Raw genomic sequence first — 56,245 nt, forward strand, 5'->3', positions numbered from 1 at the left:
ATGAGGTGCCTTTGGACAGCCGGTACGTAGAATCGTATTTTCCTGTCCGAACATTGGTTGTCTTCGGACAGCTGGTGTGTAGAAACGTAGTATACTGTCCGAACATGGGGCGTCTTCGGACAGCCTGGGCGTAGAATCGTAGTTTTCTGTCCGAACATGGGGCGTCTTCGGACAGCAGGTGCGTAGAATCGTAGTTTTCTGTCCGAACAAGGCTCGTCTTCGGACAGCTGGTGCGCATAATTGTAGTTTCCTGTCCGAACCTTGGTCGTCTTCGGACAGCGGATGCGTAGAATCGCAGTATGCTGTCCCAAGCAAATGCAACTTGGGACGGTTGGAGCAAAGAATCCCGGTTGACTGTCCCAAGCTAATGCATCTTGGGACAGTAGATGCAAAGAATCCCAGTTACTGTCGCAAGCTAATGCATCTTTGGACAGCAGATGCAAAGAATCCCGGTTAACTGTCCCAAGCTAATGTTTCTTCGGACAGCCAGAGCGTAGAACCCCAGTTATTTGTCCGAACAGAAGGCAGTAACGATCCATCACAAACCCAAACACCAAAAACCCCCAGCCAAACCCGGCCGGGGTCAGTCACTCAAAGGGGCCATATCAAACTATTAGAGCAAACGCCCGAAAGCGCCACCCGAAACCGATTAACAATACAACTCCGCAAAATATTGCGGATTCAACTTCTCACCGGTCACGCGAAGGGTTTTTTCATTCCAAGGAGAAAGGGCACCCGGCTTAAAAAAGGACTCAATAAGCAATTTGCCAGTTTCTTCAGTAAAAAACTCAGGTGACACATTACGCTCAATGTACCGCTGCAATTGAGCAGCCACGAGTTCACCAAGGGCGTAATTTTGATAGTAAACAGGCGCAAGCGTGAAATGAATTTTCGCGGCCCAGTCCGGATTGTCCACCTCATCAGGCGGGGTGACAAGCTGGATTTCCTGGACGGTTTTCCACCATAATGAGTTCAAATCCTGCTCTGGATTCTCGTACAGCTCTTTTTCAAAAAAGACGAACGTAATCGTCCAGCGCGCGGCAATGAGCATTTGCAGCTGCTGGTATTTTTCCAGCTCTGGAGTCAATTCGGCAACGGTTGCTTCATCCAGCTGCAAAAACTGTTTCAGCCAGCGCGGATCCTTGCCCATTTTGCCAAAAAGCATCGCAATTGCTTCGGTTGTCAGGATATGGCTGTACGTGTGCAGGCTGAATGGCAGGGAGTCATCGACATATTTGAAATAAGCGGCATGGCCGAATTCATGCAAATTTGTTTCCATCCAATAAGCGCTCTCGGTCAGGTTGCATAATACCCGGACATCCCCAGCGCGGTCCATATCGGTGCAAAAGGCAGTCGGGTTTTTCTTGTCGCGCGGGTAAAGATCGCTCTTCCCGTAAAGGTCGGTCACTTCGATGCCCATCTCGTTAAACGTATCGGTTGTCAGCTGGACAAGGTCCTTTCCTTTATAAAAACGGTCAAGATTGGTCACCTCTGAAGGAGGAGCTTCCTGGAAAAACGGGTCGACATAGTGCCAAGGCCTAATTTCGGACACATCAATTCCGAACTTCGCCGCAAGCCGCTCATCCAATTCTGCCTTCATCGTCCGGTAAGTTTCGTCCGATTGCTCGACAAGCTTCCGGAAGATCGAAAACACTTCATCGCGGTCAAGCTCTTGCAGATCGAATGCCATCTGATGGTAATTGTCGTAACCAAGCAGCCTGGCAGCTTCATTGCGCTTCCCGACCAGCTTTAGCAAATCTTTTTCAACAACCGCGCCTACCTCTTTACTCGCATACCAGACTTTTTTCCGGAGCTCCAAGTCCTCGCTATTCATTAAAACATCTCTAATATCATTGGCGGAATAAGCTTTTCCATCTACCTCAGGTGAGTATGTATTAAAACGCAAGTTCAGTTCGGCTGACCTTTTTGAAAGGTCAGCAAGAATTTCCTCGGGAAGCTGTTTGCTCTTCATATTATTCACGAATACCTCGAGCTCTCGCTTTTGCACCAAATCCAATCCATCCTGTTGTAAGAATTGCTGCGCATTTTCGTATGTATCCTTATTGGCAAAAAACAAGCTGTGTGCTGTACTGGCCTTCGTAAGTTTTTCGGCCCATTCCGGGTCTCCGGTTGTCTGCGCTTTCCAGCTCGCTTCGGTAACCTCTCTCGTGAGTAGCTTCATCTTTTCGTTCAATTCCCGCAAAAATTGTTCCAAGCTTTCCATTGTAATCGCTGCCTTTCTACCCTAAAATAGTCGTAATACTTTAAATTGTATTACAATTCCCAGGCGACCGCCATGCAAATTTTGCCAAAAGGAGCATATGAGATGGAAATCAGAAGAATAGTGCCGGAAGATGCAGAGCAGTACCGGCGATTAAGGCTCGATGCGCTTAAGGAACATCCCGAAGCCTTTGCGGTAAGTTATGAGGAAGAACGAGCCTATCCATTGGATTTTTTCAAAGAAAGATTTAGCGAGGACAATGCCACGACTTTCGGTGCATTCGATGGCGAAAAATTGGCCGGCGTCGTTACCTTGGTGAGGGAGGCAAAATCAAAACTCAGCCACCGCGCGAATATTTTTGCAATGTATGTAGCGCCTGAATACCGGCGAGCAGGAGTAGGAAAAAAGCTGTTGGCAGAGGCCATCCGTAAAGCGAAACAACTCGAAGGGGTCACCCATCTTTATTTATCCGTCACCTCCACCAACCTCCCGGCAAAAAAACTTTATGAATCTATCGGATTCACAACTTACGGCATCGACCGCCACGCGCTCAAAATTGGCGGCCAAGTATTTAGCGAAGATTTAATGAGTATGACATTCCCAGTAGAGTGAACAAAAGAGGATTTAGAGTCGTTTGAGTCTCTAAATCCTTTTGTTCGGCAAGGAATTCAACACTTCGTCAGTCGTGACGATCGTCGCGAATTCTTTATGTAAAGTGGCAAGCTCGATTTCATGGATGGTGGCTGCCGGATGCTTCTTCTTGTTGTGGTCGGTAATCTCGAATGCCGCCGTCGCATCAGAAACAAGGAAGTTGGTGAAGCCGAGGTTGCCGGCCATCCTCGTCGTCGTCGAAACACAATGCTGGGTCGATAGCCCTGTCAGGACAAGCGTTTTAATCTTTTTTTCATTTAAATACACTTCGAGTGGCGTTCCGATAAAGGCGCTGTTTACATTTTTCGTAAAAACAGTTTCCCCTTCAAGCGGCAGAACAAGATTTTTGATTTCAATCCCGTATCCGTTTTTATGGTTCAGCGGCGATTGGGGCTCAAGTGATAGATGCTGGGAGTAGATGACCTCCCACTTTCGTCTGCGCCATTCGGTTAACAACCGGTGAATATTCTGTTCAGCATCCGGATTATTCCGTTCGCCCCAGTATGGGTCGTCGAATCCGTTCTGCACATCAAGGATCACGAGGGCGGGAATTCCTGAAATTTTGCTCATAAGGCATTTCACTCCTAAAACATCTGTATGTATTCTAGGGTTGCCAACTTTCCCGTACTCATTCCAAAAGAAAAGACATGCCTGCTGACATGCCGAATGTTACTCTTCAATTTCGTTTTTGGTTTGTACATAGCGATGGAAAGGGCATTTCCAGATCGATGTATCATCATCCCGAAGGAAATACTGCTTCCACTCATAATTATCATCCTGGCCATATGTGTTAAGGTCAGGGTGCGCCGGGGCGGAATCATAGTTTGCGAGGCGCTTGCGGATTTGCGATTTAATTTTTGCCGCCCTTGCCTTTGATTGATTAAATTCAACCAGTACAGACCTTGGCGTAATCGCGAGCATCAGATAGGGAAAATAACGGCTCTGCCGATTTTTGTGTGCAGGAGTTCCGCAATAGACGAAGTATTGTTCGCCATGGAAACAGAATTCCCAAAGTGAATCTTCAGGATTGTTAGGGATATGTGAAGGCCAAGGCCTCTGATCTATTTGGCTGACCGAACCGAGCTGGTCCCAAAAAATCTGTTCATATTCTTCCACATTTGCTAGATGATCTGCAGGCGTCTCATAAAACAACACAAGAGATGCATAGGGTCCTGTGGTGTGATAGATTTCGGAAAACTCATTTAAGGCCTCGGCCAATTCGCGGATTGAGGATGGGTCTTTAAAGCTAGGAAGAAATCCAAACCTCAGTTGATGGAGCTTGTGTCCAAGTGTTGCCGGAATACAAGGAAATGGATGTTGCACGTCTGTCATTTTTAGTTCGAATTTTTCGAAGGCGTCCCGTTTCCATCGTTCAAGCCCTGGTTGAAAAAGGTCGTCTTTTCTATATAAAACCACGCAAATACCTCCTCTTACCCTAGATTATTCAAGTCTCGGAGGAGTGTTCAGCGGAAAGAATTTTGTGAAAGGCGTGATTCAATGCTACTTCCAAAGGAATTTTTGGCAAAAGTGGCCGGTGCATTCGGTGAGGCGGGGGGTACATGGCTGGAAAGGCTGCCAGAAAAGATTGAAGAGTACGCAGACAAATGGAAGCTCGAAATCGAAGGGCCTGCCGGCAACCTTTCCTATAACTACGTCGCAAAAGCGCGCGACGAAAATGGAAGACCCGTCATTCTAAAACTCGGGGTGCCACACCACGAGTTTATAAACGAAATCAGGGCAATCAAGATGTACAATGGAGAAGGCTGCGCCCGGCTTTTGAAAGAGGATGGGGAAAATGGAGCTATGCTGCTTGAACAGCTCATACCTGGAAGGAACCTCGCTGAAATTGAAGATGAGAAAGAGGTGGTCCGGCAGTACTTAAACGTCTGGAAGGCAATTCGAAGGCCGCTTCCTGCCGGGCATCGTTTCCCGGCAATGAGAGATTGGTCATTGGCACTCGTGCGCTACCTGGACACGTACCCAAATGGGGATGGCCCCATTGGGCATGCTGACATTCGGAAAGCGATGGGCTATTTTCAGGAGTTGAATGACCCGGAACAAGATGAGCTCTTGCACGGGGACCTCCATCATGAAAACATTCTAAATTCAGAAACCCGGGGCTGGTTGGCGATTGACCCTAAGGGAGTTGCCGGAAATCCAACCTTTGATTTGATTTCGTTTTTGTTTAACCACTTACACGGAAAGCCAGATCCGCGCGGGTTGCTTTTGCAGCGAATTGAGTGGCTTTGCAAAGGGCTATCATTAAATAAGGAAAAGCTGCTAAAGGCTGGGTTCGCCATGTCCACATTGTCCGCCTGCTGGTCAATCGAAGACAATTCGGATTGGGAGGAGACGTATCGTTGTGGGAAGTGGTTTGAGGAAATTTTGCAAAAAGGCAATTAAGAATAAAAGGAGGTCGCAGCTGGAAAAGCGAAAAGAATATATATGGAACTCGTCTCTAAAAAAGTCTGGGTATACAGCATTCGAGGGGGAACATAACTTATGGCAAAAAAACAACCCGAACAGCTCGACTGGCTTTTTATTGTTGCTCTTGTAGCCGCGCAATACCTATTCGATATTTCCTGGTTTGTTTATTTTCTATTTGTCCTTATCTTTTTTCTGATTCGCGGCTTGTTTCAAAGAAAATCATTCTCCCAATTGGCAATCGTTGCGGTTATTCTGATTGCATTGTACGTTCTATCCATATTTGTGAATTCCTTATTTGTTTAAACTTGCTTTTGACTTAACTTGAACCATTTTGCAAAAAGTGGAAGTTTCAAGTTCTCTCCTCCCGGGAATCTCCCAAGTAGGTGATGAAAAGGAGGAGTTGCGATGAAAATTAAAGAAGTTATGACAACCGAGGTGGAGACGTGCTCGCCCGATACGCCTATTCATGAAATTGCAAAAAAAATGAAGGAGCTAAATGTTGGCGTCATCCCGATTTGCGAGGGGGATGAACTGAAAGGCTTGGCCACGGACAGGGACCTGGTTTTAAACGCTGTGGCGGAAAATCTGCCATGGGATACACCCGTTTCAAAAGTGATGACCGGGGATCCTGTCATGGGTACCATTGATATGTCTGCAAAAGAAGCGGCCAATTTAATGGCTGATGTGCAAATCAGAAGACTGCCAATCGTGGAGCAGGGCCGGTTAATAGGAATCGTTTCTTTAGGGGACCTCGCAGTTGAAAAGAACCTCACAAATCATGCAGGCGAGGCGCTTGAGAAAATATCAGAGCCTTCCAAACCGGAAAAATAAGGTTAAGCGGCCCGCTTTTATAGTGCGGGTTGCTTTTTTCTTTACAAGCGAAAGTGGTAAACAGCATTTGCAGCTGTTCGGGGAGGAATGCTGCCTAGTCGCGATGGCAATCGTCCGGAATTTGAGTGCATTCATCCGGATCAGGTTCTCATTCGTCCGGAATTGATACTTATCCATCCGGGCTCGGTACTGATTCGTCCGGCTTCGGTTTATTCGTCCGAATCTGGTACTGATTCGTCCGGAATCGGTGTTCATTCGTCCGGAATCGGTGCCTATTCATCCGAATTCTCGGTGCCCATTCGTTCAAATTTTCCACTTATTCGGCGAAAAAAAACTTGGCCAATGATTAACCAAGGTTTTGCTGAGATTTATTCATGTACCTTTTTTTAGCAATGTAACTCGCAATCACTCCGATAGCCAAGGGAAAAAGCGAGCCTATTGTGAGAAAAGTACCGCCGGACTCCGAGGTGAATTCATAATGGAACTTCAATATTTGAATGTTAAACAGGTAGCCAATTGCATAAGACAGGCCCGCAGATACAATAAAGGCTAGAGCGGCGACGAAAAAAGTTTTTGTTTTCATTTTCAACATCCCCCCGCATTTTATGTTTATATTACCCATCATTGGAGGAGGAAGGCAATGAAGAAAATTAAAACAGGGCATATCGCTCGCCCTGTTTTTAGTTGCTACTCCTCATAAGACTCGCTTCAAAAAAGTCGATAATCTCAAGGAAGCGTTCGGCCTCCCTGAACGTATGGTCAGCAAGAAGGGGATGGATGTTACTTTTTATGCGGCAGGCTTCAATTAACTCACGCGCTGTTTTCTTAAAATCCCTTAACGAAGCGACAGATACTTTATTTTGATTCAAGAATTGGCTTAAGATGGGCCGCGTTTCCGATTGAGGACGCATCGAATCCAAGTCGACCGCCTGGAAAACGAGCTGATCGAAGTCATGGCTGAATTCCCTTGCCTGGTCAACCAGCTTCCGCTCTGACGGATCAAGCAGGTGTCCGATGAACTTCGAGTGGTCAGCCATTATTCTAAGGAAGAAAACATTTTCTTCAATAATAGCTTCCGGCTTCGGAACGAGTTTTCCATTATTCAATTCCGTCAGCCGATTGGCAAAATAGGCCGCTTCACGGCTAATATGATCGACTAAAAGAGGAAAGTTATTTGAACGAATCTCACAGCGCAGCGTTAATCCAAGCACTTTCCTTTTATAATGCCAAATCGCAACGGCAGCCTGGTAAACCTCTTTATTGAAGCTTCTGACTTGCTCGAGCTCCGAGTTGACAGTAAATCGGGCCAACTTTTCTTCAATTCGTTCAAAAAGACTAATAAAATTCCTCGCTTCATCAATCAGCTGTTTTTGCTCGTACGTAAAGCCTAAGCTTAAAAACAAAGAATGCTCTTTCATGATCCTCGACCAAAACCGGATTTCATCGAGCGACCTCGCCACAATCGGATCCGCCACCAACCACACCTCCAAAGAATTCTATTTGTTCACTATATGCCTAGAAATTCTAAAAATTCGCTCGTGGTAAAAGAATCCACAGCTCACTCTAAAACAAAAAACCAGCAAGCGTCAGCTTACTGGTTCTCAATATCTAATTTACTGTAACAGTTTTCTCCTCATGCTCATGCAAATTACCTATTTCGACATGAACATTTACCGTGAACTCGCCCGCGGAAGGGAAGGCGTGCTTCCATTCATATTTTCCGCCGCCAACTTCTTTGGCAGGGGTGAAATCATGCTTTTCGTCGCCATGCTTCCAGATTTCAAATGTGATTTTCGCACCTTCAAGCGGCTTATCCTCATGCTTGATCACGGCGGTTAACAAAGTATCCTCTCCAGAATCAGCTGAATTCACCGGAAAGTCAATCGCCACGCTGCTTTCACCGTGCCCATGTTCATGTCCTCCGGAAGAGCCATGCTCCGATTCTGCCTCAGAAGGATTGCCGACAACGAATTCCTTTTTCGGCATGTTATGCATTTCGCGCGCCGTCACATGGCTGATCACGACATAATTGCCTTCCTCGGTAAACGTCTTCTTCACACCGTAAACCCCGTCGCCAATATGCTTTGCTTCAAGCATTTCATGGTCCTTATCGCCAGCCTTGAAAACTTCGAACTTCACTTCATTGGCGTCTTCAACATTCTCGCCGTCCTGCGTGACGTGTGTTTTGATTTCTGTTTCCACATTAGGATCTATTTTATCTGGCAGAAGAATTTCAACTTCAATCAATTTCGGAGGCTCATTCGTGCCAGCCGAATTGTCCTGATCCTCGCCGTCAGCGCAGCCTACAAGAGCAACGGCCAATAGACCGATAAATAAAACCATCAACTTTTTCATAATAATCCCCTTTTGCCAAAGTAGTTTACTCTAGATAGACAGGAACAGGCTCTAATAGCCCATATCCCACATGACTAGTTTACACTATTTTCATAAAACCTTTAATCGTTTAACCTCATTGCGGAAAACTACCTCGCTGGTTATACGTTACCGGGCTAGGCTGGAATAGTTTTGGAAAACCTAAAGGATAATAGCGTAATGGGGCGAATTATATACACTATACCTTTATGAAAAGGGGGGCACGAACGAATGGCATTAAAGGCGGAAAAGCTTTTCGTGAACTTGCCAGTGAAAGATTTGCAAAAGTCAATCGAGTTTTTTAAAGAAATAGGCTTTGAGTTTGAACCCCGATTCACCGACGACAATGCAACATGCATGATCATCGGTGAGAACATTTATACGATGCTTCTTGTGGAGGAATTCTTCCAGACGTTTACGAAGAAGGAGGTGGTTGATTCCACCAGAAGCACGGAGGTCATCCTGTCGCTGACTGCCGGAAGCCGCGGGGAGGTGGACGCCATCGTCAGCAGGGCGATTGACGCCGGTGGTAAGCTGTCCAACGACCCCCAGGACCATGGATTCATGTATAGTTGGAGCTTCCAGGACCTCGACGGCCATCTATGGGAAGTGTTTTATATGGAACCCGGGATAGCCGGGTGAGGAAAGACGATGAATAATTTAGCCACATCCAGCCTGTTCTTTTAGAGCAGGTTTTTTTAAAAATTTATGTATACCTAAACATAGATTGTTAACATAATATTATTATCTTAAAAATAACTCCATCCAAATCGGGGGCTTTAGGTTTTCCCTGGATAGCTCGATGAATTGGCCCATGATGCCGAGATGGGAAACGCCATACTCATCGGCAACGATAGGGGTATAAATAGAAAACAATAACAGATCCGCTTTTTCAATATCGTCCGGATGGGCGACGGAAGGCCGATCCGGGAATTTTTCTTCCGCATAAACAACAAAGTCCTTTTCGGACGGGTTGAAAAATGCCAGTATCCCGGCAACCAGTAGGGCAGCCGCTATGATACCAAGTTTTTTTGCCAAAATAAACATCTCCTCTTAATGAAATTTCATATAAAGAATCACAGCTGCCGCAAGATTAGACATGCCGAATAATCCGAATCGTTTCATTGTTAAATGCCGGCTGGCTCTGTCTTCTTTTGTTTCAGCTTGATAATTAGCCCGTATTCTGTCGCCGCTAACCAACGAACCTGAAAAAATAGCGGAAATACCGATCGCCGCAAGCCCAATTCCACCCGGCAAAATATAAGCGTGGTCTGCCCCCCATATTAAAGACGAACTAATAGAGGCAATAACAGCAAGAACAGCGCCGCTCATAATAACTTTCACCGCAAAACCTCCTATTAGAATATGTATTAAAGGAGAATTGTATTTTCCATAATAAACCACTATACTTAAATAGTATATTTTACCAAACTATTTTGCAATAGAATACGCGCAGTTTTCATATATTTGTAAAATTTAGAAAATAAAATAGGTAAGTTAATATTTTGCAAAAAAGGAGAAGGTCTCATGAACGAGATTGAACGTTGGTATGATGAGGAATATGATGAGTGGACGAGGCTGGATCGGCATAAAATTGAGTTTGAGATAACGAAACGCTATTTGGATGAAACCATTCAGGGTGAAAATCTCGAAATCTTTGATATAGGCGGCGGTCCGGGACGTTACTCGATTTATTTGGCGGAAAAGGGGCATAAGGTTTCTTTGCTTGATTTATCAAAAAGAAATATAGAAAAGGCAAAAATCAAAGCCGCAGAGAACGGCGTTGCATTAAAAGACTATATTCACGGAAATGCACTCGAATTGGCGCCATTTCAGCAAAAATTCGATGTGATCCTGCTGATGGGGCCTTTATATCATTTAGTAAAAAGGGAAGAGAGGGCAGCTGCCGTAGAGGGGGCGTTGAGGCTTTTAAAGAGGGGCGGGCTCCTCGTAGCATCTTTTATCTCATCCTATGCTCCCATTCAAGATAGTTTAAAGCATCTGGATCCGATTGAAGAAACGGAAAACATCCTTTCTTATCTCGAAGATGGGCTAAACCAAGGCGAGCTGGGTTTTACAACGGCATATTTTATTAACCCGCTTGAGGCAAAAAGGTTTATGAATAGCTTTGAACTTGAAGAAATTATTTTTGCGGGGATTGAGAATGTACTCGGGAGCAGGGAAACAGCCATTAATCAGCTTGACGAGGGGCAATATAAGAAATGGCTGGACATTTGCTATCGATTGAGCAGAGATCAAAATCTAATAGGGACCAGCGAGCATTTGTTGTATATAGGAAGGAAAAATGACAGGAGGCAGATAGATTGAATGCAAAGAAAATAGTAGGCGAAAAAGCTGTTGATTTCATTCAAGATGGGATGATTGTAGGGCTTGGGACCGGCTCAACCGTTTATTATTCGTTGTTGAAACTTGGCCGGCAATTGGAGGCGGGACTATCGATTCAGGGAATTCCTACTTCAGTTCAAACAAAGGAATTAGCTGAAAAGCTCCGTATTCCGTTAATTGGATTTGAAGATGTTAATGAAATTGATCTTACAATCGATGGAGCGGATGAAGTCGATCGGAATCTGAACTTGATAAAAGGAGGAGGCGGAGCGCTAGTCCGGGAAAAAATTATTGCAAAGGCCTCGAAAAGATTTATCGTCGTCGCTGATCCTTCAAAAATGGTCAATACATTGGGAGCCTTTCCTCTTCCAGTCGAAGTCGTTCCTTTTGGTGCACAGCTGACTGAAAAACACATTAAGAAATTAAATGGAGAACCAAGATTACGCCAAAGTAATGGAACTCCTTATCTTACCGATAACGGAAACTACATTTTTGACTGTACATTCCTGGATATTACAAAGCCTTTCGAGTTGGAAATCGCCCTCAATTCTATTCCCGGGGTCGTCGATAACGGTCTATTCAATGGAATGGCGGATGTTGTAATCACTGTAGATAATGGAGAGCCTATCTTCTTGGATAGGAAAAGATAAAGACCAAAATACAACGACACAAAAATCTTATCGAGAGTGATTTTTGTGTCGTTCGATTGGTGCCAATTTGACAGCCTTCAGGATGCTGGCACTCTAACTCTTATATTTCGCCTTCATTTCTTCTTCTTTTTCTTTGATGGATTTTTTCAGATTATCTCCTTCGGTTTTCAATGTATCGCGCTTTTCTTTATACTTTTCTTCTACATAGTCTCTCATAATGTTAAAGCGCTGCTGGATGAGACTGTCTACTTCCTGCCGGACCTCATAACTAATTTGGTCCTTGTCCTTCAGGTAGTATGAAGCCTCGGTAAGCCGGGACTTTTCATCATACGTTAGATTGCTGAATTTTGACTTTTGATTGAATAATTCATTTGATTTTTTCGTTTGTTCGTTCCACACTTCATTCCAGTTTTTGCTTCCCCAGTTCCACCATTCATTCCAAAGCCTGCGCCGTTCTTCTTCCCACAATTTTTCAAAGTCTTTAGCAGTTTTGACCGTTTCGTACTCTCCGCCACCCGCTTCGGCAACAGCTATCAATTGTTTTTGGCCTTGGCTGTCGACATCGAATCCGATGATGTTAACGACGGCTTTAATATTGGAGTCATGAAGCTCTTTCGCAGCTTTGACTGGATCGCCGTCACACGTTTCTACTCCGTCACTGACAACATAAATGATATTTTCCCCTTCATTTCCTGCTCTTTCAAAATCAGCTTTTGTTTCTGAGATTGCGTTCGCAATTGGCGTCCATCCGGTCGGCTGAAACTTTCCTAATGAGGATTTGAAATCCGCTTCATTATAAGGCTTCAATTCATAGACGACTTCTGTACTGCCGCAGGATAGCTGTTTATCACTATCACTATTGCTGCCCTTATGACCATAAACTCTTAACGACACATTCGCTTCTTCAGGCATGGAAGCAACGAACTGATTGATGGCATCTTTCGCAAGCTCCATCTTTGTTTTGCCACCAATTTTTTGAGCCATGCTTCCGCTCGCATCCAAAAGAATGGCGATGTTCACGTTCATGTCCAAATCCCCATCGTCACTCAGTTTCATGCCGCCTGGCATTTTCGTTAACGAGGTTTCAATACTCGGATTAAAGCTTTCATAAAAATCATAAAAAGGGCGGTAATTTTCTCCCTCGCGAATTAAATTCAAGAGTTCCTCATAAACTTGGAAACTATCTTTGTCCTGAAAGGATTTTTCATCCAATGCCCTATGTACAACTGCTTTATTATAGGCATTGCCAGAATATTTACCGGCTTTCTCTTCTATAATATCTTCTACACTCGATGCGATTTTGAATTCATCTTCTTTTTCTTCTGCTTCTGCGCTATGTTTCTGATCCTTTTCCTTCGCACCTGCTGTTTCCTCGTTTTTGTTTTTGTCGCCTGAGGCTTTCTCTTTCGCACCACAGGCAGATAGCACGAGGACAATGCTAAAAAGTAAAACAGCAAATAGGAATAGTTTTTTCTTCTTCATTCTCATTAAACCAACCCCTACCTTATATGAAGTGTATAAAAAGAAAGAGCATTTTATCCCTTAAAGTCATCACTGTTTTACCTATAAATACAGTGAAAAAGGGAAATTCAATGGCTCATTAACATTTTAGCCCAGTTATGGTATTTATTAAAGTTTCAATTGGTAAATGAACCCATAATAAGACAAAATACCTGCATGTTAAGGGACTAAAAGACTATAATAGGGGAAGGTGCCATGAAACGTTTGTCGAAAGTTTCTCTTTTGAGGTGGAAGCTAGAACAATGGGTATGTTATCAATAACTGCTGTTATGATAAGAGGAAATTCTGCTGGTGGATGATATTGGCAGTCTTTCCGCTTGGAAAATAGGTCTACCGGTCCTTGTCGAATGAATCAAGGGTTTTTATTTTTCAATAAATGTCACTATGAGGTATACTTCTAGTTACGAGATAACGGTAAAAACTGATGAACAAAGGAGATTAATATGGAATCTACATATAAACTTGGCGATCAAATTTCAGAATTTATTTCGGTGAATCGTGAAGAGTTTAAACAAAAGCTCCTTTCCGAAGCTGTTGATGTTGCGGCCAAAATTAATGATATTCTTCAAACTGGGAATATTGACTTATTGAAAAACGCTGAAAAGCTTGTCAATTATGTTTTGCTGGACGAAAAAGAAGAGATGGTGAAATTTGCAAACCAGGAAGGAGTCGTGTGGGCGGAGCATGCCTTGACTCTTTCATTTAAGCTAGAGTGGATTCAAGCGATCCGCAGGACGTTATGGCAATTTGTTTATCATTTTGATAAAGCGGAAGACGACATTATACAAAAAGAAGACTTCTACATTCTTGAGAAAAAGATTAATGATCAAATTGACCAATTCCTGAACAATTTTTTCTTAAGTTATTCAACCTTTAAAGATGAATTGTTGAATACGCAGCGTAAATTGGTGGAGCACCTTTCCGTACCAATTATTCCCGTCAGCCCGTCCGTTTCTGTATTGCCACTGATTGGCCTAATTGATTCTTATCGGATGCAGACAATCGAGGAGAAAATCCTTGTGGAGATTTCAAATCAAAAGGTGCAGGCGCTAGTGATTGACTTGTCGGGCATTGCCGATATGGAAATGGATGTGATTGACCAGTTCCGAAAGGTTTTAAATGGCGTCAATATGATGGGATGCAAAGGAATCATTACCGGCTTGCGCCCTGATTTGGTCCGGAAAATGGTCCACGCCGGTATTTCGTTTGCCGACAAAGCCGAAACAAAGGGCACACTTCAGGAAACACTAAAAAAATACCTTGCAGTTGAAGCAGGTTAATCAAAAAGATATGGTAACGGGTTCGGTGTTCGGGTACAAAAACTGAATTAGCACGCCAAATAGCAGTCCGATTCTTAATTGAATTGGCTGCTATTTTTGTAATATAGAAGGGAAGATAGAAATTACAGAGAAGTAATGCTGAATAAAAAATGCATTGCCTAGTACATATATTAAAAAACGAAAAGAGGGATGGAATGACTGATGCAACGGTGTTAATATCAGCAGCTAATGCATATGGTCTTGATTCGAGACTGCTTATACATGTGGGTGGGTATATAAATGATGTCTATCAATACACAGAACAAAACGGTGTTCCTGCACGGATTATCCGTTTGACAAAACAAACATGGCGTAACCAAAAAGAGGTATTGGCAGAATTACACTTTATGAAATATCTGTTCGATAACGGTGTTTCTGTTCCCGATATACTCCCTTCAAAAAACGGGAATTTGGTTGAAAGCGTGGAAGGGGGATATCTTGCATCTATGTTCACCCAAGCTCCTGGCCGGATCCCTATCGAAGAAGATTGGAACCGAGAAATGGTTGGTAACTGGGGACGCATTGTTGGGCAGATGCACTTGCTTACTCAATCCTATGTACCTTTGGAAGGGGTTAAACGTCGTGATTGGAAACAGGAACCTTGGATGGATATGATGCGTCACCTGCCACATAAAGAGTTGATTGTCCGCCAGAAAGCAGTTGAACTGTTAAATTGGCTGGAGACTCTTCCAAAAGACAAGAAAAACTATGGACTTGTACATTGTGACCTTTACGATCAAAACTTTTTCGTCGCGAAAGACGGTACAATAACGGCATTTGATTTTGATGATTGCTGCTATCATTGGTTCGCTTTTGATGTAGCCATCATCCTTTACTTGGTCATCGCTAGATTTAACCGGCTGGAAAAAATGAATGAGTCGCTCGATGATCACGTAGCCTTTTTCCTCGATGCGTTTCTAAAAGGGTATCAAGAGGTGAACCATTTCGAAAATTGGTGGTTAAAGGCAATGCCACATTTCCTGCGTTATCGACGATTGCTCGGTCTCAGCTTATGGCACCAGCGTTATGACTGGAAAATAGTTGACGGTGAATTAAAAATAAAATGGTTACGTTTGAAGGCGGAAATAGAAGCAGATAAACCATTGACCAATTATCCATTTTAATGGCTTCTCGTTAGTTCTCACAAGTAGGTTGGTTTTAAGGTTTGCTTTACTTTTTAAAAGGAGACTAAGTTAGAGTAGAGATAGATACTTTTTCACCAAAACATTGCGATGCTGCGTGGAGGAGTTATTATGAAGCATATTGTGTTGAATGAAGGGTTCATAGTAGGAACTGTCGTAGATTTTCTTATTTTTATTCCCGCCGAGGGAGATAAACAACATTTATGGGTATAGGACTTCGAGTTCAAAGAGAAATAAAGAAAATTGGGGCATGGCAAATAAATATTGTCGTCATTTATTGATTACTTTCGGAATAATAATACTTTTATTTTCACTTATTTTTAAAAGTACAATAATTAACTTAATAACGCTTGGAGTTTCAATACTCCTTATTTATTTTTTGATAGAGATAAAAATTTCATAAGTTTAGATTAAAGAAGGATTCAAATGACAAATTGGAGAATAAAACATTAGAAAAAAATGGATTACTAAGAAAGGGAGTAAAAATTTGAGTAGCTTAAAAAGAACATATATTGCTTATCTATTCATGGTAATCTTATTGTTGTTTGGTTGTTCTAGTGATATTTCCCTTGAGGAAAAAATCGTGAAAATACTTGAGGGTAGTGAAAATAAGGATTTTGAACGAGTTATCGATTATGACATTAAAGATGATTTTATTGTAGTCATTTATAAGAGTAAAGAATTTGATCAATTAAATATAGGATTTATGAAGGTGAACAACGGTAAATTAGAGTGGGATAGCGGTATGGGTGGTCCTGAATTATCAGGTGGTGATCAGTTCATTTCTGATCCTATTGTTGTGAACGTAATGATTCCAAAAGAACCTGGCATTAAGGACGTAAAAGTTTTTGAGAAGTATGCAAAACAAGTAAAATACTCTGAAGAAATTAATTATTGGATTGCATATACTGATAAATCACCAAACAGCTACGAAGTTGAATACATAAAATAGTTTAAATGATTTTTATACGAACAGGTTGGTAACTTGAATAATAGATGTAAAAGAGGTGAGATATGAGGCTTTTGAAATCTAAAAAAATTTCTATTTTTAACAGTGATTTTATTTAGCCTATACGGATTTAGTTATTGCTTCTTTTACGGTACACCATGGGACAAGATTTCCTACAATAGTAAGTTTGAGACATATTTAGAAAATAAATATAATCAGGTTTTTGTAATTAAAGAAATCTCGTATGATTTGTTACACGGACGAACAGATCATGCAAATGCTTTTTCTGAAAAGTTTATACCAGAAGAAAACCAAGAAGATAGAAGTGGGTTTAGCTATTCTATTGCACTTTACCAAGATGAAAAAATCACTTCTTCATTTAGTGAAAATGAAGTAAATGATAATTACAATTATGCAGAGCCAGATATTTATCGAATTGTTGATCATTTTTATGAAAGCCCAGAAGTTCAAGAAGAATAAATCTTTTCATCTCTTCTTCAACGTGGTGCTTTAGTGAGGTAAGATAATACAAAAAAACTTAGAGCTAAAAAATAACTCTAAGCCTTTTTGATTGTGTGATGTACGTGTTTTGTTTTGTGGAATTTATGATATATGTTGTGTGATTAGGTTTGTGATTTAACGTTTTACATCTCACAAGTAACCCGGTACTGTTTATCGAGGCGGTTTTTTCATTGTAAAAAATTCGGGTCGTCCCTTTGCTGTCCATCCAATTCCCCAAAAATGGTCTGTTTTTCCTCCTTATTCTGAAGGTTCTGGACAACAGGCTGCATTCCTGGGAAATAGGCGTCCATCGCTTTTTTGAATTCCCCGACTGTAAGTGGCTTTTGATCATCTTTTAGTTCATAGCCGACGATTCCATTTGCTTCAAGGGTTGCCATCTTGAGGTCTTCAATGCTGGAGATGCCCTGGTTACGGAGCCTCATTTCAAGCTGGTCAACAGAAAGACGCAATTTCTTAAGCGCTTCTACATCTATTTTCCCGTCCCGGATCACCACTTTGGACTTTCCAGTAATGAGCCTCTCTAAAAAATTGGATTTCATCTGGATGATTTCAAGAATAACGACTGAAAAGATAAAGATCCCGACACCGGCAAGGGTTTTCAATAAACTTGCCTCTACGATGGGCTCGACAATAATTGTACCAATCGACAGCATCACAACAGTTTGCGCCAGCGTCATTTGTGAAATGGATTTTCTCCCGGCAATCCGCATAAACACAATCCCGGCTATAATCAGGATAAACGAGTTCCAAACAAAATCCATTGGGGCCACTTCCTAAATCTTCATTTCAGTTATTTTTTGCAAAAGCTGCCAGTGGTATACTGTTTTTAACTGATGTTGGGAGGGAAGGATTTGACCAGCAAAAAATTCACTTACATAGTTCTTGCGGCGTTATTGGCGGGGTTGTTTGTGACCATGTATATAATTTATACAGATTTCGATTCAAAGTGGGGTCTCTATTTTGTTATCGGATATGTAGTTATTCTGCTCATATGGGGGTTAACCTTCTTGGTTGTCGCTGGTTCAAGGCTGAGAAAGTTGAGAAGGGAAGAGATGAGAAAAAGGCTGGGGAAATTTATCCTTCTTTTCGCTGGTTTGTCTGTCATCCAGTATGGATTATATTTCTTTATAAAACCAGCCGAAGCAGCGCAGTTTCAGTTTGGGATTCCCTTGGGGTTTGCGCTGGGCTTCAGTTTTCTGGATCTTATGTATAGCAAAAACGGCCGTACAGAATAATAAACCGTTTTTGATTGCAGAAATGGAAAGTTCGGACAGCTACTTGGTTACAAAGGCATTCGCTGTCCGAACCTATAAGATGAAACAATCTTATTTATAAAAAACTTTATCTACGTTGTACTTCGCCTTTAACGTATTAATCGCATACGTTTCGTAAATTTCGCGGTCCATTGGTTCTTCGACCACAAGTACGGCAATTTTATAAACTTCATCCCGGTGATTTTTAATAGGGGAGACAGTATCCTCGAAATGGCGCTTTACGCGTGGACGCAGCTTTCGGGCTTTTCCGACAAACATGAGCTCATCGTCGGCATTAAAGAACAGGATAATCCCGCCTTTATCCCTCGGGATGCGGTGGTAGTCGGTAAATCCGTACTTGCTGCTGATTACCGCCTCGACCGGTTCGCCCAGCTGGTTTTTTCTCGTTAATACAACATCAGGATTTGGCAATTCAATTTTAATCATTTGATCACTTCCTTTTCTTCGACTACTTTACCACAAGGGACGACAATAATCCAAGCTACTCTTTCCATTATGTACATATTTTTACCCTTTTTGCCGAAAAAATAAATGTGATAAGTCAGGGGAACAGTTGGATTTGGAATTTTTTTGTTGCTATATACAGTCCGGCTGTATACAATCAAACTATATAGTTAAACTGTATAAATAGCTTGGAGTGATGATGTTGGAATTAAATAAATATTTACCTTTGACCGAAACAACCTATTATATTTTGTTATCCTTACTCGAGCCTGCTCATGGCTATATCATGATGCAAAAAGTCGAGGAGTTAAGCAATCAGAAGGTAAAGATTGCTGCTGGCACGATGTATGGAGCAATCGAAAACCTACTTAAACAAAAATTAATTACAGCCGTAAAAAGCACGGATAAACGAAGAAAAACGTATGTCATCACTGAAAAGGGGAGAGAAGTGCTACGGCAAGACTGTGAACGAATGAAGCATATAGTTCAGATAACCGAAAAGTTCCTGCCACTGGAAATAACGAGGGATGGAGGAATGGAAAATGTATAAGCTTAAATTCTTTGTCGACTTTGAAAAGGAAGAAAAATGGCTGGTGAAAATGGCAAATGACGGTTACCATTTACAAAACGCTTCGTTCGGATACAGGTTTCAAAAAGGGGAGCCTGAAGCGGCAACCATAAAAATTGACTTCAGAAAATTTAAGAAGAAAGAGGATTTCATCGATTACTGTACGATGTTTGAGGACAGTGGCTGGAAACATCTCGCTGGTACCAAAAGCTCGGGAATTCAGTACTTCAAAAAAATGAATGATACCGTTGATGATGAGATTTTTTCTGATAATCATTCAAAAGCCGCGAGATATAAAAGGTATGCAAGTATGTGTTTTGAACTAGCGATAAGTTATTTACCAATCTTACTCGTATTTTATCTAACAGACATAATTCATTTTAAAGCGCTTATTAATCCAAAAGAGCTCTATTTTACACCTGGTTTATGGGACAAGGAAGGAGTATATTTCTGGTTTTCCTTCCTTTTTGAAACCCCATTCGCACTCATGCGAGGGTTGGCCTGGTCATTTATTCCTTTGGCAATGATCTTCTATTTTTTCTTTGGTTATAGAGCGAAAAAACTGTATTTGCAAAAAAGATAGAACCTCTATTACTACTAAATGCCATGCTTGATTCCACCATCTGCACAATGATCACGATGCTGCTTATATAAACGAACTAGATTACGAACGTGGTAAAAACGCCTTTAGTGACCGAAGGACCAGCCGTCTGTTGCCGTTCAGTCACTAAGTGTCCGTTTAGTGACCGAAGGACCGTCTTACTGTTGCTGTTCAGTCGCTAAGTGTTCGTTTAGCGCCCGAAGGACCGGCTTTTTGATGCCTTTCGGTCGCTAAGTGTTCGTTTATTAATCGTAGGGCCGGCTGCCAGTTGTTGTTCGATTACTAAGTCTTCGTTTATTAATCGAAGGACCGTTTGTCAGCAGCTGTTCGATTACTAAGTCATCGTTTATTAATCGAAGGCTTGTCTTCCAGCAGCTGTTCGGTTAATAAGTCTTCGTTTATTAATCGAAGGACCGTCTTCCAGCAGTTGTTCGATTAATAAGTCATCGTTTATTAATCGAAGGCTCGTTTTCCAGCAGCTGTTCGATTACTAAGTCATCGTTTATTAATCGAAGAACCGTCTGTCGGCAGCTGTTCGATTACTAAGTCATCGTTTATTAATCGGAAGACCGTTTGTCAGCATCTGTTCGATTACTTAGTCATCGTTTATTAATCGAAGGACCGGCTGTCAGGTGCTGTTCGGTTAATAAGTCTTCATTTATTAATCGAAGGCTCTTCTGCCAGTAACTGTTCGATTAATAAATCTTCTGCACTTATTTTTGTATAATAAAACAACTAGACATACACCAAACTCACGATTTTTTTTGCAAAAAAATAGATAATAAAGGTGGTTATTCAATTGGACCTGATCGAAAAAGCTTTAAGAATTGCCGGCGAGGCGCACGATGGGCAATTCAGGAAGTTGACCAAAATGCCGTACATCACGCATCCGGCAGCTGTTGGGATGATTCTTCAGAAGTACGGGTATGGCGAAGAACTGATTGCTGCAGGAATTTTGCACGATACGGTTGAAGACACGAATCTATCGCTCAATGATATCGAAAGGGAATTCGGTCCGATGATTGCTAAAATCGTCGCTGGCTGTTCAGAACCCGACAAGTCGCTGAGCTGGGAAGAACGGAAGGCGCATACAATTGAGTTCTTAAAAGATGCCCCAATCGAAATCCGGGCGGTCGCCTGCGCCGATAAGCTGCACAATATCAGGTCGATTCGCTACGATGTGGAGCAATCAGGTGAAGAAGTCTGGAAGCGATTTAAAAGGGGACGAAAAGAGCAGGAGTGGTATTACCGGAGGCTGGTACAGAGCTTGGGGCACGAATCTTCCTTTGAAATGCTTGAGGAATTCGGGAGGGAAGTTGTAAAGCTTTTCGGAGAGGAACTCCAATGAAAATAAAAATTGCCAGACTTGAAGATTACGAAGCATTAATGCCAATACATAAGGAGGTCCACGACTATCACCTAGATGCCAGACCTGATATTTATAAGCTGGCTGACACAACCTTTGATTGGAACTATTTCAAAAGCCTGGTTGAAAATAAGGATGCCAGGATTTTTTATATAAAGAACGAAGACGAAATCATCGCCTTTGCCATTTGCCGAAAGCAGTCAGCACCAGACCGGAAAACGGTTGTGCCAAGGGATTATGTTTATGTAGAAGATTTCGGCGTGAAAAAGGAATTCCGACGACAGGGCCTGGCAAAATTGCTCTTTGAAAAAGTCGTTAAATTTGCAAAAGAAACTGGCGCTTCGGGCATAGAGCTTGGCGTCTGGGAATTTAATGAACCAGCTATTCGATTCTATGAGTCGATGGGGATGCAAACGCAGGTGAGGAGAATGGAACTAAAGCTGTAATTAAGTAAGCCAAAACAAAAATTAGTCATGAACATATTTCAGAAAATTCTGTTTTAATTCTTGGGGGTATAAGTTATATTTAAATTGTAGCCAATAGGTAAAATTAACCACAAGCTACTTGAAGAGAAAATTTTTAACCAAGGAGGTAGTTATGGATCAGAGTATTGAACAAGCCAGAAATGAGATGATATCCGTTTCTAAGAAAGGTTATCCAATCCTTATTGCAGGTGCAATTGTACTTTTACAATTGGATTGTTGGGCGGGTCCCATTTTCTGGCGTATATGTGGATATACAAAAGCAAAGCTTATATATTTCTGACACTTAGCATGTGTTTGTCGTCGATGCTCCTTGGCAGTATTTTTCTTGATTCCGCTTTCTTCATCGTGCCAATGGCGATCTCATTGTCGTTCGTTGCTTCAATACTTAAGATTTTCCAGGAGCTGCGAACACCAATTGTCCCGGTGGACGCGAATGCGTAATAACATTGTCTGAGGCTGCTGATATGAGCCTGTGTTTTCATTTTTTGTAAGACGCTATCTTCCCACAGAAAGGATTTCGAGGGTAAGGATTTGAGGAATGAAAAGAGGGGATTATAATCAATACTGAGTTCAAACGCTTGTTCAACATTGGCTATGTTGTATTACTCGTTGCATTATTAATTTCTTATTTTACTCTACCAAACAAATTGATGTTCCCGGCAATATTAACTTTAACGATCCTGTTTGGGGTTTACCAGCTTATTATCTTTATGAAAACGCGCAAGAAGTAGGCATTCTAAAACATTGGAATCTAGCATTCCGATGTTTTTTTATTTATGCTGAGCTTTTATAAGGATGGCTGCCGTGAAAATTCATTTATTACTCTGAAAGGAGAGGGGAAGTGGGATAGTGAGACTGGTCTAGGTATTTGGCAAGACTGGGGCATTGGTTTGATAAAGTACGTAGTGTACCTCCTCTACTTAACTAGCCAACCCACAAAGTCCAGCTAACTACCCCGCTACAACTCCCCGCTCCTTGGCACGAACCACACCCGCACGCCAATCCGTTTGCAAACAGTGAAATAATGAAGCAATGCCTGCAAAACAGCGCCGAAATTCATGCCTAATATAACGCCATCCATGTGGAGCGACGGCATTGAACCGAGAACGAAGACCGCGCCGAATGCGAAGGCGTTCGCCCAGATGCTGTGGAGGAAAGCGTCCTTAATTAAGCCAACTCCAATCAAATAAGCCTGGAGCGGGATCATGAAAAAGTGAAACAGGAAAAATGGCCACAGCTGCTTCAGGTAGTGGGCTGCCACCGGGGAGGAAAAGAACATGGCTGAAAGCTCCTCGGCAAACAAATGCATGATGAAGACTGAAACAGTTCCATAAAGGAGCGTCAGCCACATCGACTGGTGCAAAAGATTGCTGAGCCGGTCCCGCTCCAGCCGGGCGTAGGCGTCCGACACATTCGGAATCAAGGCGACCATGAGCGAATGGGCAATGAAAGCAGGGAAGAAGCCGATTGACATCGCGACGCCCATCAGCATGCCGAAATGTTCGGTCGCGGTTACCGCAGTAAAGCCGGCACGAATCAACGTCATCTGAATCAGAAACGGCTGGACGGCATTCACAAATGCTTGGAAGATGCGAAGGCCGACCGTCGGCAAAGAAACAGACAATAGCTTTGCCCTTGCCTGTTTGCCCGACAGCTCATAATAGCGAACGGCTTTCAAGCCCTTCAGATGAACAACAAACATACTGAATAAATAGAGAAGGACAAGCAGCTCGCTAGCAACTAGAGCGCCAAGGGCAACCAGAAGCGAGATTTCAAGTGGATAATCGAACAAATTGAAAATAAAATACAGCAGCAGAAATTGGGCGCATTTGCGCAAAAGGTTCGACACCGCAATTTTGCTCATCTGCTGGATGCCCATGAAATAGCCTCTGGCCACAGCAGAAAAGGCCGCAATTGGGATGAGGGCGAATAAGAGCCAGTGGATATGTGCCGGGAACTTGCTGAAAGTGGAGGGGATGGATACGGCCGCCGCTGTCAGCAAGCTAAACAAAACGGTGGAAAGAACGCCAAGCTTCAACGCGTGTTTCAGCAAGCTTAAATGGGTCTCCTGTTTATGCTCGGCTATGTATTTTGATACAGAAATCGGCAGCTCCAGACTTGCTAAAATGAGAATCAGGAACAGGACAGGCATGACCGACATATACAGGCCCATGCCTTCCTCCTTCAGCTCACTCGCAAGCTTCATATTCACTAAAAACTCGACGCATTCACTTAAAAATGCCGCAGCAATTAAGATCAATGTCCCACGGATAAACTTATTCAAGATGCCACCCCCATAACACCATCCATATGAGACAGGCATGGAAATTATGAGATACTCCAGCTTAGCAGGGTAGGGAAATTAATCGACCAACGCATTCACGAAAATCACTCACCATACGTTTCGTTCCATTCTGCCGACCATTTTTGAAAGTCATTTCCTCGAAGCTCTTCAGCAGTTTTTCCATCGAGTGAATAACCCCATCCAACGAGGCCGTCTACTGCTGGATATGAGGTTCCGCCGATCACTTCACCATCATAGATGTATACATTTATCATGACTTTCGATTTATAAATCTTGCCAACAGGATGGTTTTTTACTATGAACCTTTCTTCGACGAGTTCTTTTCCAATAAACTCATCAGGTTTTACTGATTGCAATGTCCATATTGATTTATGTGGCAATTCAACAAGATCTTGTCTTTCAAACTTGTATATTCGGCTTCCTTTATATGACGTGACGGAATAACCTTGTTTTAAAAGGTGCTCTTTTGCCAATTTAGCGTTAGCATCGAGCTTGGTTCCAAGTACACACCCAGTAAGTAAAAAGAAAAATAGAAAAAACAGCGATATTTTAACAGAGGATACTGGCTTTTTCATCGATTGCACCCCCTTCAATACGACTTTACATACCCCAATACCTTTCCTTCGATGGCTGAAATGTTCACTGGGCCGAAATCCTTGCTGCTTGTTCCTCTGAACCAGTCATCACTCACAACGAAAAAGGATTCGTTAGGGATTTTAACAGGCGCCATGTCTTCCTTAAAATCTTTTTTGGTTATGTTCGAATGGTCAATTTTCTTGGCAAAATAAGTGTTCATGTCCATCCCTAGCCTGGATTTCTTTGCATAAAACGCTTCAAGCCTTTTGTTATCAATATATACCTGCCCATCAATGAATTCGACAGTCTCACCAGGGAGACCGACAACCCTGCCCAGGTAATAGTCCGGCATATGAAAGGAAATGCTTTCACCGGGATAAGCAAAATATACGATATCTCCGCGCTTAAACTCTTTCGTCCTTTCAATGACAGTTTTTCGTGAGCCATCAATCGAATGAAAATGGTGTTCACCCCGGTCCATATTATCAAAAGCATACTCAATGACGAAAGTATTACCTCCTCGTTCAACCAGTTCGACTGCTGGCTTCGTTTGTTCATCTCGAATTACTTTTTCCATTGTACATCCGGTTTGAAATGTAAGGATTAGAATCCAAATAGATAAACTAAGTGCCATTCTCAAAACGAAACACCCCCTCCCTGTATTTTACCAATTATAAGGTGGGAAGAGGCGCTGTATTTATAATTTTCTGTAAATTAAACAAGGCAAAACTATGAAAAAACAGCACGAAGGCTAATCCATTCGAAGATTGGGAAAACTGCCTAGAAAGAACCTAAAGGAGTGAGCAACGTGGAGGAATCGTTAAGACAGGGTGATCAAGCACCCAGCTTTTCACTTGAGGCAACAACGGCAGAAACAGTTTCTTTAGCGGAATACAAAGGTAAAAAGAACGTCGTCGTTGCTTTTTACGGCATGGATTTCACTCCTGGCTGAATTAAGGAAATCGCCTCTTGGAAAGAGGATTATAAGCGGTTCGGGGAACTGGATACGGAACTTCTCGCGATCAGTGCCGACCATATCCACTCGCACCGCGTTTTTGCAGCCAGCATGGGGACACTGCCGTATCCGCTCCTGTCCGATTGGCAGAAGCAGACAATCAAGGATTACAAAGTATTCAATGAAAAAGGCGGCGTCGCGAAACGCTCGGTCTTTGTCGTGAACAAGGAAGGGGACATTACCTACATCAATACCTCGTTTAAAGCGGAGGAAAAGGAAGATTATGAAGCCGTTTTTGATGAGCTTGAGAAGCTTAGCAAAAGTTAATGGAAGAAAAGGGCGGCGAAAATATCTGTGTATCACCGGCTATAAGCTAGCGATTTCTAAGCAGAATTTAACATCGTTTTGAGATTAAAATTGAAAGATACAAAAGTAAAAAAATTTAGGTCTACCACGGTCTTCTGTACTGTGGTATTTTCATTTTATGGAAGGCAAAAGTTTTGAAAAGCAATTATGTACCATAGACCATAGAGAGAAGGGTTGTAAACCACATGAGAAGAAGAAGACGGACAGTGGAAGAAATCCGGGCAAATCCGGATAAATTTTTTCGTGAACTTATGGAGCATCTTGATAAGATGCATCATGAAAATTCAGATAAGCCGAAGCCGCCGGAATTGAAACTGATCATCGGTGGGAAGAAGTAACAAATAGTAAGCCTCCCCACTATTTTTCTTACATACAACTTGCAGGTACAGCAACATGGCATACAAGTTTTTTTGAAATTAAATCTAGCAAAAGCAAAAAGGTATTTTCCCATTTTTGGCGAATAACGATAATGATGGACACCATTGAAAAAACACAATTTTGAACAACTAAAATATTTTATGGAGGTATGTTCATGAGCAAAAAAGTGTTAATTATTACTGGTGACGCAGTTGAGGCGCTGGAAGTTTTCTATCCTTATTATCGCTGTTTGGAAGAAGGATTTGATACAACGATTGCTTCACCCTCTGTCAAAAAGCTTTATACCGTAAGTCATGATTTTATAGAAGGAACCGAAACATATGTGGAAAAGCCAGCGTACGGTTTGGATTCCCATGTGGCTTTTGCGGATGTGAATCCTTCTGAATACGATGGCTTAATTATCCCTGGAGGCAGAGCTCCAGAGTACATCCGGCTGGATGAATCAGTTCCGGCGATTGTCCGCCATTTTTTTGAAGAGAATAAACCTGTTGGGGCGATCTGCCATGCGGCGCAGGTACTATCCGTTGTACCGGATCTGATGAAAGGCAAAGAATATACAGCCTATATTGCCTGCAAGCCAGATGTTATTGCCTGTGGCGCCACATATATAGATGAGCACCTGCACGTACATGAGAATCTTGTTTCCGGACATGCGTGGCCTGATCTGCCGGGATTCATGCGGGAGTTCATTCGTTTGCTAAATAACAGATAATTCTTTTTCGCGACAAGTAGTTCATGGCTAATGAATCGCAGCCAGACAAGATATTCCATCATGGATATCCTGTCTGGCTATTTATCTTTTTGGTTTTGGTTTTATGGAGTTCGGCTTTATGCCAATGATTTCCTATAAGATTCACTGGTACAGTTTTTTTCGTCTTTTCATACAATATCGATGACAAAGTCCCAAAATGATCCTTGAAGATCGAAGAGGTGGAACGATGGCACATGAAAAGGAATTACTCGGAAATCATCCTTTTGAACAACCCTTTTGCGCGCAGACAAACGAGTTGGCGCCTTTGTTTACAGCCGAAGCGTATGACAATACAGAGAAGACCATAAAGGAAATTCGTCTTGAAGACTATCGGGGCCGCTGGGTGGTGCTGTTTTTCTATTCGAGTAACTTCACCTTTGTCTGACCGACTGAATTGGCAGCGGTCGCTGCTGTTCATGAGCATTTCAAAGCATTGAATACCCAAGTCCTGGCAATCAGCACGGACAGTGTGTATGCCCATAAAGTATTTACCGAGACTTCCCCTTCGGCCGCCAAGGTCCAATACCCGCTCCTAAGTGACCGGACCCATGCAATCTGCAGGGCCTACCGCGGACTGAACGAAAAAGTGGGGGCCGCTTTCCGGGTAACAGTTATCATTGATCAAGAAGGGAAAATCTGTGCAAAATTTGTCAACCCGCCAGAAGTCGGCCGGAATGTATACGAAATCCTCCGGGTCATTCAAGGTATCCAATACGGCCGGAAGACAGGCGAGGGGGTCCCGGCTAACTGGGTGCCAGGCACACCAGGAATCAAACGGGATGTGAATATGATTGGGAAGTATTAATGGAAAAGGCCTAAAACAAAGAACAGTGAGGATTCGGACTCTTGCCGAGCTTTTCGAGCCCTAAGAGTCCTACTCATACCCGTATTCGGACTCATACCTAGCTTTTGATGTTCCGAAAGTCCTACTCATACCCGTATTCGGACTCTTGCCGAGCTTTTGAGGCTCCGAGAGTCCGAATCATGCCCGTATTCGGACTCATACCGGGCTTTTGAGGTTCCGAGAGTCCGAATCATTCCCGTATTCGGACTCTTGCCTAGCTTTTGAGGCTCCGAGAGTCCGAATCATGCCCGTATTCGGACTCATACCGAGCATTTGATGTTCCGAGAGTCCGAATCATACCCATATTCGGACTCTTACCGAGTTTTTGAGGTTCGGAGAGTCCGAATCATGCCCGTATTCGGACTCATACCGGGCTTTTGAGGTTCCGAGAGTCCGAATCATTCCCGTATTCGGACTCATACCGAGCATTTGATGTTCCGAGAGTCCGAATCATACCCATATTCGGACTCTTACCGAGTTTTTGAGGTTCGGAGAGTCTGAATCATCCCGGTATTCGGACTCTTGCTAAGCTTTTGAGGCTTCGAGAGTCCGAATCTTCCCAGGATTTAGGATAGGTCTCCAAGATAAGGCCGTCCAGAATCCACAATCTCTCCTGCGTTCGATCAAAAAGTTCCTCCAGAGAAAAAAAGCGGAAGCGCAAGAGGTTAATCCTGAAAATGGCAAAATAGGTGCAAGACACACAGGGAATCAAACGGAATCCGAATATAATTGGGAAGTATTAAGGGGAAACCCGGAAACAAAGAAGTAGTCCAAATTCACAGAGGAATTTGGACTACTTTGTGTTTTTGAAAAAGGATTTAACTATTGTTACATTCCCGACTGCCTATCATAGTTCCTGAACAACATGCCATTTGATTTGAACATCCCGAACTTTTCATAATAGGGGACAAGATTGTCATCACAGCACAAGTCGATCATATAAATGCCACGCAGTTGTTCGAGCATTTTGTTGACGAGCTCATTGCCGATCCCTTTGCTCTGGTATTCCGGCAGCACCTCAAGGAAAGGAATGTAGGCGGAAAGGACGCCGTCGCTAATCGCCGTAATAAAACCGACTACCTTTACATCATCCATCGCGAGCACGATATGGCTGCTATTTTGCAAAAGCTTCAAGTGGGTCTCAAGGCTCGGCGGATTCGGCCAGCCAACGAAAAAGCCGCTCAGCATTTCAGCAGTAATGCCATCAAGTGTATGTGAATATTTCATACTATCAACTCCTGTTTTTTTCAAATAGTGTGCGGGAAGTTGATAAAAAATCAATTGTAAAGTAACAAAGCGGAAGCCTCCAGACTTAGTGGACTCATTAACCTATTCGCCATTCATAGCAAAAAACCTTTTAACTATTTGGAAGAATGGATAGCCTTGGTGATTGGAATTTAGTCAGAAGGTATATAGAAGCTGACATCCCGAATGGCGCTTCATGTCTTAGAAGGAGGGTAGTACTCCTTTTATTGCTTTTAATCTAAAAAAGAAGACGCTATCCAAAATACATCGGATAGCGCCTTGATATTTAGAATGGTTCGATTAAGGGTTTGTTGACCAAAGTCCAGCATGTTTTAATACAACACGTGGATGAAGTTTTAACTGTGCAACCATTAAGTCTGCTAAATCTTCTGGTTGCATTACTTTTTCTGGATTGCCGTCTGTTAAGTTAAGCTCAACAGCCATATCTGTTGCAACCGTACTTGGCGTTAGTGTAGTCACACGGATATTTTTCTTGCGCACTTCAAGCATTAATGACTCACTGAGTCCGATGACTGCAGCTTTTGAAGCCGAGTAGGCACTTGTAATGGGCGCACCTTTTTGACCGGCTGTTGATGAGATATTAATGATGTCGCCTAAGTTGCGCTCGATCATTTCTGGTAATACTGCGCGTGTTGTGTAGTAAACACCTTTTACGTTGACATCAATAATATTAGTCCATTCTTCAGGTGTTAAGTCCATGAAGCTACCGAATTTTGAAATACCTGCATTGTTTACTAGAATATCGATTGCACCAAGCTCGCCACGAATGGTTTCAACCGCTGTAGTAATAGAGTCTAACTCCGCTACATTTGCAGAAGCGTATGCTACCTTTACATCATACTGCTTCAGTTCTTCTGCTACCTGTTGTAAATTTTCAAGTGTACGTCCAACAAGACCTACGTGAATCCCTTCTTTAGCAAAAGCTTTTGCTGTTGCGCGGCCAATCCCACGCCCTGCTCCTGTAATTAATGCTACTTTTCCTGCAATTGTTTGCATGTTTTTCCGCTCCTTTAAAGATTTAAAGTTATTTTAGACGAAATAATTTGTTTTAAATTAAAACATTTTAGGTAAGGTGAGTTTGTTAAAATTATCTGGTGTTATAATAAATAACGCGGTTTTCCTCATAAATGTTTATCGCCTAAGATAGATATTGCTTTGTCTTCTAGACTAACTTCATTTTACTTAACAAGATTGGTTTGTAAAGAAAATGGATTGTCCTATAACCAGACAATCCATTTCTACTGTTAATTATCCAATTCAACCGTTTCATTAATATCTGCCGATTCTGCATTTTGCCCTGTCATACGTTTATACATAAACGCTATTTTCTTTGCAAAATTTCCGGTTTCCCAATATTCCGCTGCTTCCGCTTTAACCTTTATTAACACCACATCAGGATCATCATAAGAGGTTTGCATAATCTTCTCATATGCTTTGCTCCACAATTCCTTTTTCTTGTTTAAATCCTCGACGATTTCGGCTTTTCCGCGGACGGAAACATAGGATTTACCCGCATAAGCCACATTCACATCTTGATCATTTAGAATTTCTTCATATTTATTAGTCTCTTTTTTCGTGAAAAACCATAAGTCGCCATCAAACTCGACTTCTTGTGTTTTCATCGGACGTGAAACAAGTCCTTCTTCTGTTGCCGTTGTCAGCATGGCCGTGTCCACGTCTTTGATTAATTCTCTTAATGTTTCCAGTTCTTCTTTTTTCAGCATATTAGACATTCAAAACACCTCATCAATCGTAATAAAGGTATATTACCCTTTATAAATACGTTTATTCTGGTAAGGCCGTTGCTGAACAATCGAAAGAAAAACATAATATCCGTTAATGGCTTCATGAAAGAAGACCTACGAGTGGTTTTGGTCATTTTTGCTCAAAAATTTCATCAATTAATCTTATTAATGAGTCCTTTTTCGAGCTCAAAACTTTATACTTTTTCTCGCTGGTCCCGGTATCCACGACAACATACCCTTGATCGTTGATAACAACAGAATAGTTATTCGAATCAAGAACGAAGAGAGTATCATACGCGTTTGTTTGGCTCTGTATGTTCATCTTGCCGAAAGCTCTTCGATATTTAGCCATTCCAATCAAACCGATAAATGTCTCCGCTTTATCACCTGTTAATTCGAGATCAATAAACTCCTGCTCTTTCTCACCTTCAAATTTCACCACTAAGGTTACTTTCTCTACACGGTACAGTTTAGGGAAAACTTTTTCTGCATCTAACGGACGAAAATAATACAAAGTTCCAGCAATGAACAGGAATATAAGGGAAAGGATGATGAATCGGTTTTGATTAGTTCTATTGTTCACGCCTCAACAACTCCTTTTTTCCACTTCAATCTTCTTATTTCTTTATTTTACCAACCGATATAAATGCTGTATATAAAATCCAAATGAACCTTTTGCAAAATAACAACCTACTAGAAAAAGATATTCATCATTCCGGGTTAGAAGATGAAAAATCTGAATGTTCGGATTATAATAAAGCTAGTTTAAATTTGAAAAATGAAAACCAACGGACGAGGCTTTTACAAAACGATTCCATGGAGGCGGAAGAAATGGCAGACACTATGAACATTTCAATCGGCAAACTACTTGAAGAAACTGCAGCAAGGCAGCCTAACCACGATGCAGTTGTTTATCCTGACAGGGGGTTGCGCTATACATACAGGGAATTCGAAGCGCTCTGCCGGGATGTGGCGAAGGGATTGATGAAGCTAGGCATAGAAATGGGGGAGCACGTGGCCATCTGGGCGACGAACCGGCCAGAATGGGTAACAGCGCAGTTCGCTACTGGCAAAATGGGCGCCGTCCTCGTTACCGTTAACACGAGCTACCGAACCGCGGAGCTCGAATATTTGCTGAAGCAGTCCGACTCGACAACGTTGATCCTCATGGAGAACTTCCGTGATGCTTCGTATATCGACATGCTTTACGAAATCGCTCCGGAACTCAAAAACTGTGAACCTGGCAAGCTGAAATCGAAGAACTTGCCTTACTTAAAGAATGTCATCGTCCTCGGCGAAAACCGCTATCCGGGCATGCTTCACTGGGACGATATCCTCGCGCTGAAAGATGAAGTGACAGATGAAGAACTCGACCGCCGGATGAATGCCCTCGACCCGGAGGATCCAATCAACATGCAGTATACATCGGGCACGACCGGATTTCCGAAGGGCGTTATGCTCACCCATAATAACCTCGTAAACAACGCGGTCAACATTGCGGAATGCATGAAGCTGACAGACGCTGACCGGCTCTGCATCCCTGTGCCTTTCTTCCATTGCTTCGGTTGCGTTATTGGGACGCTTGCCTGCGTCTCCGTCGGGGCGACGATGGTTCCCGTCCAGGAATTTGACCCGAAAAAGGTGCTTGAAGCAGTCGAAAAGGAACGCTGCACGGCGCTGCATGGCGTCCCGACGATGTTCATCGCCGAACTAAACCATCCCGATTTTGCAAAATATGACCTATCGAGCCTTCGGACAGGTGTCATGGCCGGTTCAAATTGCCCGATTGAAGTGATGAAAGCCGTCATCGAAAAAATGAGCGCTTCTGAAATAACAATTTGCTACGGCCAGACCGAAGCATCCCCAGTCATCACCCAGACACGGACCGATGACCCAATCAAGCTGCGCGTCTCCTCCGTCGGCAAAGCGCTCCCGAACGTCGAGGTGAAAATCGTCGACCCGGTCACAAATGAGGAAGTGCCAAGAGGCGAGCAGGGCGAGCTGTGCACCCGAGGCTATCATGTCATGAAAGGCTATTACAAAAACCCTGAAGCCACCGCTGAGGCAATCGACAAGGACGGCTGGCTGCACACAGGCGACCTCGCCGTCATGGACGAAAATGGCTATTGCAAAATCACCGGACGCCTCAAGGATATGATCATCCGCGGCGGCGAAAACATCTACCCACGGGAAATCGAGGAATTCCTCTACCAGTACCCGGCCGTCCTCGATGTCCAAATTGTCGGCATTCCCGACGAAAAATTCGGCGAAGAAGTCATGGCCTGGATCCAGCTAAAAGAAGGCCAAACCGCCACAGCAGAAGAAATAAAAGAGTTTTGCCAAGGGAAAATAGCGCGCTTTAAGATTCCAAGATATATAGAATTCTGCGAAACCTTCCCGACGACCGCTTCAGGGAAGATCCAGAAATATAAACTTAGGAAAATGGCTGAGGAGGTTGTTGTTTCAAAAAGTCCGTTGAACTAGAACAATATGTATATCTTGCTCAACAAGCATTATAGTTAATAGGGGGCAGTGAGCATTAAAAAGATAAATATTGGTTTGATTCTCATATTGGTAAGTTCAATTATCTACGGTTATGCATTGATTTCGGCGTCGGTCTATTCTCACTTGTTAATAGGGAATCAAGATTTAGGCTGGGATAGAAGGTACGGAGTTTTTGGAACTGCTTTAAAAGAGGCAGGAACCATTCCAATCATACTTTCAATCCTTTTAGGTTTAATGGGTCTAATGATTGGCGTTAAATCAATAAAAACGAAGTAGGAATTTAATCTGTTCTTATTTTCAAAAATAGATAAGAAGATTCTCACGATAAATAAAGCTGCCAATGCGCAGCTTTTTTGCATGCAGACAAAGCATATTTCTTTTAACAATTTTTCACTATAATTGAAACAAATAACGATTTGATTCGACTTGTTTGTTAAAGGGGGGGAGCTGGTGGGGGAGCAATTGGATATTGAGACCTTGTTTAAGGACTATCATCGGGATATTTACCAGTTCTGTTTGTATTTTACGCATTCTGTTCAGGACGCCGAGGATATAACACAGGAAACGTTCATGAAAGCGATGAAAAATATACGTTCTCTATCGAATCCGGACCGGGGGAAATACTGGCTTTTGGCGATTGCGAGAAATACATCCATCGACCATTTGCGGAAAAGAAAAATGAAGGAATTTCTGCCTGACTTTTTTGACAAAATCATCTCAGGCGACCGGTCACTGGACGACCATATCCTTCGCAAGGAAGAGTGGGAAGAAGTGCACCATGCCTTATTAAAAATGAAGCCTCATTATCGGGCGATTATGATTTTACGGGGGCTCCAGGAACTGACGGTAAGCGAAACCGCGGAAATACTGGGAATAACAGAATTGAAGGTACGGGTCGACTTCCATCGGGCCGTCAAGAATTTGAAAAAAGAAATGCAGGACGTGGAGAGGAAGGTGACAAGGGATGAATACAAACGACGAATTGACTCATGAGGTTCAACAATTGCTAAGGCCTATTAAGAAACACCCTTCGCTGGAACCCCGGCAGCAATTTGTAGTTGAATTGCAGCATAAAATCAGGGAGGCCCAAACTTCCAACAAAAAGCGGTTCAACCTAATGCCACTGGCAGCTGTTTTTGTCGCCACTTTGCTTTTCACCGTCGTTGTCCTTTCCAATAAAGATGTTTTTAATTTGGAACTCGCGGGGGAAGCGGATAAACCGTTTGCTATCGCTGAGGAATCCAAATTAACCTTGCTCCGGACGATTGAGTACGGGGAGGGAGAAGGCAAGGCTGGCTTGACGTTTTTGGGCGAGGGAGAAACATTCCCCGTCACGGTAACCAGCTTTGATGTGAAAGACGGTACCTTCTATATACTGGATGAAGCGAAGAGGCAAGTCCTCATTGTCGGGAAGGATGGCAAGATAAGATCCTTTCCTATTAAGGGAAACAGCGAAATGGGAGGCACCCTCATGGATATCCTTGTCACCCCGGATAAACAAATTTATATCCTGGACTCCTGGGTTTCGCGCGTTGTCTATCAATATACTGAAAAGGGGAAGCTCGTTAAAACCCACAAATTAAAGGAGGAGCTGTTCCATCCGGATGAGCTCGTTTTTGTAAAAAATATTGGTGTGTTGGCAAGCGAGGTCCAGGAGCGATTCTTAAATATTGAAACCGGCAAAATGGAGGAGGTAAAATCACTTCCGTATCACATGAAACGGGCCAATCCAAAAGAAGCGGTCATCACGATGAATAACGAAGAGAAGCAAACGAATCTGACAATTCCATATGAAGAAGGGGTCGGCCAAAGTGCAATTGAAGCCATTACGGAGGAGGAAGTCATCTTTACGAAAACGGAATTGCCGGCGGTTTATGCTTCTTTGACTGAAACTCATGTTCTAGCATATAACAAACAGGGCGAAACACTTGGGGGCATCAGGGTACCGATTGAAAAACTAATGGAAGAAACACAAATGATCAAGTCAAAAATCAAGGTGGATAAAAATAAAATCTATTACCTCTCCCCGGAAAAGGAGCATATCGCCATCTATGAATTAACTCTCGGAAAAAGGTACGATAGCTTTATTCAAAAACAAGTCGAAGAGGTAAAAATAGGTTTCGATTACAAAACATTTGGCCGCCCTTTCCCTGAACTGGAGAAGGAGCTGAAAAAACTTTTCACAAGCGGCACGATTTTTTCCCAATACGGCGATGAAAACAGTGTAAATGGCGCCGCAATCGACGATTCGGGAACAGTTGTTATTGATTTGAAGGAATTTCACGCCGGCAGCCCATCCAGCCATCAAGCCGGCCAAATCGGCAAAGCACTTAATGAAGCCATCTTTGAAAAATTCCCCGAAGTTCAAAAAGTCTATTTGCAATTCGACGGAAGCTTCAGCGCCTGGTGCATCTGGATGGAAACGACGGAGGAGCCGTGGGAGCGGCATTAATCTTGGCCCTTTGGGCCGATACCCATCTGAATTAAAAAGGATTAAATCACTGTGAAAGGGCCATTACACTAGTAATTCTAAAAAGAGGAAGAACGAAAAACCGAAGATTGACGGAGAATATAAAAATATTAAGCCTAATTTCAGAGCGAAATTAGGCTTAATACTCAAAAGATTTCCGGTTCCTCCGTAAATCAATCCCCAGTTAGTACGTTAACCCATCGCCAAAGTTATAATAACCTTCAATGTTAACAGGAAGTTTACCTCCTGGCTGGGCTCCAAAGATCACATCGACTGCGGCATTCCAGGATGTCGGAACAGGGGAGCCCCAACGTTCGATTGCGTATGATGCCAAATAAGCATCAACTTCAGGGAAATTCTTGATATCATATGGCAACCCCAGTGAAAGTACAACGACAGGTTTTCCGGTCGCCTTTAATGCTTTGACAAGCTTTGTCTGACCGGAAGCGAGTTCGCCTGGCGAGAACGTCGCCACAATGACCCTCTCTGCTTGAGAAGCCAATTGCACAGCATTTGCAATCTCCGCATCGGATGGATTGGTAGCGGTAATCGCACTCACTACTGCTCCTGAAGATTTGGTCCTAACAGCCTGGATGACGCCATTCATTTGACTGGTGGAATTGTAAATTCTCGGCCCGACCACCACGGTGGTTTTGTTAGCAGATGCGTCAAATGGTAGCACCCCATCATTTTTCAAAACTGTAATCGACTTTCTTGCAACTTCTGCAGCGGCCTCCTTAAAGGCCGGTGTATTAACGACTTTTGTTGCTGTTTCAGGATCATCGTAGCGGTCGTTGAACAAATCATATTTATACTTTGCCATTAGGATCCGTTCCAGTGATTCGTTCACTCGTTTTTTCGTTAACTCACCGGATTTCAACGCAGCATATAAGGCATCATAGGTTTCAAGCTGCTGTGCGTAAGTCCCGGTTGCCATGACGATATCGGCTCCGGCATTGATAGCCATAACGCCAGCCTCGCCGGCGCCCCATTCCTTATCAATGGCATCCATGCTCATCGCATCTGTCACGATAATACCCTTGAAGCCCATTTCTTCACGCAAAAGTCCCGTCAGTACTTTTTTGGAAAGAGTCGCAGGGAGCTCGGGGTCAATCGCTTCTATAATAACGTGAGCAGTCATAATCGAATCAACGCCCGCATCAATTGCAGCCTTAAAAGGCGGCAAATGTACTTCCTCAAGCGTTTTACGATCATAAGTGACAGCTGCGAGACCATAATGAGAATCAACACTTGTGTCACCATGGCCGGGAAAATGCTTCGCTGTCGCAACTACGCCATTTTCCTGATAGCCCTTAACCTGGGCAACAGTCATTTGGGATACAAGATCCGTTCTTTCGCCAAAAGACCTGACGCCGATGACAGGGTTGGCTGGATTTGTATTTACATCGGCAACTGGCGAGTAGTTCCAGTTGAATCCTGTGGCTTTTGACTCAATGGCTGTAATCTTCGCAACTTCTTTAGCAGCCTTTAAATCCCTCGTGGCTCCAATCCCCATTTGGCGCGGAAAGGCAGTCCCATCAGTGACATGCTGAACAGAACCATATTCCAGGTCAGCCGAAATGAATAATGGGATATGTAAGCGTGTCTCAGAAGCCCATTCCTGCAGCTGGTTGTTATATTCGGCTGTTTTTTTGGCGTCCCTGTTCCCATAAACAATGACCGAGCCAACATTGTATTCCTTTATTAATTTTTCACTGCGTTCATCTGGCATTCGGTTTGAGTTATCGTGGGTGGAAGGCATCACAAGCTGTCCGATTTTTTCTTTATCCGACATATTGGCAATGATCCGTTGAACCATGCCTTTCCTTGCTTTTTCTGTAGGCGGGTCTGGGTAGTTGAAGTCATTCGGAGATTTGGCTGTTGCCGCGAGCGGCATTACAAGAGTCGAAGCTAAAACAAAAGTGCTAATAAGGGTACTTAGTTTCTTCAATTGTTTTCCTCCTCTTGATTAATGTTTATTAAAATCCTCCGTGAACCCTCCTTTCCGGCAAAATGTAAGGGCTTACAAATGAGTGTAGTCGATAAGTGGGCGAGATTAAATCAATAACCCTGAAAATAGGATAAAATGAGAAAATAGTCTGGTATATTTAGGGTCCCTAAATACATTTCTAGAGTAAAAGTAACAACCATAAAGGCCTATAGAATATGGGAATCCAATGCACCTTTCCAGAAGATTAGTCTAAAATCTGAACTATTGAGTAATATCTTATTAGAAAAGGAGGGGGATTTGGTGAAACCAATTGGAATCTTGGGCGTGGGTCAGGCAGGTGGCAATATTGCGGAGGCAGCATCGGCCTTGGGCTTTCCAACCGCCCTTATCAACACGAACCAACGTGATGGACTCGTCAATACGAGGGTTGAAAACAAGTATTTTGTTCCGGGGTACAACGGGGCCGGACAGGATCGATCGATCGGTGTCCGGGCAGTAAACGAAAACCACAGGGAGATAGTGGAATTTGTTAAAAAGTCGTTCAAAAAAGTAAAGTTCCTATTAGTGGCATTCTCCACAGATGGTGGGACCGGCTCGGGAATGAGCCCGCTCCTGATTGAAATCCTGCTGAACCAGCTGCCAGGGCTGAAGGTAGGAGCGATTGCTGTCGTGCCTGAACGGAATGTCCTGGCAGGCAACAGGATTAATGCATCTGAATGCCTTGAGGAATTGTCCAAAATTGATGAGATTTCATCCACCTTCCTGGTTGACAACGACCAGTTGCGCCGGACAAATCCCCAATCCAGTAAGCAGCAAATTTATCTGGCTTCTAACCACAAGGTGATCGAAGCAATCAATCATGTCCTACAAATAACCCGGAAAAGCTCTCTTTACGGGAATTTTGATGAGACAGACCTCATGAATATCCTGTGCACACGAGGTGTAACCGTCATCTCAACCAGTACAGTGACAGAGGCCAAAACGACTTCTGAAGTATCCCTCAAAATCCAGCAATCATGGGCAAACTCGATTTTCTGCCCGGTTGAATCGCCTGGTGTCATCCGTGCCGGATTGATTTATGAAGGCCCTGAGAATGTTTCGAAACTGATTAACATCCCATCGATTTTCGAGAGGGTCGGGGAACCCCTCGAACTGTACGAAGGAACCTATATCTCCGAAACAGACCCATCCATCACCACCATTCTTGCTGGACTAAGCTTCCCGACGCGTCGGCTTCAAGTGATGGAAGATATGTTGAACAAAAACAGGGACCGGCTCCATGAGCTTGTCCAAAAGGAATACACACAGAAGTATGAGTCCAAAATCAGCTGGGCATCCAATTTAAAAGCCAGAAACAACTACAGGCCAACACGGACAGTAAGCCAAAAACCGACAAAATCAAATAAAAGTTAAATTATACACTGGGGCTTCCCAGTGTCTTTTTTTTTGAAAGGCCATTTTTGTAAGTATTGTTCCTAATTACATATGAAGGTTTGAACGCAGTAGAAGTTTCAAATAAGCCGTGTGGTTAGTGGCTGGTTATATTTGGAGAAAAAATTGAAACTTTTATTGAATGAGATGCGTAGATATATAAAAATAACACTATTGCGAAAATTTCAATATCTAATTTGACTACTCATTGCAGGGGTAATTTTGGCGTAGAAAGATCCCCATTCAAGATATTTTAAAATCTCAGATCAATAAGATAAATGAATTGAGATTTTTTAACCAACAAAACTTTCTATTTTTTTACACAAAAGGAAGAATTAATATTATTATATAATTATAAATAGTGAAAAAACAGTGAGGGGGAGTGAACGATGTCGAAACTATTGAAATTGATTGGGCTACTATTCGGGGTTACCCTCGCTAATGTGATTCTGCTTTCTCCTGGTTTGCTTGGTGTGAGAATTGTCGGCGGAAGTGCTCTTGAAGCATCGTTTGGATTGACGGTGCTGTTCGTCAGTCTTGTGGTTATTCTTTACGGGATCTATGGTGAGCTTTTCAAAAAAATTCCCACAGTACAGTTAAAAGAGCTAAAAACAAATGAGGATTATGTAAAAGCCCTTCAAAATTATCAGGATATCAAAGTATTAAGGGAAGATATTGTGTTCGCTTTAGGGCAGGAGCTTCGATTGAAAAAGAAAAAAGGCGGATTGACGACCCTTTTGAATGAGCGATTCGACAAAACCGAACTAAGTTATCAAAAGTTCGCCAGTGTTGTTACGGAAGTCGAGAAGCTTTTTTATATGAACATACGAAACATCCTCAACAAAGTCAGTACGTTCGATGAAACAGAGTACGAGAGTGTGATTGGAAAAAAGACGAGTCGCTTCTCTAAAGAAATTCTTCGGGAAAAGCAGGAGCTTTTTAATGAATATCTGTCTTTTGTTAAAAACGCACTGAATATTAACGAGGAAATTCTCTTGTATATCGATAAACTCGTTTTGGAAATTTCAAGGCTCAATAACATTGATATCAATGATATTGACAATATGGCCGCAATGCAGGAAATGGATGCATTAATCAAGCAAACAAAACTCTATAAAAACTAAAAGGAGCACTGTCCAATGAATAAAGGTAAATTCCTAATCGTATCACTCATTGCCGCTGTTGTATTCTTTGGCATCGTTTATGGCGGCATCTCCCTTACTTCGAATCTCGGAAAATCAAAGAAACAGATTACGGCTGAAAATGCCGAAGCACAGCTGGATAAAATGTACTCTAAAATCGATGTGGCAAAAGGGAAGCCTGTGAAAGGGCAGATTGATCTGAATCCAGCAGATCTGGCAGAAGAACTGCCTGATATCGATAAGTTTCCTGTAACTGTTAAAAACTCAACCGATTCATTTGTTGAAATCTTCTCTTCACCTGAAAAATCGGGCAAAGGGAATGATGCCTGGATTAACGAAGTGGCAGAAGACTTCAACGATTCAAAGCTCAAAGTGGATGGGAAGGCAGTCAGTGTCAAGATTCGAAGCATTGCATCGGGTACGGCAACAGACTATATCAAGTCAGGAAAATATATCCCAGAGGCCTTTACCCCATCGAATGAATTTTGGGGAGAGATGGTGAAAGAAAGCGGGGTAACAACCGAACTGATTTCAAAAAGATTGGCCGGCAACGTGCCTGGCATTGTCATCAAGAAAAAGAAACATGAACAATTAGTAGATAAATACGGTTCTGTCAATGTGAAAGCGATAACGGATGCGATGGCGAACAATGAATTGGCGATGGGTTATACCGATCCGTTCGCAAGTTCGACAGGTCTAAACTTCCTCCTGACCGCTCTGAACACGTTTGACAAATCCAACCTTTTGGGAGAAAAAGCAGTCCAGGGTTTCGAAACTTTCCAAGCGAATGTGCCATTCACAGCTTCTACGACATTGCAGATGCGTGAGGCGGCGAAATCGGGTGCATTAGAAGGATTCGTCCTTGAGTATCAAACATTCATCAATTCACCTGATCTGAAAGATTCGTATGTATTCACCCCGTTTGGCGTACGCCATGATAGTCCATTGTATGCAATTGGCGATATCTCGGCCGAGAAAAAGCAAATCATAGAAAAATTTGCTGAATTCGCTCAAGGGAAAAAGCATCAGGAACTAGCGAAGAAATATGGATTTAACGGCCTTGACCAGTACGCTTCCGAAATGAAAACAGTTGACGGCGCCACTCTTTCTGCCGCCCAAAAGCTATGGAAAGAAAAGAAAAACGGCAATAAACCGATTATGGCTGTGTTTGTTGCAGACGTCTCTGGAAGTATGGATGGAGAACCAATGAACCGAATGAAAGAAAGCTTGTTAAAAGGCCAGAAATATCTTGGAAAAGATAACAGTATTGGATTGGTTACTTATTCTGATGATGTCACGATCAATCTGCCAATTGCTCCATTCGATACGAACCAGCAATCCTTGTTTGTCGGAGCTGTCGAAGGCTTGCAGGCAAACGGGGGAACAGCCACATATGATGGAATTGTCGTGGCCATAAAAATGCTCAAGGATGAAATGAAGAAGAATCCCGATGTGAGGCCTCTCATTTTCGTCTTGAGTGACGGGGAAACGAATCAAGGACATTCATTGGATGACATCCGTGGGTTAATTCAAGCCTACAAGGTGCCAATCTATACGATTGGATATAACGCGAACCTCAAAGCTCTTCAGACCATTTCATCGATTAACGAGGCAGCCAGTATCAATGCTGATTCAGATGACGTAGTCTATAAGATTAAAAACTTATTCAACGTACAAATGTAACTTTTGCAAAAATAAATTAATAACGGGGGAAAACTTATGTCATTTTCGATGAATGTTGCAAGTCCGGAAGAAGTGAAAGCACTTGTCGAAGAACAGGTCAAACCTGTTCCAGAGGAAATGTCAGAGCTGCAAAAAGCAGCCAATCAAAATGTTTCGGCAATTATGGAAATGGATGTTGAATCACTTGATAAGCGCAAGGAAATTTTAAAAAGCATTGAGAGCTTCGGGCTAAGCACAATGAAGGCTTCGTCAAATAAGAACTCACTTCTTCAAGTGTCGGTCGGAAACCTTTCAAAACAGGGAGATGAAGGAAGCCGTGTCGCAAAAGGGCTTACTGAACTTCAAACTCATTTGAAGGATCTCGATCCAAGTATCATCGATTTTGCTAAAACGGGTTTTCTTGGGAAGCTGTTTAACCCGCTTCGGGCATACTTCCAAAAATACGAAAAAGCAGACAGTGTCATTTCGGATATCGTGACAAGCCTTGAAAAAGGAAAAGTAACCTTGAAAAATGACAATACGACGCTTCAAATCGAACAGCAGGGACTGCGTGATTTGACGAAAATCCTTCGAAAAGAAATTGAGCTCGGAACGTTGATGGATGAAGCAATCGAATTTCAGATCGAACAGGCGAAAACAAGAGGGGAAGATCCGGATAAAATTCGCTTCATCACCGAAGAATTGTTATTTCCGCTCCGCCAGCGCGTGATGGATTTGCAGCAGATGCTCACTGTTAACCAGCAAGGCATTATTGCTTATGAAGTGGTCATCCGGAACAACAGGGAGCTGATCCGCGGTGTTGAACGGGCAAAAACTGTGACAATTTCTGCATTGAAAATTGCAGTTACCGTAGCAAGCGCTTTGTACAACCAGAAGATCGTCTTAAAAAAGATCGAAGCCCTTAACGCAACAACGAACGATTTGATTGCAGGAACAAGCAAAATGCTGAAAGTGCAAGGTGTGGAAATTCAAAAGCAGGCGATGGAATCAAGTGTTTCTGTTGAGACACTGAAAGTCGCTTTTGCTGATGTGATCGAGGCGATGGACTCGATCAGTACGTACAAACAGCAAGCATTACCGAAAATGCGTGAAACCATTAACCAATTCAAAGAATTAGCTGAAACAGGCGAAAAACAGATTCAGAGGCTCGAAAAAGGCAATCAAGTAAACTTGTTAAGCAATTAAACTGGGTGAATTAGAGAAAAAGTATTATTGAAGCATTGGTCTGGATTACCTTATCCTCCTTGGGTTATAATGAGTTGTCTATTTTTGGGACGAAAAGGTGAATTTTCAATCAGTGGGGGTTTTTTTCCTCCACTGATTTTTAATTGCATCTTTTACTTATAGACAATAGTTAGACCATTGGTGAAAGGAGGGGTGCGCTTTGACGTGGGACATTCTTAATATTATTGGTACCCTTGCTTTCGCAATAAGTGGTGCCCTGATAGCCAGGGAAGAGGATTATGATATTCTTGGATTTTACGTTCTCGGGTTTACGACTGCATTTGGGGGAGGCCTTGTCCGAAACTTATTGATTGGCATTCCAATTGTAAATACGTGGATGCAAGAGGGCTTATTTCTAATAGCCTTTTTAGTGATTACACTTGTTTTTCTGTTGCCGAATCATTGGCTTGAGCATATAAAAAACTGGATTATCTTTTTTGATGCGGTTGGTTTGGCGGCATTTGCAATTCAGGGTGCGAACTATGCAGTTTCGGTTAGTGCGCCTTTCATTGCCGTCATCATCGCCTCGACAATTACCGGCGCAGGCGGCGGGATGATACGTGATGTCTTCGCTGGCCGAAAGCCAATGATATTCCATTCCGAAATTTATGCATTATGGGCAGCGCTCGCCGGTATCACAATCGGATTAGGTTTGATACGCGGTCCTTACGCGACAGCGTTCCTCTTGATCCTTATTGTTTTCTTAAGGATCCTATCCGTCCGCTATAATTGGAACTTGCCACGCAACATCCCTTATCAAAATCAGAGAAGTATAGGGGGATGAATCGAATTCGTCTTTAGTAAAGGGTAGTGCTTTTTAGTACATATAATAGAATTTCTATGTTTCTATTGCGGATTTCAAAAAACGATCAAATTAACGAAAAGACCGACATTACCACTTGTCGGCCTTTTCAAGTGGAAAATTCTTAATCCCTCATTGCTCCTGCTTCACGGGAAGTCATTGCTCCTTGTCCTGCGTTTACATCTTGTTTTATATCCCGTTTCACTTTTTGGGGATTGGATCCTGATGATTGACTATTATTGTTTCTGTTTTGCTGTTGATTTTGCTTCATTGATGATATCCTCCTCAAATTTGGTTACCCAATATTATTTGCAAAATCGCACGTTATATGTTTTTGTTTTCTATTAAAGATGAGGATTTACTGTAATTTTTGTATAAAAATAATTAAAGAATCTATCTTGAAAAATTTAAAACAAACCAGATGGAGTGTGGCCTTCTTGTTTGTTTTCGTGGAAATTTTGAAGCTAAAGCTGCATGTTAGAAATATTATAATTCCTTCGATGACACCGGTAAGAAAAGCTTAATTCCCCGTTTGTTCATTGGCAGGATTTTTAAATCTGCTAAATGATGGCTGATATAACCTCCTAGACAAGTATAGAAAACACTCTGGATTCCGGGGGAGGCATCAACTTGGATGCCCCAAAAACCATAAATTGCACCAAATTGATATGTGAACCTGACGGAATCATGAATTTCGTCAGGTTCTTTTTGTATTCTGGCTCTTGTTGAATCAAAGTATTTCAAGAAAAAATAAAGTTATTTAGTACTTTTATATAAGTTTACTTTACTTTTATAAAAGAGGGATTTATAATTTGAGGCAAGAGGTGAATGTCATGAAGAAAGATTTTGCTGATTCGATATCAAATAAGGTTTATGAATATCGTGTACTTGCCAGAATGACTCAGCAAGAATTAGCAGAGAAAGTCGGGGTTTCCAAACAAACCATCTTCGTAATGGAAAAGGGGAATTATGTTCCGAGTCTGCTGTTAGCTTTTCGAATTGCCGAATTTTTTAATGTTGATGTAAACGATATTTTTACATATGTGAAAGGAAATGATCAAAATGATAACTAAGTTTTTCTCGAATATCCATAACGCAATTTTTCACCCATTAAAGTCCTGGGCCGAACAATCAACGGGAAATTGGAATATTCTCATTGGAGTTGGTTTTTTACTGCTAATGGGCAGCGCGATTTTTGCCTATGTACTCCATAAGAAAATTGGGCAAGATGACGAACGGACAAATAAAATCTTTTTGAAAAGCGCTTACTGTGTGTTGTGGGCAATTATTCTTTGTGACATGATTTTTCCAAAAGACTATATGTGGAACATTTTTTTCTTGTTCAAATATGCGCTGGCATTTTTAGCTGGTGGAATTTACTTGGCCGTCCAATATAAAAAGGATTTTTCGTAAGGGAAGGTTGAGGAGCAAGGAATTGGGAGAAGAGGAGGGGGAAAAAGTTAGAATAGTAATCAAAAGTCGAACGCTAAAAACGGTTCTTATCATTCTTTTTTTCCTGTTTTTAGCGTCGATATACGGGTTCCATCAACTAGAGAAAGACTTTGTATATCCGATTGTGCCTGTAGCGATTAAGGCCGATTTTTTATCGGAGGCATACTTTTCTGAACTCTCAGAGCAGTATGATCAAATTCGCTCAGACCACCGAAAATGGTATGTATTTGATACATCCAAAGCGATTGCATCACACGCAATCCTAACGCATATGATGCATGATTTGGCGGAAAATCAAAAGCTTCTAAAAGGACATAAGCATTTTGATCTGTTTTTTGAGACATTTGATCAACATGTCAAACAACTCCCTTCTATCACGAAAGAGATTCATTATTTTCGCAATGAACTGAATCGATATGGAAAGGCGCCTGAACAATTAGAAGAAATGATTGAACTAGTGGCATGCGGCAAATGGCAACTATACAGTGCTAGATTTCACCGGTATGAAGTAAGCGAATATGACGCTGCTAATAATGTGAAATTTATATCATCAATTGGTCGCTTTGAAGTTGTCTTTAATATTGAGACGGGCCAGATGGTAAACGATCCGGTAAACAGGGGAACGTATAACTATGCGCCAGGGGGTATCCATCCATGGAAGTATTATCAGCACCATAAATACGATAAGGTTCCCTGGAAGAAATGGGGGAATACGAATCAGATTTCATACAAGGATATCACAAAGAGGCAGTCAAGGCATGGATCAACGGAGCAAAGGAAAAGTACAGAAGAACTACAAAACTTAATCAAATACAAAATGTCAGATTCACAGAAGTGTAGAAACAATTCTATTCTATAAAAAAGAAAGGATCTTAATCATGCCAGTAAAACTAGACGATATTGTTGAAGGAATGGAAATGCAATCAGAAGAAAACCAACCTTATCTTAACCGTGAAAATGCGGGAATTTTGTATGTCTCGGGGGAGGCTTTAATGATTGCAGAGGATGAAGAGGACTATGATCACTTACCCGAATGGCACCAGGATGAAATAAAGGTTGCGTTTGCAATACTTGAAAACCCTGATACCTATCTATCACTACCATCAAGTTTTGATATCAATGAATATGAAATGGATGGAGGATTTTTGTTACAGCCTGACTGACGAAAATAAAAAAGAAGTATTGCATAAATCCATACTTGGCAAAGGGGCATTCCGGCGATTTAAGGACAATGTTAATCGTTTGGGTATATCCAGCCAATGGTACGAATTCCGTGACCAGCGGTATCGGGAAATTGCCAAAGAGTTTTGTGAAAGCAAAAATATTGAGTATATCGAATAAGTTCTGTTAAAAAGCCATAAAAAAATTTATTATATAAGTCGAAATAAAAAATTACATCTATACGCAGAGCTTGTCTATGACTTCCTCTGTCCGTTCGCCTAGTTGCTTTACAAACTTTCTGACATTGGTACGGATGTCCTGAACCCTGGAATAAAGGACGTTATTAACAATTTTCTCTTTCATCCATTTCCGAAGACCCTCAATCATATTTAGTAAGGGCTGAAAGGGGCAAAGAAGACCAGTTTAATTCTGTCTTTGTTTTCTTCAAGAAAATGTAAGTGGGCGACTTGATTCCGTTCAAACATCCTTCGGTCGTCAGTGGCTTTCATGGCTTCCAATACCTGAGTAGCTCTTAGTGGCGATCATCGGTCTCATCCTCTCAAGAAGGTTTTTCCATACCCCACTTAAGAAATGTAGAACCTGTTAATTTCAATCTAAAGTGATGAAATTATTGGGTTAACTTAAAAGAAATGGAATGAAATGTGTAATATGCTATTATATAAGTGAGTAATTCTAACTAAGTAGGTGGGGAATATGAATCCGAGTAATAATATTATTTTAAATAGATTTTTTACTCACAATATATTTATGGACCTAATAAATGGCAAGGGAAATTCCTTATATAATACCTGTATAAACAGATATTTGAATAACGGAGTAAGTTCAATAAACAACGAACATTTAATAACCAAAGTGTATAAATATATTTCAAAAGAGTATAGGAATGAATATTTTTTTAAGAATACTCTTCTAAATAAACTATTACTGGGTCGGCATAGTTTAAATACTACAACTGCCTTAACTGAAATACCTATTAATAAGTCCAAGGCTGATTTTATTCTTATCAATGGTAAAGCTATTGTTTACGAAATTAAAACAGGATTAGATACTTTAGATAGGCTAGAAAGCCAAATCAATGATTACTATAAGGCATTTAATCACGTAAGTGTAATCTCATGTGAATCTAATTATGACAAGCTTATGGAAATGTTTAAGGATACTAACGTAGGCATTTCTATATTAACTGAAAAAAATACAATTAGCTTAAGAAAAAAACCTGTTGAAGATAATACCAAATTAGACTATTCTGTAATGTTCAAAATTTTAAGGAAGAGTGAATTTGAAAATATTATTTTATCTTATTACGGCTCGCTTCCTGTCACAACCCAAGTGGCTTATTATAAAGAATGTTTTAAATTTTTTGCAGCTATAGACAAGAAGGAAGTATATAAATTTTTTATCACCGAACTAAAGAAAAGGACGATAACAGAGAAAGAAGAATATAAAAATGTACCATACGAACTGAAATTTTTAGTTTATTTTTCAAAATTTAAAAAAGGTGATTATATAAAGCTAAATAAATTTTTAGAAAGAAAATGGAGGGGTTAGTAATGTATTTTCCTTATTTAAGGGGTAGGCAGTATGAACTTTTAGCATTAAGAGAATTAGCTCAAAACGATTTAATTGGTTCAAAAGTTACACCTATAATAGAGCCAGTAAAACCATCTGCAACTCTGACAAAGACCATCATAGAATATGTTCATAAAAATAAGGAAATTGCATTTATAACTAATCCGTTAGTTGGAAATTTTTCAGCTGATTTTAATGCACTCAAAGAGGAAAAAGTTAGGGACAGTCTTATTTCTTCGTTACGAAAAGAAAATGTTATTGTTTCACATATTTTAAATCAAAATAGCTGTTTCCAAATACCAAGATTATTATTTGAGCAAGGCTTTAGCAATGAAAAATTATTATTAATCTGTGAAGATAAAGATTATATAAATTATTTTTTTGAATTTTTTCAGGAAGAAGTTCCAAGATATTGTTTAATACCAGAAGAAAGTACTTTTCGTCGTAAAATAAAGCATAACAAAGTTTTGGTTGCTGATAGATTTACTAAACAAGAAAGAAATGCCGATTACAGCAGCATAGATGAAAGTCCTTTTTCGGAGGACCATTTGTATTTCAAAGAAGACGGATTCATTGGTTTTTCAGATTATTCAATTGTAGGGAAAAGGTATTTTGAATCTGGCTTTGCTCCTTATGCTGTCGCTATACATATAGTTTTTTTGGCTGAGGATAATAGTTTAAGAATAAAGCATTTTGTTTCAGATTCAAATGATGACTTCAACGATCCAGCAGGCAAATTTTATGAGGCAGTAAAAAAACTTGCTGAATGGCAAGAAGAAATGAAATTAGATACTTTTGGCATAAGCGAATTTTTAAGGCATTTCAAGAACGGAACGTATCCAGGTTTAGGAACAGTGAAGAAACTCTCAATAATGCATCACATTGAGTTAGTTAGCAAGTTTTTAGACGGAGTAGAATAATAATGATATGTTGTGAAAAATGTTTTAAAGATGCAGAGATTAAAGCCATTATAAGAGGTATTGGTGTAGATGGTAATTGTGAAGTTTGCAATAAAACAAATGTGTACATATATGATACCGATAATAATAAGGAACTTATCGAACATTTTAATGGTTTGCTAGAAATATATACTCCAAGTGATAGCTATCCAGCAGACTTCCCTAGGGAGAAAGCAAATTTATTAAAAGATGAACTGAGGGATAGGTGGGATGTATTTACCATTGATAAAGAAAAGGTTTATACATTAATGAAGAATATTTGCTCAGAAAAATATTCAGAAATACCTGGCCTTTTCCATTCGCCAATTGGAATAACAACTCTTTACCAAACAAGCTATTTGGAGGAAAATTCTTTAATTAAAACTTTTAAGTGGGAGAATTTTGTAAAGGAAATAAAGACTGTAAATCGTTTTCATACAAACCTAATTAATAAAAAAATTCTTGAAATGTTTTGTGAATATGCCACAACCTCTTATAGAAAAGGGCATGTTTTTTATCGCGGGAGAATTTCTTCCTCTAAGGGTTATTCGATAAAGGAGATGGGTGCACCGCCACCTGGTAAGGCATCTGATGGAAGGGCTAATCCTTTAGGGATAAGTTGTTTATACCTTGCAAATGATATTGAAACAACATTTCATGAGGTAAGGGCAAGTGTTTATGACTATGTTACCATTGGAAAGTTTGAATTAATAGAAGATATTGAAGTAGTTGATTTTATAGCATTAGATCGAATTAGCCCTTTTTCAACAATTGATATTGAATTACACGCAGTAAACAAAGAACATTTAAGGAAAATTAGTAATGAAATTGCCAAGCCTTTGAGACGGGGAGACAGCTCACTTGATTATCTTCCGACTCAATATATTGCTGAATTTGTAAAAAGCATTGGACATAAAGGGATAAGATTTAAAAGTACAAGAAATGAAAAAGGTTTTAATTTGGCGGTATTTAACCAAGATTTATTTAAATGCACGGATGTAGAAGTTTATGATGTTAAAAGTATAATATACGATTATGATTCAGTCGATGATTAATCTGACTTTTAAATTAATTTATATAATATTGAAATTGTTAAATAAAAAATTGCCTTGACTTTCATCGAGGTGCTTTTTTTAGTAAGCTTTTTTGTTTTTTAAAAGAGTACTATATAAGTTGAAATTAACAGGTTCTACATTTCTTAAGTGGGGTATGGAAAAAACCTTCTTGAGAGGATGAGACCGATGATCGCCACTAAGAGCTACTCAGGTATTGGAAGCCATGAAAGCCACTGACGACCGAAGAATGTTTGAACGGTATCAAGTCGCCCGCTTACATTTTATTGAAGAAAACAAAGACAGAATTAAACTGGTCTTCTTTGCCCCTTTCAGCCCTTACTAAATATGATTGAGGGCCTTTGGAAATGGATGAAAGAGAAGATTGTTAATAACGTTTTTTATTCCAGGGTTCAGGACATCCGCATCAATGTCAGAAATTTTGTTAAGCAACTGAGCGAACGGGCAGAGGAGTCATAAACAGGCTCTGAGTAAAGATGTAATTATTTATTTCAACTTATATAATTAAAAAAAAGCTGCCCATATGGTCTTGCCCCTGTCAAGTAGACAACTAAAAAAAGCTATGCAGCGAGCGCGTGTCGATATTCAATCGGCGCGCGTTTCTTTAGTCTTCGTTGTCTTCGTTTGTAGTTGTAATAATAGATGTAATCCTCGATAGCTTGCCTTAGCTCTTTTTCTGACTTACACTGTTCCATATACAACTTTTCCGTTTTGAGGTGTGAGAAGAATGATTCTATGCAGGCATTATCCAGGCAGTTTACTTTGCGAGAGTGGCTGCCATTAATGCCGTTTGCCTCTAATCGATTGTTGTATAGCTTGGACGTATACTGGAAGCCCTGATCCGAATGGAGAACAGCTCCAGCTACGTCCTTTTTCTTTCTCCATTTTTCCACTGTATTAAGTACTAATTCAAGATCATTTCTCCTGGAAAACTCCCAACTCACTATTTCATTATTGAAAAGATCCTGGATAACAGATAAATAATAAAATTCTTTTCCGTCGGAAACATAGGTAATATCCGTTACCATCTTCTGATTGGGGCCGACGGCCCTGAATTTCCTTCTTAAGCGGTTAGGAAATATAACTGAAGGGGTATGGCCGTGACGCTTCCTTTTCCTCCGTAGGACTGATTGTATCTCCATTTCCCTCATCAACCGGTAGACCTTTTTATGGTTAATCAAGAATCCCATTTCTTTGAGGTCATCCGTTATTTGGGGACGGCCAAATTCAGGATTCACAAAATGGATTGCCATAATGTGTTCCCGAATAACTTGTTCCTTCTTTTTCTTTTCTTCACGTTGTAGCTTGCTTTTCCTCCACTTGTAATAGCTTGCAGGTTTGATAAATGCAATTTCCAACAGCCATGATACGGGGAATTTACCTCTTAATTCATCAATCAGTTGGTACTTCTGTCTTCTAGGGATGTCTTCTCCTCCTTTACCAGATTTGGATACTGCTTTTTTAAGTATTCGACCTGTGCCTTCAAGTAATCCCTTTCCTCTTCAACTGATTTGAATTTTGTTCTTGGTCTTCCTTTTAGAGGGTTGGTAACCCCTTTACGTTGATCAAAAGACTCTCTGTTTTTCCATTTCCTAACCCAGACCTTTAGCTGGCTGCAATTCCGTATTCCCAACTCCTCCGCCAATATCTTATAGCTTTTTGAAACGTTCACATATTTCATCACGGCATTGAGCATGAATGCTTCTGAGTAGCTCTTAAATGTCTGTCCTTTTTTGGCCATAGAAAAATCCCCTCCAAGTTACATTCTTTCCTCCATGGTATATGAAGGTTTTTTTGAATGTCTACTTAAAGGGGACAATATCATACGCAGCTTTTTTCGTATACCCGTTATGAACTAGCTGGAGGGATGACTCCGGAAAAAAGCAGGATAAAGAGCACTAATCCTACGAGTAGGAATAGGGCTGAAGCCGTGAAAACGGGACCTTTTTTAAAAACAAATGGTTCTTTTTTCAGGATCAATCCTGTTTGCCCGCTTATCTGAGATGAATGAAATTCTGAGATTCTCCCGCCGCTGCTGGAAAAGAAGAAGGTCACTGTAGCGAATAAAAGTCCGGCAAAAAACATCAACTCAATGAAACGGACAGAGAATTTTAAGGCTGCAAAGTATGCAATGGCAGCCTCGACCACTGATGTCAAAAGAAAAACAACGAGATTTTTAGTCTTCATAAACTCCCTCCAAATCCCCAAAGTACCTTACATCTATATTTTACCAAAAACTCAGAATATTTTAATTGATATTTTTGTATCAATGGTAATTTATTAGTTTTTAACCCGATAAAATAGGTGGTGAGTAGTGATAAGCCTAAGTTGAAAAATCTTTAAACGATGTTGCCTGTTCGCACTACTCTCGGTTGAGAGCTGGCTAACCGCGTTGGTACCAGCACCGCTGGGTTCGAATCCCACAACTTGAATCCACTCACAGTATGTATGGTTTGGCAATTTTGCAGGAAAGACCTCCTGAACATTCCTTTCTGTGTTTGGGTTCTTTCCATTATGTTAGGGGGGGAAGCTATGACAACTTTAACGATTTTTGGAGTGCTTATATTGGGATTAGCAATTCTGACAATCGGATTTATTGCAAAAAAAAGATGGCTTAAATTCCTATCGATTATTCCACTTGCTGTTTCAGGTTGGCAAATCCTTCGTCTGTTCTTAATGAGTTGATAAAGTGGCTATTTAGAACCTTGAATGAAAAGTAAAACATAACTCAATCCATTAGAAGACGGATTTTCTCTGAAAGCGTGAGATGATTTTCCAGTAGATTTCCAGTTGACATTAATATAACTTCCCTGAGAGTGTCAGTATAAGAAAAGAATTTTGGACGAAAGAACTAGGTGATTCAGATGTTTTGTTTGCGCTTGGCTTTTCATCAATATAGCCGTAGTCGTCTTAATCTGACAACTACGGCTTTTTTTATTTTGCTTCTCAAAATGTATTCAGATCAATTAACACCTTATCTTTCTTTGAGACTAAATATGTAGAACAATTATAATTCTTTCAACGACACCGGTAAGAAAAGCTTTATTCCGCGTTTGTTCATTGGCAGGATTTTCAAATCCGCGATTAGATGGCTTATGTAACCTCCTAAACAAGCATAGAAAACTCCCGGGATTCCGAGGGAGGCTTCCAACTTGGAAGCTGTGAATCCGAAGAAAATAACCCCCAGGAGCGAATGGGTATAACTGCGGTGCGAAGAAAATGAGGCGACAATGATGTAGACTCCGAGCAGCATTAACCATTGTTCGTCTAAAGTCAAACCTCCCGCAATGACTGCAATGCCGGTAATCGTAAGCATATGTTTTTGCTTGATTAACGATGCCACTACATTAATCATGACTCCGATTCCGAGTCCCAGCCACCACCTTTCATTCGTTGTTTTCTCCATAAAACTGTACAAAATCATGAGTATTCCAATTAATTGTGCGGCTAATCTAATCACCTTATGCGACAGGGTAATTTTGCCGCGAAGCGTCCCGTCAATATCGAGATCAGGAATCAGACCTGAAATGCCTCCTAATCCAACAAGCAAGAGAGTTGCGGACGGAGAGGCTGCAAATGAATTGGCAACAACAAACCCTGTTGCTGAACCAATTGCTGCGTGCGATGTGCCATTCATATACATTTCTCCTCAAAAATAAAATTTCGTAAAAAACGACATATTCTATTTTACACCAAAACGTGTGTTCTGTAGAGCTAATCGTTCAATTTTCTATCTTACAATTTCCTAACCAAAGTGTTTTACGGTTCAAGAAGGATTAACACTTTTTCCGTTGAATTCCTATTAAGTGAACCAACAGTAAATTGACGAGGAGAGATGGACGTACCATTACAGGTCTCCTGCCTGTTTAATGTGAATGAAATAAACACCAACCTCCGAACGACAGCAATTTTTCACTTAACTAACAGGGCAGTTTCGAGCACCATTGGTAATGATTTATAATGAACGTAACAGCGGGATGAAACGGGGGCCAATGGCTAAAAAAATCGAACAAAATAAATTCGAAATCGGAGGAGAAACGGACATGAGAAAACTCGTATTGTTCATGCATGTGTCGCTGGACGGGTATGCGTCGGATTCTAATGGAGGACTCGGGTGGATTCCGTACAACGAGGAATTAGTGAAATACGCTGATGAGATCGTATCCGAAGTCGGAGCTCCCGTTTATGGACGCACGACGTATCAACTGATGGAGAGCTACTGGCCCAAGATGCTGGACAATCCGAATGCGTCTAGGCACGATATGGAGCATGCCAAATGGCTGCAGGATGTTAAAAAGATCGTCATTTCCGGGACGATGGACAAGGTGGAATGGAACAATACGATGCTGATCAAGGACAATATCGCCGAGGAAATCAAGGTACTCAAGGAGCAGCCTGGCAAAAATCTCGTTATCTTCGGCAGCCCGGGAGCAGCGAAGACGCTGCTTGGGTTCGGCCTGATCGACGAATTCCTGCTTACAATTTGTCCGGTCGTCCTGGGTGACGGAAAATCGGTATTCGACGGCGGCGGTGAGAAAATCAAATTCAAGCTGCTGTCCAGCCGAACGTTCAAGTCGGGCATTATCGCGACCAGATATGAGTTGGAGAAATAGCCGTACAAGGTGTTCCGCTAACGGGTACGATCGTCATATAAACCGCCTTTTTTACAAGGCGGTTTTCATTTAGTCAAATATCAACATTAGGATTTAACATAGACTTGAAGAAAAAAGACGTGAATGTTCCCTACTTCTCCATGTTGCGGGCAAGTCGAGTGCCGAGCTATTTCCTTTTGCGAAACACCATACGTTTTACAGACTAGATCGTTCTGTAGTCGTGATGGCTCCGGAAGTTTTGGCGCAAGTAATCCCTAGCGATAATGTGAAAGTAAAATAAGCTCAATATTAAGGGAGGGAAAACCAATGACTGATCACAACGCACAAGAATATATCGTAATCAAGGCTGCGAGGGAAAATAATCTCAAGAACGTATCATTGTGGATTCCCAAGCGGAAGACCACGATTTTCACCGGGGTATCCGGTTCCGGCAAGTCATCGATCGTCTTCGATACGATTGCCGCAGAATCTATGCGTTTGCTGAATGAAAACTTCAGCATGTTTGTGCGCAATTTTCTGCCGCGCTATCCACGGCCGGATGCGGACGAGATAGAGAACCTAAGCATGGCTGTTATTGTCGATCAGAAGCGGCTTGGCGGGGGTTCACATTCAACGATGGGCACGATTACCGATATTTCCCCAATCCTCCGCCTTCTCTTCTCCAGAGTAGGACAGCCATCTGTTGGAGGGGCGCACATGTTCTCGTTTAATGATCCGCAGGGCATGTGTTCCGAGTGCAACGGAATCGGTCGCAGACTGGGTGTCGACTTGAGCAAGGCGGTGGACATGTCAAAGTCTCTGAATGAAGGGGCACTTATGTTACCTGAATACTCAGTGAACAGCTGGGAGTGGAACATGATAGTGCAAAGGGGGGACTTTGATTTCAACAAGAAGCTGAGTGAATATTCGGATGAGGAACTGGATCAGCTGCTGTACGACAAGGCAAGGAAAGTAAAAGTGGATTTCGCTGGCAAGGAAATGAATATTACCGTAGAAGGCGTTATTGAGAAGTTCACCAACAAATACATTAAACAGGATGTAAAGACAAAGTCCGAGAGAACGCAAAAAGCGGTTGCACCATTCATCACCGAGGGTACATGCCCCAGTTGCCGCGGCGTGAGACTCAGTCAGGCCTCCCTCAGCAGCAGGATCAATGGACTTAACATTGCCGAAATGTCCTCGGTGGAGGTCGGACAGCTCATCCGCGCAATTCAGGAGATTGACAATCCCATCGCCGCGCCAATCGTTAAATCACTGTCAGAGCGGCTTCAACATCTGGTGGATATCGGCCTAGGCTACTTGACGCTTGACCGTGAGACGGATACATTGTCCGG

At 41.7% G+C, this 56,245-nt stretch carries 67 protein-coding genes (1 of these 67 only partly in view); 42 read left to right on the plus strand and 25 right to left on the minus strand.

What is annotated here, in order from left to right:
• Nucleotides 1-649: 649 nt before the first annotated feature.
• The gene (locus tag D1B31_RS15090) at nt 650-2,224 is read right to left on the minus strand and encodes a M2 family metallopeptidase (protein WP_118921828.1); all 1,575 of its coding nucleotides are present in this window, start codon (nt 2,222-2,224) and stop codon (nt 650-652) included.
• Between the two features lie 102 nt (nt 2,225-2,326).
• Here D1B31_RS15090 and D1B31_RS15095 point away from each other — a divergent pair, with 102 nt between their 5' ends.
• On the plus strand, nt 2,327-2,833 hold the full coding sequence (locus tag D1B31_RS15095; protein WP_118922002.1) for a GNAT family N-acetyltransferase: 507 nt from the start codon (nt 2,327-2,329) through the stop codon (nt 2,831-2,833).
• A 30-nt stretch (nt 2,834-2,863) separates the two neighbouring features.
• Here D1B31_RS15095 and D1B31_RS15100 read toward each other — a convergent pair whose 3' ends face one another.
• On the minus strand, nt 2,864-3,442 hold the full coding sequence (locus D1B31_RS15100; protein ID WP_118921830.1) for a cysteine hydrolase family protein: 579 nt from the start codon (nt 3,440-3,442) through the stop codon (nt 2,864-2,866).
• A gap of 99 nt (nt 3,443-3,541) precedes the next feature.
• Nucleotides 3,542-4,288, minus strand: coding sequence for a YqcI/YcgG family protein (locus D1B31_RS15105; RefSeq protein WP_240035280.1), 747 nt, complete (start codon nt 4,286-4,288; stop codon nt 3,542-3,544).
• 81 nt (nt 4,289-4,369) lie between these two features.
• Between D1B31_RS15105 and D1B31_RS15110 the strand changes: the two genes are divergently transcribed.
• From D1B31_RS15110 to D1B31_RS15120, 3 genes are all read left to right on the plus strand, one after another.
• The gene (locus tag D1B31_RS15110; RefSeq protein ID WP_118921832.1) at nt 4,370-5,275 is read left to right on the plus strand and encodes an aminoglycoside phosphotransferase family protein; all 906 of its coding nucleotides are present in this window, start codon (nt 4,370-4,372) and stop codon (nt 5,273-5,275) included.
• A 99-nt stretch (nt 5,276-5,374) separates the two neighbouring features.
• Nucleotides 5,375-5,602 carry a hypothetical protein gene (locus D1B31_RS15115; RefSeq protein ID WP_118921834.1) on the plus strand — a complete coding sequence of 76 codons (228 nt, stop codon included), beginning with the start codon at nt 5,375-5,377 and terminating at the stop codon, nt 5,600-5,602.
• Between the two features lie 102 nt (nt 5,603-5,704).
• On the plus strand, nt 5,705-6,130 hold the full coding sequence (locus D1B31_RS15120) for a CBS domain-containing protein (RefSeq protein WP_118921836.1): 426 nt from the start codon (nt 5,705-5,707) through the stop codon (nt 6,128-6,130).
• Between the two features lie 346 nt (nt 6,131-6,476).
• Here D1B31_RS15120 and D1B31_RS15125 read toward each other — a convergent pair whose 3' ends face one another.
• The 3 genes from D1B31_RS15125 to D1B31_RS15135 form a co-directional block, all read right to left on the minus strand.
• The gene (locus D1B31_RS15125) at nt 6,477-6,713 is read right to left on the minus strand and encodes a hypothetical protein (protein WP_118921838.1); all 237 of its coding nucleotides are present in this window, start codon (nt 6,711-6,713) and stop codon (nt 6,477-6,479) included.
• Nucleotides 6,714-6,810: 97 nt separating this feature from the next.
• Nucleotides 6,811-7,605 carry a DUF2935 domain-containing protein gene (locus tag D1B31_RS15130; protein WP_118921840.1) on the minus strand — a complete coding sequence of 265 codons (795 nt, stop codon included), beginning with the start codon at nt 7,603-7,605 and terminating at the stop codon, nt 6,811-6,813.
• A gap of 133 nt (nt 7,606-7,738) precedes the next feature.
• Nucleotides 7,739-8,485 carry a FixH family protein gene (locus tag D1B31_RS15135; RefSeq protein ID WP_118921842.1) on the minus strand — a complete coding sequence of 249 codons (747 nt, stop codon included), beginning with the start codon at nt 8,483-8,485 and terminating at the stop codon, nt 7,739-7,741.
• 249 nt (nt 8,486-8,734) lie between these two features.
• On the opposite strand from D1B31_RS15135, the gene D1B31_RS15140 reads away from it, so the two are divergent.
• Nucleotides 8,735-9,145, plus strand: coding sequence for a VOC family protein (locus D1B31_RS15140; protein ID WP_118921844.1), 411 nt, complete (start codon nt 8,735-8,737; stop codon nt 9,143-9,145).
• Nucleotides 9,146-9,247: 102 nt separating this feature from the next.
• On the opposite strand, the gene D1B31_RS15145 is transcribed toward D1B31_RS15140, so the two are convergent.
• Both D1B31_RS15145 and D1B31_RS15150 read right to left on the minus strand, forming a co-directional pair.
• Nucleotides 9,248-9,541 carry a hypothetical protein gene (locus D1B31_RS15145; protein ID WP_118921846.1) on the minus strand — a complete coding sequence of 98 codons (294 nt, stop codon included), beginning with the start codon at nt 9,539-9,541 and terminating at the stop codon, nt 9,248-9,250.
• 15 nt (nt 9,542-9,556) lie between these two features.
• The gene (locus D1B31_RS15150; RefSeq protein WP_118921848.1) at nt 9,557-9,847 is read right to left on the minus strand and encodes a DUF5316 domain-containing protein; all 291 of its coding nucleotides are present in this window, start codon (nt 9,845-9,847) and stop codon (nt 9,557-9,559) included.
• A 183-nt stretch (nt 9,848-10,030) separates the two neighbouring features.
• On the opposite strand from D1B31_RS15150, the gene D1B31_RS15155 reads away from it, so the two are divergent.
• Both D1B31_RS15155 and rpiA read left to right on the plus strand, forming a co-directional pair.
• Entirely contained in the window at nt 10,031-10,831 is an 801-nt protein-coding gene (locus tag D1B31_RS15155) for a class I SAM-dependent methyltransferase (protein WP_118921850.1), read from the plus strand.
• Nucleotides 10,828-11,499, plus strand: coding sequence for a ribose-5-phosphate isomerase RpiA (rpiA, locus tag D1B31_RS15160; protein ID WP_118921852.1), 672 nt, complete (start codon nt 10,828-10,830; stop codon nt 11,497-11,499). Before D1B31_RS15155 ends, rpiA begins: the two co-directional genes overlap by 4 nt.
• 93 nt (nt 11,500-11,592) lie before the next feature.
• Here rpiA and D1B31_RS15165 read toward each other — a convergent pair whose 3' ends face one another.
• Nucleotides 11,593-12,987, minus strand: coding sequence for a VWA domain-containing protein (locus tag D1B31_RS15165; RefSeq protein WP_118921854.1), 1,395 nt, complete (start codon nt 12,985-12,987; stop codon nt 11,593-11,595).
• Nucleotides 12,988-13,463: 476 nt separating this feature from the next.
• Between D1B31_RS15165 and D1B31_RS15170 the strand changes: the two genes are divergently transcribed.
• The 5 genes from D1B31_RS15170 to D1B31_RS24330 all read left to right on the plus strand — a co-directional run bounded on the left by D1B31_RS15170 (nt 13,464) and on the right by D1B31_RS24330 (nt 16,910).
• Nucleotides 13,464-14,300: an STAS domain-containing protein gene (locus D1B31_RS15170; protein WP_118921856.1), complete on the plus strand. Its 837-nt coding sequence runs from the start codon at nt 13,464-13,466 to the stop codon at nt 14,298-14,300.
• A 194-nt stretch (nt 14,301-14,494) separates the two neighbouring features.
• Nucleotides 14,495-15,463, plus strand: coding sequence for a phosphotransferase enzyme family protein (locus D1B31_RS15175; RefSeq protein WP_158587564.1), 969 nt, complete (start codon nt 14,495-14,497; stop codon nt 15,461-15,463).
• A gap of 217 nt (nt 15,464-15,680) precedes the next feature.
• A complete protein-coding gene (locus tag D1B31_RS25195; RefSeq protein ID WP_420846115.1) occupies nt 15,681-15,884 on the plus strand; it encodes an SdpI family protein in 204 nt (67 codons plus the stop codon).
• Nucleotides 15,885-15,968: 84 nt separating this feature from the next.
• Complete coding sequence (locus D1B31_RS15185; protein WP_118921862.1) at nt 15,969-16,433, plus strand: hypothetical protein; 465 nt, start codon at nt 15,969-15,971, stop codon at nt 16,431-16,433.
• A 102-nt stretch (nt 16,434-16,535) separates the two neighbouring features.
• Entirely contained in the window at nt 16,536-16,910 is a 375-nt protein-coding gene (locus D1B31_RS24330; RefSeq protein WP_118921864.1) for a hypothetical protein, read from the plus strand.
• A gap of 209 nt (nt 16,911-17,119) precedes the next feature.
• On the opposite strand, the gene D1B31_RS15195 is transcribed toward D1B31_RS24330, so the two are convergent.
• Complete coding sequence (locus D1B31_RS15195) at nt 17,120-17,713, minus strand: DUF421 domain-containing protein (protein ID WP_118921866.1); 594 nt, start codon at nt 17,711-17,713, stop codon at nt 17,120-17,122.
• A gap of 90 nt (nt 17,714-17,803) precedes the next feature.
• Between D1B31_RS15195 and D1B31_RS15200 the strand changes: the two genes are divergently transcribed.
• Nucleotides 17,804-18,187 (plus strand): hypothetical protein, encoded by a 384-nt coding sequence (locus tag D1B31_RS15200; RefSeq protein WP_118921868.1) that lies wholly within the window; start codon nt 17,804-17,806, stop codon nt 18,185-18,187.
• A 90-nt stretch (nt 18,188-18,277) separates the two neighbouring features.
• Here the strand turns inward: D1B31_RS15200 and D1B31_RS15205 are convergent, their stop codons facing one another.
• The gene (locus D1B31_RS15205) at nt 18,278-18,652 is read right to left on the minus strand and encodes a nucleotide excision repair endonuclease (protein ID WP_118921870.1); all 375 of its coding nucleotides are present in this window, start codon (nt 18,650-18,652) and stop codon (nt 18,278-18,280) included.
• Between the two features lie 217 nt (nt 18,653-18,869).
• On the opposite strand from D1B31_RS15205, the gene D1B31_RS15210 reads away from it, so the two are divergent.
• From D1B31_RS15210 to D1B31_RS25200, 5 genes are all read left to right on the plus strand, one after another.
• Nucleotides 18,870-19,220, plus strand: a complete 351-nt coding sequence (locus D1B31_RS15210; protein ID WP_420846116.1) for a PadR family transcriptional regulator — start codon at nt 18,870-18,872, stop codon at nt 19,218-19,220.
• Nucleotides 19,213-19,821 (plus strand): DUF2812 domain-containing protein, encoded by a 609-nt coding sequence (locus D1B31_RS15215; protein WP_118921875.1) that lies wholly within the window; start codon nt 19,213-19,215, stop codon nt 19,819-19,821. The genes D1B31_RS15210 and D1B31_RS15215 overlap by 8 nt, the downstream gene beginning before the upstream one ends.
• A gap of 817 nt (nt 19,822-20,638) precedes the next feature.
• Nucleotides 20,639-21,187 carry an HD domain-containing protein gene (locus D1B31_RS15220; RefSeq protein WP_118921877.1) on the plus strand — a complete coding sequence of 183 codons (549 nt, stop codon included), beginning with the start codon at nt 20,639-20,641 and terminating at the stop codon, nt 21,185-21,187.
• Entirely contained in the window at nt 21,184-21,651 is a 468-nt protein-coding gene (locus tag D1B31_RS15225) for a GNAT family N-acetyltransferase (protein ID WP_118921879.1), read from the plus strand. The genes D1B31_RS15220 and D1B31_RS15225 overlap by 4 nt, the downstream gene beginning before the upstream one ends.
• Nucleotides 21,652-21,933: 282 nt before the next feature.
• Complete coding sequence (locus D1B31_RS25200; protein WP_420846112.1) at nt 21,934-22,131, plus strand: DUF7010 family protein; 198 nt, start codon at nt 21,934-21,936, stop codon at nt 22,129-22,131.
• Nucleotides 22,132-22,648: 517 nt separating this feature from the next.
• On the opposite strand, the gene D1B31_RS15235 is transcribed toward D1B31_RS25200, so the two are convergent.
• From D1B31_RS15235 to lepB, 3 genes are all read right to left on the minus strand, one after another.
• On the minus strand, nt 22,649-23,974 hold the full coding sequence (locus D1B31_RS15235; protein ID WP_118921883.1) for an oligosaccharide flippase family protein: 1,326 nt from the start codon (nt 23,972-23,974) through the stop codon (nt 22,649-22,651).
• Between the two features lie 104 nt (nt 23,975-24,078).
• A complete protein-coding gene (locus tag D1B31_RS15240) occupies nt 24,079-24,570 on the minus strand; it encodes a hypothetical protein (RefSeq protein WP_118921885.1) in 492 nt (163 codons plus the stop codon).
• A gap of 14 nt (nt 24,571-24,584) precedes the next feature.
• Nucleotides 24,585-25,205: a signal peptidase I gene (gene lepB, locus D1B31_RS15245; protein WP_240035291.1), complete on the minus strand. Its 621-nt coding sequence runs from the start codon at nt 25,203-25,205 to the stop codon at nt 24,585-24,587.
• A gap of 174 nt (nt 25,206-25,379) precedes the next feature.
• On the opposite strand from lepB, the gene D1B31_RS15255 reads away from it, so the two are divergent.
• The 4 genes from D1B31_RS15255 (at nt 25,380) to D1B31_RS15270 (ending at nt 27,826) form a co-directional block, all read left to right on the plus strand.
• A complete protein-coding gene (locus D1B31_RS15255; RefSeq protein WP_240035281.1) occupies nt 25,380-25,853 on the plus strand; it encodes a redoxin domain-containing protein in 474 nt (157 codons plus the stop codon).
• 224 nt (nt 25,854-26,077) lie between these two features.
• Nucleotides 26,078-26,230, plus strand: coding sequence for a hypothetical protein (locus D1B31_RS24340; protein ID WP_158587566.1), 153 nt, complete (start codon nt 26,078-26,080; stop codon nt 26,228-26,230).
• Between the two features lie 194 nt (nt 26,231-26,424).
• On the plus strand, nt 26,425-26,982 hold the full coding sequence (locus D1B31_RS15260; protein ID WP_118921894.1) for a DJ-1/PfpI family protein: 558 nt from the start codon (nt 26,425-26,427) through the stop codon (nt 26,980-26,982).
• A 226-nt stretch (nt 26,983-27,208) separates the two neighbouring features.
• Entirely contained in the window at nt 27,209-27,826 is a 618-nt protein-coding gene (locus D1B31_RS15270; protein WP_240035292.1) for a peroxiredoxin, read from the plus strand.
• Between the two features lie 867 nt (nt 27,827-28,693).
• Here the strand turns inward: D1B31_RS15270 and D1B31_RS15275 are convergent.
• The 4 genes from D1B31_RS15275 to D1B31_RS15290 form a co-directional block, all read right to left on the minus strand.
• Entirely contained in the window at nt 28,694-29,092 is a 399-nt protein-coding gene (locus D1B31_RS15275; RefSeq protein ID WP_118921900.1) for a GNAT family N-acetyltransferase, read from the minus strand.
• A 318-nt stretch (nt 29,093-29,410) separates the two neighbouring features.
• Nucleotides 29,411-30,127, minus strand: coding sequence for a 3-ketoacyl-ACP reductase (locus tag D1B31_RS15280; protein ID WP_118921902.1), 717 nt, complete (start codon nt 30,125-30,127; stop codon nt 29,411-29,413).
• Between the two features lie 248 nt (nt 30,128-30,375).
• On the minus strand, nt 30,376-30,864 hold the full coding sequence (locus D1B31_RS15285) for a pyridoxamine 5'-phosphate oxidase family protein (protein ID WP_118921904.1): 489 nt from the start codon (nt 30,862-30,864) through the stop codon (nt 30,376-30,378).
• Nucleotides 30,865-31,006: 142 nt separating this feature from the next.
• A complete protein-coding gene (locus D1B31_RS15290) occupies nt 31,007-31,459 on the minus strand; it encodes a hypothetical protein (protein WP_118921906.1) in 453 nt (150 codons plus the stop codon).
• Between the two features lie 248 nt (nt 31,460-31,707).
• Here D1B31_RS15290 and D1B31_RS15295 point away from each other — a divergent pair, with 248 nt between their 5' ends.
• From D1B31_RS15295 to D1B31_RS15310, 4 genes are all read left to right on the plus strand, one after another.
• On the plus strand, nt 31,708-33,360 hold the full coding sequence (locus D1B31_RS15295; protein ID WP_118922006.1) for an AMP-binding protein: 1,653 nt from the start codon (nt 31,708-31,710) through the stop codon (nt 33,358-33,360).
• A gap of 48 nt (nt 33,361-33,408) precedes the next feature.
• Entirely contained in the window at nt 33,409-33,657 is a 249-nt protein-coding gene (locus D1B31_RS15300) for a phosphatase (protein WP_118921908.1), read from the plus strand.
• Between the two features lie 174 nt (nt 33,658-33,831).
• The gene (locus D1B31_RS15305) at nt 33,832-34,374 is read left to right on the plus strand and encodes an RNA polymerase sigma factor (RefSeq protein WP_158587568.1); all 543 of its coding nucleotides are present in this window, start codon (nt 33,832-33,834) and stop codon (nt 34,372-34,374) included.
• On the plus strand, nt 34,346-35,833 hold the full coding sequence (locus D1B31_RS15310; protein ID WP_118921912.1) for an NHL repeat-containing protein: 1,488 nt from the start codon (nt 34,346-34,348) through the stop codon (nt 35,831-35,833). The genes D1B31_RS15305 and D1B31_RS15310 overlap by 29 nt, the downstream gene beginning before the upstream one ends.
• Nucleotides 35,834-36,035: 202 nt before the next feature.
• Here the strand turns inward: D1B31_RS15310 and D1B31_RS15315 are convergent, their stop codons facing one another.
• Entirely contained in the window at nt 36,036-37,802 is a 1,767-nt protein-coding gene (locus tag D1B31_RS15315) for a glycoside hydrolase family 3 protein (RefSeq protein WP_118921914.1), read from the minus strand.
• Between the two features lie 300 nt (nt 37,803-38,102).
• Between D1B31_RS15315 and D1B31_RS15320 the strand changes: the two genes are divergently transcribed.
• The 5 genes from D1B31_RS15320 to D1B31_RS15340 all read left to right on the plus strand — a co-directional run bounded on the left by D1B31_RS15320 (nt 38,103) and on the right by D1B31_RS15340 (nt 44,066).
• A complete protein-coding gene (locus D1B31_RS15320; protein WP_118921916.1) occupies nt 38,103-39,215 on the plus strand; it encodes an FtsZ/tubulin family protein in 1,113 nt (370 codons plus the stop codon).
• A 407-nt stretch (nt 39,216-39,622) separates the two neighbouring features.
• Complete coding sequence (locus D1B31_RS15325; RefSeq protein WP_118921918.1) at nt 39,623-40,357, plus strand: hypothetical protein; 735 nt, start codon at nt 39,623-39,625, stop codon at nt 40,355-40,357.
• Between the two features lie 15 nt (nt 40,358-40,372).
• Nucleotides 40,373-42,058 carry a vWA domain-containing protein gene (locus D1B31_RS15330; RefSeq protein WP_118921920.1) on the plus strand — a complete coding sequence of 562 codons (1,686 nt, stop codon included), beginning with the start codon at nt 40,373-40,375 and terminating at the stop codon, nt 42,056-42,058.
• Between the two features lie 36 nt (nt 42,059-42,094).
• Nucleotides 42,095-43,243: a toxic anion resistance protein gene (locus D1B31_RS15335; protein WP_118921922.1), complete on the plus strand. Its 1,149-nt coding sequence runs from the start codon at nt 42,095-42,097 to the stop codon at nt 43,241-43,243.
• A 199-nt stretch (nt 43,244-43,442) separates the two neighbouring features.
• Nucleotides 43,443-44,066: a trimeric intracellular cation channel family protein gene (locus tag D1B31_RS15340; RefSeq protein ID WP_118921924.1), complete on the plus strand. Its 624-nt coding sequence runs from the start codon at nt 43,443-43,445 to the stop codon at nt 44,064-44,066.
• A gap of 142 nt (nt 44,067-44,208) precedes the next feature.
• Here D1B31_RS15340 and D1B31_RS24630 read toward each other — a convergent pair whose 3' ends face one another.
• A complete protein-coding gene (locus tag D1B31_RS24630; protein WP_192894786.1) occupies nt 44,209-44,355 on the minus strand; it encodes a hypothetical protein in 147 nt (48 codons plus the stop codon).
• Between the two features lie 562 nt (nt 44,356-44,917).
• Here D1B31_RS24630 and D1B31_RS15350 point away from each other — a divergent pair.
• From D1B31_RS15350 to D1B31_RS24895, 5 genes are read left to right on the plus strand one after another with little or no spacing between them, the layout of a single operon-like run.
• Nucleotides 44,918-45,157 (plus strand): helix-turn-helix transcriptional regulator, encoded by a 240-nt coding sequence (locus D1B31_RS15350; protein WP_118921927.1) that lies wholly within the window; start codon nt 44,918-44,920, stop codon nt 45,155-45,157.
• Entirely contained in the window at nt 45,147-45,497 is a 351-nt protein-coding gene (locus D1B31_RS15355) for a DUF2178 domain-containing protein (protein WP_118921929.1), read from the plus strand. The genes D1B31_RS15350 and D1B31_RS15355 overlap by 11 nt, the downstream gene beginning before the upstream one ends.
• Nucleotides 45,498-45,519: 22 nt before the next feature.
• Complete coding sequence (locus D1B31_RS15360) at nt 45,520-46,395, plus strand: hypothetical protein (protein WP_240035282.1); 876 nt, start codon at nt 45,520-45,522, stop codon at nt 46,393-46,395.
• A 19-nt stretch (nt 46,396-46,414) separates the two neighbouring features.
• Nucleotides 46,415-46,699, plus strand: a complete 285-nt coding sequence (locus tag D1B31_RS24890; RefSeq protein WP_240035283.1) for a hypothetical protein — start codon at nt 46,415-46,417, stop codon at nt 46,697-46,699.
• The gene (locus tag D1B31_RS24895; protein ID WP_240035284.1) at nt 46,671-46,877 is read left to right on the plus strand and encodes a UPF0158 family protein; all 207 of its coding nucleotides are present in this window, start codon (nt 46,671-46,673) and stop codon (nt 46,875-46,877) included. The genes D1B31_RS24890 and D1B31_RS24895 overlap by 29 nt, the downstream gene beginning before the upstream one ends.
• A gap of 57 nt (nt 46,878-46,934) precedes the next feature.
• On the opposite strand, the gene D1B31_RS25050 is transcribed toward D1B31_RS24895, so the two are convergent.
• The gene (locus tag D1B31_RS25050) at nt 46,935-47,060 is read right to left on the minus strand and encodes a hypothetical protein (protein WP_275670724.1); all 126 of its coding nucleotides are present in this window, start codon (nt 47,058-47,060) and stop codon (nt 46,935-46,937) included.
• Between the two features lie 351 nt (nt 47,061-47,411).
• On the opposite strand from D1B31_RS25050, the gene D1B31_RS15370 reads away from it, so the two are divergent.
• From D1B31_RS15370 to D1B31_RS15380, 3 genes are read left to right on the plus strand one after another with little or no spacing between them, the layout of a single operon-like run.
• Nucleotides 47,412-48,266, plus strand: coding sequence for a sce7726 family protein (locus D1B31_RS15370; RefSeq protein WP_118921931.1), 855 nt, complete (start codon nt 47,412-47,414; stop codon nt 48,264-48,266).
• Nucleotides 48,267-48,268: 2 nt separating this feature from the next.
• Entirely contained in the window at nt 48,269-49,207 is a 939-nt protein-coding gene (locus tag D1B31_RS15375; protein WP_118921933.1) for a sce7725 family protein, read from the plus strand.
• A gap of 2 nt (nt 49,208-49,209) precedes the next feature.
• Nucleotides 49,210-50,280, plus strand: a complete 1,071-nt coding sequence (locus tag D1B31_RS15380) for an RES family NAD+ phosphorylase (RefSeq protein ID WP_118921935.1) — start codon at nt 49,210-49,212, stop codon at nt 50,278-50,280.
• Between the two features lie 578 nt (nt 50,281-50,858).
• On the opposite strand, the gene D1B31_RS15385 is transcribed toward D1B31_RS15380, so the two are convergent.
• The 3 genes from D1B31_RS15385 to D1B31_RS15390 form a co-directional block, all read right to left on the minus strand.
• The gene (locus D1B31_RS15385) at nt 50,859-51,767 is read right to left on the minus strand and encodes an IS3 family transposase (RefSeq protein WP_420846117.1); all 909 of its coding nucleotides are present in this window, start codon (nt 51,765-51,767) and stop codon (nt 50,859-50,861) included.
• Nucleotides 51,695-52,039 carry a transposase gene (locus tag D1B31_RS25205; protein WP_420846113.1) on the minus strand — a complete coding sequence of 115 codons (345 nt, stop codon included), beginning with the start codon at nt 52,037-52,039 and terminating at the stop codon, nt 51,695-51,697. Before D1B31_RS25205 ends, D1B31_RS15385 begins: the two co-directional genes overlap by 73 nt.
• Nucleotides 52,040-52,146: 107 nt before the next feature.
• Complete coding sequence (locus tag D1B31_RS15390) at nt 52,147-52,485, minus strand: hypothetical protein (RefSeq protein ID WP_118921937.1); 339 nt, start codon at nt 52,483-52,485, stop codon at nt 52,147-52,149.
• A 345-nt stretch (nt 52,486-52,830) separates the two neighbouring features.
• On the opposite strand from D1B31_RS15390, the gene D1B31_RS24635 reads away from it, so the two are divergent.
• Nucleotides 52,831-52,983, plus strand: a complete 153-nt coding sequence (locus tag D1B31_RS24635; RefSeq protein WP_192894787.1) for a hypothetical protein — start codon at nt 52,831-52,833, stop codon at nt 52,981-52,983.
• A 322-nt stretch (nt 52,984-53,305) separates the two neighbouring features.
• Here D1B31_RS24635 and D1B31_RS15395 read toward each other — a convergent pair whose 3' ends face one another.
• Nucleotides 53,306-53,935 carry a metal-dependent hydrolase gene (locus D1B31_RS15395; RefSeq protein ID WP_118921939.1) on the minus strand — a complete coding sequence of 210 codons (630 nt, stop codon included), beginning with the start codon at nt 53,933-53,935 and terminating at the stop codon, nt 53,306-53,308.
• Nucleotides 53,936-54,248: 313 nt separating this feature from the next.
• On the opposite strand from D1B31_RS15395, the gene D1B31_RS15400 reads away from it, so the two are divergent.
• Together D1B31_RS15400 and D1B31_RS15405 are read left to right on the plus strand one after the other, a co-directional pair.
• Entirely contained in the window at nt 54,249-54,911 is a 663-nt protein-coding gene (locus D1B31_RS15400; protein WP_240035285.1) for a dihydrofolate reductase family protein, read from the plus strand.
• A 306-nt stretch (nt 54,912-55,217) separates the two neighbouring features.
• Nucleotides 55,218-56,245: the beginning of an ATP-binding cassette domain-containing protein gene (locus D1B31_RS15405; protein WP_118921941.1), read on the plus strand. Its footprint extends 1,234 nt past the window's final position; the window shows 1,028 of its 2,262 coding nt (coding positions 1-1,028); the start codon lies at nt 55,218-55,220; its stop codon lies off the right edge, out of view.

It is taken from the genome of Neobacillus notoginsengisoli (genome assembly GCF_003515685.1).
Classification (GTDB): Bacteria; Bacillota; Bacilli; order Bacillales; family Cytobacillaceae; genus Bacillus_D; species Bacillus_D notoginsengisoli.

Coding starts and splice junctions, on each gene's coding strand:
- D1B31_RS15090 (WP_118921828.1), bottom strand. CDS start 2,224: ATGGAAAGCTTGGAACAATTTTTGCGGGAATTGAACGAAAAGATGAAG.
- D1B31_RS15095 (WP_118922002.1), top strand. CDS start 2,327: ATGGAAATCAGAAGAATAGTGCCGGAAGATGCAGAGCAGTACCGGCGA.
- D1B31_RS15100 (WP_118921830.1), bottom strand. CDS start 3,442: ATGAGCAAAATTTCAGGAATTCCCGCCCTCGTGATCCTTGATGTGCAG.
- D1B31_RS15110 (WP_118921832.1), top strand. CDS start 4,370: ATGCTACTTCCAAAGGAATTTTTGGCAAAAGTGGCCGGTGCATTCGGT.
- D1B31_RS15115 (WP_118921834.1), top strand. CDS start 5,375: ATGGCAAAAAAACAACCCGAACAGCTCGACTGGCTTTTTATTGTTGCT.
- D1B31_RS15120 (WP_118921836.1), top strand. CDS start 5,705: ATGAAAATTAAAGAAGTTATGACAACCGAGGTGGAGACGTGCTCGCCC.
- D1B31_RS15125 (WP_118921838.1), bottom strand. CDS start 6,713: ATGAAAACAAAAACTTTTTTCGTCGCCGCTCTAGCCTTTATTGTATCT.
- D1B31_RS15135 (WP_118921842.1), bottom strand. CDS start 8,485: ATGAAAAAGTTGATGGTTTTATTTATCGGTCTATTGGCCGTTGCTCTT.
- D1B31_RS15140 (WP_118921844.1), top strand. CDS start 8,735: ATGGCATTAAAGGCGGAAAAGCTTTTCGTGAACTTGCCAGTGAAAGAT.
- D1B31_RS15155 (WP_118921850.1), top strand. CDS start 10,031: ATGAACGAGATTGAACGTTGGTATGATGAGGAATATGATGAGTGGACG.
- D1B31_RS15165 (WP_118921854.1), bottom strand. CDS start 12,987: ATGAGAATGAAGAAGAAAAAACTATTCCTATTTGCTGTTTTACTTTTT.
- D1B31_RS15170 (WP_118921856.1), top strand. CDS start 13,464: ATGGAATCTACATATAAACTTGGCGATCAAATTTCAGAATTTATTTCG.
- D1B31_RS15175 (WP_158587564.1), top strand. CDS start 14,495: ATGACTGATGCAACGGTGTTAATATCAGCAGCTAATGCATATGGTCTT.
- D1B31_RS15195 (WP_118921866.1), bottom strand. CDS start 17,713: ATGGATTTTGTTTGGAACTCGTTTATCCTGATTATAGCCGGGATTGTG.
- D1B31_RS15205 (WP_118921870.1), bottom strand. CDS start 18,652: ATGATTAAAATTGAATTGCCAAATCCTGATGTTGTATTAACGAGAAAA.
- D1B31_RS15210 (WP_420846116.1), top strand. CDS start 18,870: ATGTTGGAATTAAATAAATATTTACCTTTGACCGAAACAACCTATTAT.
- D1B31_RS15215 (WP_118921875.1), top strand. CDS start 19,213: ATGTATAAGCTTAAATTCTTTGTCGACTTTGAAAAGGAAGAAAAATGG.
- D1B31_RS15225 (WP_118921879.1), top strand. CDS start 21,184: ATGAAAATAAAAATTGCCAGACTTGAAGATTACGAAGCATTAATGCCA.
- D1B31_RS25200 (WP_420846112.1), top strand. CDS start 21,934: ATGTGGATATACAAAAGCAAAGCTTATATATTTCTGACACTTAGCATG.
- D1B31_RS15240 (WP_118921885.1), bottom strand. CDS start 24,570: ATGAAAAAGCCAGTATCCTCTGTTAAAATATCGCTGTTTTTTCTATTT.
- lepB (WP_240035291.1), bottom strand. CDS start 25,205: ATGGCACTTAGTTTATCTATTTGGATTCTAATCCTTACATTTCAAACC.
- D1B31_RS24340 (WP_158587566.1), top strand. CDS start 26,078: ATGAGAAGAAGAAGACGGACAGTGGAAGAAATCCGGGCAAATCCGGAT.
- D1B31_RS15260 (WP_118921894.1), top strand. CDS start 26,425: ATGAGCAAAAAAGTGTTAATTATTACTGGTGACGCAGTTGAGGCGCTG.
- D1B31_RS15275 (WP_118921900.1), bottom strand. CDS start 29,092: ATGAAATATTCACATACACTTGATGGCATTACTGCTGAAATGCTGAGC.
- D1B31_RS15280 (WP_118921902.1), bottom strand. CDS start 30,127: ATGCAAACAATTGCAGGAAAAGTAGCATTAATTACAGGAGCAGGGCGT.
- D1B31_RS15285 (WP_118921904.1), bottom strand. CDS start 30,864: ATGTCTAATATGCTGAAAAAAGAAGAACTGGAAACATTAAGAGAATTA.
- D1B31_RS15295 (WP_118922006.1), top strand. CDS start 31,708: ATGGCAGACACTATGAACATTTCAATCGGCAAACTACTTGAAGAAACT.
- D1B31_RS15310 (WP_118921912.1), top strand. CDS start 34,346: ATGAATACAAACGACGAATTGACTCATGAGGTTCAACAATTGCTAAGG.
- D1B31_RS15325 (WP_118921918.1), top strand. CDS start 39,623: ATGTCGAAACTATTGAAATTGATTGGGCTACTATTCGGGGTTACCCTC.
- D1B31_RS15330 (WP_118921920.1), top strand. CDS start 40,373: ATGAATAAAGGTAAATTCCTAATCGTATCACTCATTGCCGCTGTTGTA.
- D1B31_RS15335 (WP_118921922.1), top strand. CDS start 42,095: ATGTCATTTTCGATGAATGTTGCAAGTCCGGAAGAAGTGAAAGCACTT.
- D1B31_RS24630 (WP_192894786.1), bottom strand. CDS start 44,355: ATGAAGCAAAATCAACAGCAAAACAGAAACAATAATAGTCAATCATCA.
- D1B31_RS15350 (WP_118921927.1), top strand. CDS start 44,918: ATGAAGAAAGATTTTGCTGATTCGATATCAAATAAGGTTTATGAATAT.
- D1B31_RS15355 (WP_118921929.1), top strand. CDS start 45,147: ATGATAACTAAGTTTTTCTCGAATATCCATAACGCAATTTTTCACCCA.
- D1B31_RS24890 (WP_240035283.1), top strand. CDS start 46,415: ATGCCAGTAAAACTAGACGATATTGTTGAAGGAATGGAAATGCAATCA.
- D1B31_RS24895 (WP_240035284.1), top strand. CDS start 46,671: ATGGAGGATTTTTGTTACAGCCTGACTGACGAAAATAAAAAAGAAGTA.
- D1B31_RS25050 (WP_275670724.1), bottom strand. CDS start 47,060: ATGAAAGAGAAAATTGTTAATAACGTCCTTTATTCCAGGGTTCAGGAC.
- D1B31_RS15370 (WP_118921931.1), top strand. CDS start 47,412: ATGAATCCGAGTAATAATATTATTTTAAATAGATTTTTTACTCACAAT.
- D1B31_RS15375 (WP_118921933.1), top strand. CDS start 48,269: ATGTATTTTCCTTATTTAAGGGGTAGGCAGTATGAACTTTTAGCATTA.
- D1B31_RS15380 (WP_118921935.1), top strand. CDS start 49,210: ATGATATGTTGTGAAAAATGTTTTAAAGATGCAGAGATTAAAGCCATT.
- D1B31_RS25205 (WP_420846113.1), bottom strand. CDS start 52,039: ATGGCCAAAAAAGGACAGACATTTAAGAGCTACTCAGAAGCATTCATG.
- D1B31_RS15390 (WP_118921937.1), bottom strand. CDS start 52,485: ATGAAGACTAAAAATCTCGTTGTTTTTCTTTTGACATCAGTGGTCGAG.
- D1B31_RS24635 (WP_192894787.1), top strand. CDS start 52,831: ATGACAACTTTAACGATTTTTGGAGTGCTTATATTGGGATTAGCAATT.
- D1B31_RS15395 (WP_118921939.1), bottom strand. CDS start 53,935: ATGAATGGCACATCGCACGCAGCAATTGGTTCAGCAACAGGGTTTGTT.
- D1B31_RS15400 (WP_240035285.1), top strand. CDS start 54,249: ATGATTTATAATGAACGTAACAGCGGGATGAAACGGGGGCCAATGGCT.